Genomic DNA, 57314 nt, shown 5'->3' on the forward strand with positions numbered 1-57314 from the left:
ATTGACCACCACTTTCTGGTAATCGAAATGGTTGGAGACGACGCCGACGATGTCGATCGGCAAGGCGCCGATCTTCCAGCGATAGAGCAGGTCGTTGAGACAATGGCCGAAGCGCGAGACCATGAGCAGCACCTTCATGCGCTTCTTGGCATCGTGGATCTCCGCATCCATGGCGAACTTCTCGGCGATCGGCTTGAAGCCTTCGACGAGCACTGCCTGGCCCACCCCTTCTTCCGAGATGAAGGAGACGCGCATGAAGAACTTGCCGGTATCGAGATCGTCGAACTGGCTGGAATCGACGATGTTGCAGCCCTGTCCGGCCAGATAGTTCGAGATCGCCGCAACGATCCCACGCGTCGATTGGCACGTCACTGTCAATACATAGGTTTTCATTCGAGATAGCCCAATTCGATGTGTAAATGCTTCATCCGAAGCCCAAGGTGCGATTAAAGAGTTTGCTCGGCGATCATATGCCGGAACGCCTCGAGCTCTTGCCTGTCGATCCCGACCTGGTGCTTCTTCTCCGGATAGACGCCGGAACGAACGTCCCCGGCAAATTCGGCAAAAGCGGCAACGCGCTCATTCTGCAGCCGGTCGAACTCTGCCGCGAAATCGCGGTAGACCTTCGCATGGCGGGGGCGATGGCCGCGATTGCTGCCAAGGACATCATCGGCAAACAGATATTGCGCGTCACATCCTGTTCCCGCACCCATCGAAATCATCAGCATCGATGTCCTTTGGCTGATGGCGGCCGCAACGTCACCAGGCACAACCTCGATTTCGACGGCAAAAGCGCCGGCTTCTTCCAACGCCTTGGTCTGGCGCCAAATTTCAAAAGCACTGATCGATGTTTTTCCTACGGCACGGAAGCCGCCCGTCCATGTCGCTTTCGAAGGAATGAGGCCAACGTGGCTGCAGACGGGAATTCCCTCATCCCGCATTCGTCGAATGATCGCGAGGCTTGCAGCGCAATAAACGGCATCGCCTCCGGCTTTCAGTGCCTTGAATGCCGCCCGCATATATTCTTCTGCCGAGACACAGTCGCCATATTCCAGGCCCGGTATTGCAAAGGGGCTTGGCGCGGCTTCACGGAACGCAGGGCCCAAAAGCGCTGGCGGAACGGAAAGCATATCGATGCCGGCTCTCTCGGCGGCTTCCGCTTCCTCAAGCGACGTGACGCGCAGCATTGTCAATTGTCGCTTTCCTTTGAGCGACAGGAGATCGGCAACCGTCGGACGATTGTGCTTTTGCATTGGATGTTCCTCGATATGGATGGTTAGGCCGCAAGCAGCGACTTCAGCTTGACCGTGCTCGCCGCCAGAGCAGCTTCATCCGGATGCGCGCTGGCGGCGATCAGCATCTCGGCAAGGCGGATATCGCGCGCTATGGCATTGCCGCGTCCGATACCGCTGGCGGCGAGCAGCCTTCCGTCCGCGCCGAGATGGAAGAGGATGAACGCCCCGTCATCGAGGTCGCGCCGTACATGGGAGACCGCTTCATCCGCAAGGCCGGCAATCTGCAATGTCAGGTCATATTGATCGGACCAGAACCACGGCACCGCGGATATTTCCGCGGCTCCTCCCAGCATGTTGGCGGCGGCGAGATTGGCCTGTTCCTGCGCATTGCGCCAGGATTCGAGGCGAACACGCCTTCCACCATAGAGCGCCAGGGGAAAGGAGCAGCAATCGCCCGCCGCATAGATGTCGGCAATAGAGGTTTCCAGCCGCTCGTTGACGGCAATGCCGTTGTCGATCGCAAGCCCGGCTTCCACAGCGAGCGCGACGTTCGGCAAGGCACCGATGCCGACGAGCAGCAGATCGGCAGAGATTGCTTCACCGGTTGCCATACGAACGATCACCTTGTCGGCGTCCTCCCGTAACGCTTCGATGACCTGACCGCAGCGTATATCGACACCTTCCTGACGATGCCGTTCGGTAATTGCCTCGGCGATCTCCTCCGGCACGCCGCGTTTCAACACCCGCTGCAGACCCTCGATGACCGTGACGGCGGCGCCGCGCTTGCACGCCGTCGCTGCCAATTCAAGACCGATGAAGCCGCCGCCAATGACGGCAATGTGCTGTCCGGGATTGAGCGCGGCATGCAATGCCACCGCATCCGCATGGGTCCGCAGCATGCGGATGCGATGAGAGGTGCCATCGATACCGGGAAGGTTGCGTGCCGAGGCTCCGGTTGCGAGCAGCAGTTTGTCGTAGCTTAGCGTTTCTCCACCCGCGAACCTGATGGTCTTTGTGGACGGAGCGATCGCTGTCACCGTTGTATCGAGCCTCAGGTCGATCGATTGCTCCTGGTAACGCTCCGATGCGGCGACGAACTTTGGCTCGGGCGCCGCATCCGATCCGCCCTTCGAAAGCGGCGGGCGTTCGTACGGGGCCAGCGGCTCGGCGCCGATGAGGGTGATGTCGCCCTCAAATCCCTTTTCACGAAGTGAGAAGGCAGCACGGGCGCCGCATTCCCCGGCTCCGACAATGACGAAATGCGCCACGATAGCCTCCTCAGAGCCCAATGAAGACGGTGCCATTCTCGACCTTGACCGGATAGGTCTGTAGATTGACGCAGACCGGAGCGCCCTTGGCTTCACCGGTGCGGTAGTCGAAGCGGCCATTATGCTTGGGACATTCGATGATGTTGTCCATGACAAGGCCATCGGCGAGATGAATCTTTTCATGCGTGCACAGGCCGTCGGTTGCGAAATAATCATCTTCCGGGCTGCGATAGACGGCGAAGGTCCGTCCGTCATGATCGAAACGGATGACGTCCTCCTCGTCGATTGCATCAGCGGCGCAGACTTCGATCCAATTGCTCATGTTTTCCTCCCTTGTAATGTCGATGTTATTGGGCCGCGGCCGGTAGCTCGCCATGGAATTCTTCGCGATAGGGCCGCGCCGTTGGCGGCAGCTCGCGCTTCAGGAAATAGTCCTCGTTGCGCAATTGCCGCAGGAATGCGGGTATCATCTCGCGATAGCCGGACCAGATGGACGGATTGGCGGCCGGCAGATCATGCTTGATCATCGCATGCAGCTTCGGCAGCGCATGATAGGGCACCATCGGGAACATGTGATGTTCGACATGATAGTTCATGTTCCAGTAGATGAAGCGGCTGACCGGGTTCATTATGACGGTGCGGCTGTTCAGGCGATGATCAATGACATTGTCGGCGAGGCCGCCATGCTGCAGCAGGCCGGTCAGAACGTGGTGCCAGGCGCCATAGAGCCGGGGAAGGCCGATCAGCATCAGCGGCAGGATTGAGCCCATGGCGATCGCTGATGCGATGGTGACGATGTAGATCGCAAGCCAGATACGAGCGATGCGGATCGCTTTCGGCTGCTCCATCTCGGGAATGAAGGTCTTTTCCGCAGCACTGACGAAGCCGGCAGAATTGCGCAGCATGTCGATCATGGCGTACCAGGCATCGAGGATGCCGAAGAAATTCAGGACGAGGCGGAGAAGATCCGGCGGCCTCATGACGGCAATTTCCGGGTCGCGGCCGACGATGACGGTATCGGTATGGTGGCGCGCATGGCTCCAGCGCCAGGTCACCGGATTGCGCATGATCATGAAGCAGGCGATCTGATAGACCACGTCATTCATCCAGCGCGTCTTGAACGCCGTGCCATGGCCGCATTCATGCCAGCGGCTGTCCGAGGCTGAGCCGTAGAGCACGCCATAGGCCAGGAAGAAAGGAACGCAGATCCACGACCCCCAGAAGTAGACGCCAAGTGCTGCGAAGACCGCCATGCTGCCAAGCCAGATGATGGTGTCGCGGATCGCTGGCGCATCCGAGCGCTGCATCAGCGCCTTCATATCCTTGCGCGCAACATCCGTGTGATACCATTCAGCGGCGGCAAGCCCCGTTTCCACCGCCAGTCTGCCGCTTGCGCCGAGCAGATCATAGTCACGCTTGATTATCGTCATCATCCCTGCCTCCCGCGATGCGCAAGAGCGCCTCGTCCTCAATGCCGGAACGATAGATCGACTTTTTGCTTGCCTCAATGCAGGAATGATGGAATCTATCAAAATCTATCATCAAGATAACACAGAAATGATGAATTCCATCAGGAGCAGCCATGCGTCGCCCCACCATATCGGATCTTGCCAAGGCGTCCGGCGTCAGTGTCGCCACCATCGACCGTGTGCTGAACGGGCGCCTTCCGGTTCGCGAACAGACGGCACGGCGCGTCTATGAAGCGGCGCAGGACATCGGCTATCACGCTGTCGGCCTCCTGCGTCAGCGCGTCTTCGAAGACGTGCCACGCTATCAGCTAGCATTCCTGTTGCAGAAGCCCATGCAATCATTTTATCAAGCCTTTGCCAAAGAGATCGAAGCGGCTGCGGCAGCGATGACGGCAGCGAAGCTGCAGGTTCAAATCGACTATCCGGCTGTCTCGACACCGAGCGTAATCGCCGAGAAAATGCGAGCGCTGGCAGCCCGTAACCAGGCCGTGGCCGTCGTCGCCCCTGATTATCCCGCTGTCGAGGCGATCGTCGACGAGCTCAAGGAGAAGGGGATTCCGGTCTTTTCCGTACTTTCCGACTTTGCCGCGGGCGTTCGGGAAGGATATCTCGGCCTCGACAACAGAAAGGTCGGGAGATCTGCTGCCTGGACGATCGCGCGCACGGCTCGCAAGCCGGGCAAAGTAGCGTGTTTTGTAGGCAGCCACCGTTTTCACGGCCACGAGTTGCGAGAGATGGGTTTTCGCTCCTATTTCCGCGAGAATGCGCCGGAATTCGAAGTGCTGGAAACGCTCATCAATCTCGACGCCGTCGACGTCACGCATGAGGCGACGCTCGATCTTCTGCAGAAGCATCCAGACCTTATGGGTCTTTATGTCGCCGGCGGCGGAATGGAGGGGGCGATCGCCGCACTTCGGGAAGAAAATCGGGCAGGCGACGTTACCCTCATCGTTAACGAGCTTGTTCCCGAGAGTAAGGGTGCACTGATGGATGGAACCGTTGCAATGGCGATTTGCACTCCGCTGCCTCTTCTGTGCCGAGAGCTCATCACGCAAATGGTGAGTTCAGTCGAAGGAAGCGCGCAAACGACCGCGCGCCAGACCTTTTTCCCGTTCGAGATCTATATCTCCGAGAATATCTGAATGAGGAATCCCGACGATGGTCGGGGCTGTGGTCGCAGCGCCGCTGCCAGCACAGAAGGGCTGAAACAAGGAGCTCGATCTTATCGACACAAGATTGGGCCGAGCCCGACCAAAGCCAGGCTCCTTCGCAACACCGGCTCGGCGATCACCCGGCCTTTAGGGCCGATTCGATGAAGTCAAACGAGGCTTGGATCGCTTCTCGTGGGTTGGTGAGGTCGTGCACCAGAGGAGAGAAGCATTCGTAGGAAATCGGTCCGACATATCCGGCAGCCTGCAGAGCCTTGATCTGACCGACATTGTCCAGTCGGTCCAATCGGTCGACGAGAACCCGGTGTTCGTCTTCCATCTGGTTCAGCTGCAACGTCGGATCGACGACGGCCGATATGTGGACGATCCCGGTGTGGCCGGCAAAAATCGGCCCGCCATCCGCCAGGGCATGATGGAACGTGTCATGGACGAGTTTATAGCGGTGCGCTGCGTCGAGCGCATTGATCGCGTCCACGAGCTCTGCCTTGTAACGCAGCGAGGAACGCTGGAACCCCAGCGGCTCGACCAGCGCGACAAGCTCTGCCTCTTGAAGAAGAGGCAAGATGGCGGCAAGGGACGTTTCGAGATTGGCTTTGCGCTCCTGCGCCTCGGTGCCGATCCCCTCGTTTCGCGGGATCAGGCTGATAGTTTCAGCACCAGCCTCCTTGGCGATTGCAATCAGGTCCCGAACCTTCCGCTCGATATCATCCGACCAGAAATTGAATGGATAGACCTGGGACAGGCCAACGAGCCGCAAACCTCGCTCCCGAACCATTTGACCCGCCTCCGTCGGCGAAAGGCCGTCAAATAGCTGGCGCTTGAGGTCGTTGCGAACCTCTACACCCTGGCAGCCGAGAGCAACCGATAGGTCGAGGAAATCGGTGTAGCTAAGATTTGGTGCCGTAATCTGATTGAGTGCCCGGAACATGTTTCCTCCCAAGGTCCCGATATTGCTGCTCCGGCGGAGCGCCACGCGGCTCAAGGCAATGCCAAAAGGATCCGTCGTGCGCAATCGGGTGGAATTTGGATTAGCGCATCGGTGAGGTTTCTTGCGCCTTCCGCTTGAGGTGTTTCACCTCATTCTCAGATGGAAGGAGGTAGAAAAAGTTGCGGTTCCAGAAAATGCGCATCCGGCATTTGAACCCGATCCTGGAGCACGTTTTGTGCCATCAGCTCGACGGTATCCCGGCAAAGCTGCGCCAGAGGCGTGCCGATGACCATTGTCGCATAGCCGTCGGAAAGGGCCGCGCGGCTGACCGAGGTAAGTTCGTTGACGATGAGGGCAACTTCTCCCGGCGCGCGCGTTTCCCGCAGCGCCGCTATTGCGCCTTCCATCCCACCGCCTGCGACGTAGATGCCTCTCAGATCCGGATGACGCTCAAGCAAGGCGACCGAGGTTTCATGGGTGAGCTTTCTTGTCTCAAGATTGATGACTGGTTCCCGGATATCGAGATCCGGCCGTAATTGGCTTAGGTATGAACGGAATCCGGCTTCCTTCAATTCGTGTCCCTGCCAGCGATTACTGCCAAGAAAAATCGCGACTTTTCCGGGCTGGCGACTTGCCATGGCGATCATCCATGCCGCCAGGCGTCCGACCTTGTGATTGTCGAGACCGATATAGGTTTGACGCGCGCCGTGGCCGAAATCATTCAGCAGGGCGAAGACGGGAACTCCGTTTTGCCGCAAGCTCCGGGCGGCTTCATTGACGATGCCGTGGTTGACCGCAGTGCAAGCTATCGCATCGGTATGTGTGGCAAGTTCGCGCATGATTGTCGCAAAGTCTGCCGGCGACTGAGACGGTGAATATCGAATGGTCACTTCACCGCGAAAATCCTGACGGTCTGCCACCGCCCGGATCAGCTCTTTGCTGAAAGACTGATAAAACTCCTGTCTTTCCTTTATGAGCAGGAAGCCAAGTCTCACTCTTGCAAGCGGTGCGGTCAGCTGCCGATCGATCAGACCACTCGCATAATAGGCCAGTTTATGCGCTGCTTCTGCAACCTTGCGGACTGTTTCCTCGCGGACGAAGCCTCTCTGGTGAATGACACGATCTACAGTCGCTTTGCTTACCTTCGCCTCTTTGGCGATATCCTCAATTCTTGTCCGCTTCATATAAATCCTGATCAGGCCCGCGGGGATTGCTGACCTTGCCTTATTCGCAGATCCAACAGGCTTCGTCATTGGCCGGCAATCTAAGTCAAAGTGAAAGGTGCTCCAAGAGGGGTGCTTGTGCCTCGATCCATCAAAATGTCGATAGTCTGCCTCAGCCGCTGTCGCCTGGCATGGCCGCAACGGACGAGTTTGTCGCCTTGCGCGGGTCGATCCCGTTTTCCCGGCCGCCGTCCGATCCGTCATGGGGAAGCGATGTTTTCGAAGCCCCTGAAGATCGCTTTGCTTATGCATGCTCAGTATGCGAGAGGCAAATCTGCATCTCGGAATTTGTTTACATGACGATCAAATAAGGATATTCTTTATCCTTGATAGATATATGCCAGCCGCCGGCCTTGGAATGATTTTATGATTTTGAAAAGCCAAGTCGAATGGGCTCTCCATTGTTGCGCCATTCTTGCAGGTTTGCCTGACGGCCGCTATCTCTCCACCAAAGCGCTCGCCGAATTCCATGGGCTTCCCAAGGAATATCTTTCCAAGGCCCTCCAGAGCCTGTCTCAGGCTGGACTTGTCGACACGACACTCGGCCCCTCCGGTGGTTATCGATTGGCGAGACCGCCCGCGGATCTCACTTTTCTAGAGATCGTGGAGGCCGTCGAGGGGCGGCAGCGAACCTTCGTCTGCACCAATATACGCGCCAACAACCCCTGCCGCCCGAAGGACTATTGCGAAAGCAGCCCTTGTGCGGTGGCGCGCATCATGTGGGAGGCCGACGAAGCGTGGCGCGAGAAACTGCGTAGTGTCAAATTGTCAGACCTCGTCGGCATCCTGTCGAAGGAGATCCCGCCGGAACTCTGGAAAAGCTCTTTCGAATGGGTGCTAGAGCGCGCCGGATGATATCGCCCTGAGAGTGGCCTGTTCCTTCTGTTCGCCTGTCGGGAGGCAGACGAGGCTTTGGGCCGGCATCGCCAGTGATATTCCGCTCGTCCCGCAATGTTCGTAGATGAGGTCGATGATCTCGTTTTGTGCCGACATGCGGTTTGCCGCGCTCGCGACGCGGAAGAACAGCTCGACCTCGATGGCGATTGCGTCGATCGTCTTGAGTACGACGACCGGCGACGGGTTCATGACGATCTTTTCGCAGCCCTGCAGGACGGCAAGCATGACCTCTTCGACGAGCCGCGGCTTGTGAATGGCGGATATTCGTATCGTCAGCGAGATCTGGTGCGATTCATCCGGGCGGCTGCGATTGGTGACGCCCTGTTTCGCCAGCACGCTATTCGGCAGGACCACGACGTTATGTGCGCCCGAAAGCAGGTTGGTGGAGCGCCAGTTGGTTTCGACGACGCGACCTTCGGTGCCGTCGGCGAGCTGGATCCAGTCGCCGATGACGTAGGCGCGACCGAGTGCCAGCGCGATCCCGGAAAAGACGTCGGCAAGCGTGTTCTGCAGCGCCAGGCCGATAATGACGACGACGATGCCTGAGGTGGCAATCAGCGGCCCAACGGGTGCGCCGAAGACGAAGCCGATGACGGACAGGGCGACGCCGAGATAGACGATGCCGACGATCAGATCCTGAAGAAGATGCGCCTCCTGCGGCCGGCGGTTGAGGGTGAGATAGATATGGAGGAAGCCGATCATCGTCCAGGCAAGATGCAGCCACCAGAGGATCCTTGCGGACTTGGCAAGCAGGATGCCTACATCCTGAAGCTCGTCGTAATCAAAGTGATAAGGCGAGATTCCGGCAAGCCAGAGCACGAGGCTCATGCAGCAAAAGAACAGGATTTGCACGGCGAGGCGCCCGGTCGGGCGACGGCGCCCCTGGATATGCCAGATAAGAATGCCGGCCAGCCCGAGCAGATTGATCAGGACGAGCGGCAGAAAATGATGTTCGCCAAACATGATGGGGTTCACCGACGATGATTTCCTGAAACCGGGAAGGGACAGGCGCCTGCGGCGCCCGTCCCGCATCCAGCTATTTCTTGATCGGGAAGGTCAGTTCCTTCTGGCTGGTATCGACGACGAAGACGGCCAGCAGCTTGGCCGGCTTGGTCTTGCTGGCATTCTCGCTGACGCCGTGGCGATCACCCGGCATTTCGGAAAAGTTCTCGCCGGCCTTGAAGACCTTGACGGGACCGTCATTGACCTGGCTTCGGATCGCCCCTTCTAGGACCGTTGCATAGATGAAGGCCGAGTTCGGATGGGTGTGGGCCGAGGAAAAGCCGCCCGGACCATATTCCACGAGGACGCCCTTGATGCTCTTGCCGGGAACGTTCGGCAGTTCATGTTCGTAGACGAGCGTGACCTTGGCGTCCTTCTCGCCGGCATCATGTGCAACGGCAGTGGTGGACAGGAGCGCGGCTAGGGCGAGGCCGAGAATTGACTTGATCATCGCGAATTCCTTTCTTGAGAGCTGGGCGGTGCGGCGCCTGCGGCGCTGCACCGTGTTCATTCACTTGCGGGCGGAGGTTGCGAACCATTGCTCGAAGGTGATGCGGCCGAGGCGCGGATTGCCGTCGGACACGAGCGAGCCGTCTTCCAGCCTTGCGCCGAAATAGCGGGCTTCCGGATCCGCCACGACCTTGCGGGCATCGCCCATGGCTTTCAGGTAGCGGGCCACGAGCTCGTTCAGCCGGACACGTTCCGGACCGGATATCTCGACGATGCCGTTGATTGCCGCGGAGTTTGCGACGACGGTCATGTTGTCGGCGACGTCGTCGGAAGCGATCGGCTGCACGTAGGCCGGCGACAGGCGCACCGTATCGCCGACCGTGCCGGACTGGGCGATGCCGCTTAGGAATTCCATGAACTGCGTCGAATGGACGATCGTATAGGGAATGCCGGAGTCGCGGATGATCTTTTCCTGGGCGACCTTGGCGCGCATGTAGCCGCTTTCGGGCAGGCGATCGACACCGATGATGGAAAGGGCGATATGATGCTTCACGCCGGCCGTCTTTTCCGCTGCCGCCAGATTGCGGCCCGAGGTCTCGAAGAATTCGAGCACGGCTTTGTCCTCGAAGGATGGCGAGTTTGCGAGGTCCATGACGATAGAGGCGCCGGCCAATGCTTCGGCGAGCCCTTCGCCCGTAATCGTATTGACGCCGGTGTTCGGTGCGGCGGCAATGACTTCGTGGCCTTGCTTGCGAAGGCGGTCGGCCGTCTTTGAACCGATGAGGCCGGTTCCGCCGATGATGACGATTTTCATGAGCTTCTCCATTCGCGGCGCCTGGCGCGCCGCATTATTCGTTCGTTTCTCATATGATTGCTTGCGGGTCAGGCCCGTCTGACGGCGCCTTAAATCCGTTCGGGTGGGCGAGGTGCAGCTCTGCAGGCTGCACGCCGGCCCGGCACTCGCCCACCAGAGAGTTAGTAGTCCCAGAACACCGGCACCCAACGGAAGACATCGCCGTCGGCTGCCACATGGCCGACGGAGGGGAACGGCATATGGGTAGCGACCAGAAGTCCGCCGGTCTCGGCCAGCTCCCGCAAAAGACGGACGCGCACGCGCGCAGCTTCTTCCGGGTCGTGTTCGAAGCCGTTGAACCAGTCGGGGTGATCGAAGCCGACTGCGAACACCGCATCGCCGGCAAACATCAGCCGGTCTTTGCCGGAGGCGACGCGGACCACGCTGTGCCCGGGTGTGTGGCCGCCAGTTCGAGAGACGATAACGCCCGGCGCCACCTCGTACTCATCATCGAACAATCGCAGATGGCTTTCATATTCCTTTCTGAACTGTTTGGCGGCAGCTCGAAGCGCGTCCGGGAAGCCGGGCGGCATTGACACATGAGAAAAGTCGGGCGCCTCCCAGAATTTGACCTCGGCCGCCGCCACATGGATCTTGAGGTCCGGACGCAGTCGCTCCTTCACCCCGCCGACGAGCAGCCCGCCAACGTGGTCCATATGCATGTGAGTCAGTACCACGTCGGTTACGGATCCAAGGTCGATGCCGGCAGCTTCCAGCCGCTTGATCAACTGTCCGGCCCGCGGTAGGTTCAACTCCGGGTCCAGTCCCAGGCCGGCGTCGATGAGGATGGTCTGCTTGCCGCTGCGCACCACGACCGCGTTCAGCGCCCAATCGAAAGCGTCCTGCGGCAGGAACATGTCGTTCAGCCATGCCGCGCGCTCGGCAGGATCGGCATTATGTCCCAGCATCTTGGTCGGCAGCGGCAACACGCCGTCGCTGATCACGAGCACCTCGATATCGCCGATCTGCACTGCGTAGCGCGACGGAACCAGTTCGTCAGGGCTTGTTTTAACGGGATGAGAAGTGTCCAGGTCCATGTTTGTCTCCTGTTGATCGAGATCTTGGAACCGATCTGCCCGGCTCCACGGTTGAAACGATTGTCATGAGAGTCTTGGTCGCAGCCGCCGGAACGGCCGCGCATCGTTTGCCGAAGCTTTCGTGAGAGGCTTAGTTGAGGCCAGCTTTGTCGAGGCCGTAGGCCTTGTCGGCCGAGCCCGGCACGGTCTTGAAGGCGATGCTGGCGCGGTTCCAGGCATTGATGACCATGACTACGAAGGTGAGATCGGAGATTTCCTTCTCGGAAAGCTGGCCGCGTACGCGCTCGTAGAGCTCGTCGGGAATGCCGCCTTCATGTAGTTTCGTCACCGCTTCGGTCCAGGCGAGCGCGGCGCGCTCCCGAGGAATGAAGAGATTGGATTCCCGCCAGACGGCTATGTGGTGGAGCCGGAGTTCCCTCTCGCCATGGATCTTGGCTTCCTTGACATGCATGTCCAGGCAGAAAGCGCAGCTGTTGATCTGCGATGCGCGGATGTGAACGAGATCCTGGATCTTCTGTTCGATGGCGCTGTCCTTCAGAGCCATGCTGAGTTCCGAGAGTTTCCTGAAGAGTTCCGGTGATTGCTGGGCATAATTCAAACGCTGGGTCATGGTCGCCTCTGTTATTAAGGATATAAAATCTCCTTATGGATAAACGATATCCTTAATAGCTGGACAGTAAAGACCTTCCGGGCTAAGGTTTGAACATAAGGCCTATGCCCAAAAGTATGGGGTGGGGATGGATATCGTATGCGCATTGCAAACATTCATGCGGGTGGTGGAGACTGGCTCCTTTTCCGCCGCAGCGATTGATCTCAGGCTGACGCAGCCTGCTGTTTCGCGCCAGGTTTCGGCGCTGGAAGCGTATCTCAACACACGTCTGCTGCATCGCACGACCACCGCGCTGGCGCTGACGGCGGAGGGGGAGCAGATCATCCCGATGGCACGCAAGGTCATCGAAGCGGTCGAGGCGCTTAGTGAAACCACATGTCGTGATGGCGGGCGCGTAGCCGGCAAGGTGCGGCTGGCTTTGCCGACACCGCTCGGGCTTTACGTCAGCGACCGGCTCGGGATGCTGCTCGAACGCCATCGGGGACTTTCCGTCGATTTGCTCTTTCGTGAGGAACCGTCCGACCTTGTTGAAGAGGGGATCGATCTTGAGGTACGGCTGGGAACGGTTGCGGACTGCAGTCTGATGTGCCGCAGAATTGGATGGACGACTGCCTTTCTCGTTGCCGCACCTTCCTATCTACAAAAGCGGGCAGCACCTAAAACGCCGGACGATGTCAGCGCTCATGATTGCATCTGTTACAATCGCGCCGGAAATGGCCAGGCATGGTCGTTCTCAAATGGCGCCGAGGACGTTACCGTGCGAATCGCGCCGCGCCTCGTCGCCAGCAATGCGGTTGCCGTTCACCGTGCCGTGCTGGCTGGCAATGGGATTGCGGTACTTTCCCACATTCTTGTCGGGTCCGACATCGAGGAAGGCAGGCTGGTGAATGTCATGCGAGACTTTCCGCCGAGCCGGGTCGCCATCAGCGTCGTCTACCCGTCGCGTCGGAACCTGCCGTTGCGCATCAGGACGGTCCTCGACTTCCTGATTGAGATAGTCGGCAGGGATCCGCTGATGGCGACCGCGTCTTCTCATTGATCATTGATTGCTTGGATGGCGCCTGGATCGTTGAACGTCACCCGCATGAAAAGTGGGATTCACGCTCGCTTGAGATATCGCCACGCCGCCATGCTGCCGAAGAGCTGAAAACCGCCGCCGCAAAACATGGCGACGATGAACCCGAAAGCGGGCTCCGGGAAGAACGCGTAGACGGATCCGAGTGCGGCCACGCCGATGGTTGCGCCAACCATGCGTGCGACGTTGATCAGTGCGCTCGCAGTTCCGGCGCGCTCACGGACGACACTCGAAACCGCGACTGCTGTGAGAGGTCCGGTCGCCATGCCCATCCCGATACCGGTCAGCAGCAGGCCGAATTCCTCGGCGATGAACAGGTTAGCGTCAAAAGCGATACCGAGCAGAAGGTTACCCAGTCCTATCGTCGCCAATCCGATGCTGATAGTGTGCCGTTTTCCCAGATGTTCCGAGAAGAAGCCAGAAAAGGGTGAGATTGCTACGAAGCTCAGTGCCATGGGCAATAGTGCCAGCCCTACCGCGATTGGAGAGAGTCGATTGAGGCTGAGCGAGGCGAGAGGAAACAGAAAGAGCGTCCCGTACATGCCGAACGTCATTGCGGCCGTTCCTGCCATCGCCCCGCTGAACCGCCCGGTGGAAAACATCGAAAGCGGCACGAGAGCCCGCTGATCGAGGCGTCGTTCCACCAGGATGAAAAGCACCAGCAGACCGAAGCCGCAAAGTGCCAGCAGGATCGTCCAGACTATCGGAAAATGCGAGGATTCGATTGCTGCCAGGGTGATGGCGGTGAGCGACAATATGCCCAATAGCTGACCCAGCGTGTCGAACGATCGTCCCTTTTTATCCGCGCTTTCCGAGATCCAAGGCAATGCTCCGGCAGCCGCCGCCACGCCGATTGGAACCACGACGAGGAAGACTGCCCGCCAACCGAAATTGTGGATCAGATATCCGCCAAGGCTTGGCCCGACTGCAAGCGACATGCCGTTGCAGCCGGCCCAGATACCGAGCGCTCGTCCGCGAATCCGCTCGTCTGGATAGATCACTCGAATAAGCGAGAGAGAGGCCGGTATCAGAAGGGCCGATCCGAGGCCGGTTATCGCTCTGGCGCCGATCAGGATTGTGATTGTCGGAGCCAAGGCGCATCCAAGGCTTGCGACTGTGAAGATGACGCAGCCGATGATGAAAATCAGCCGACGCCCGTAAAGATCGGCAAGCAGACCGCCACTGATCAGAAGCGCAGCGTAGACGAGATTGTAGGCGTCGACGACCCACTGCATCTGGGTCACGGAAGCCTGGAGGCTCTTGCCGATTGGCTGGACAGCCAGATTGACAACCGATGTGTCGACCTGCGCAACGATCACGCCCAGGCAGAGAATAGTCAGAGAAGCAGGATGTAGTTTCGAAGTCCGGCCGTCGCGCTGTTCGATTGAATGCATGACATTTCCTCACGGAAACAAACGTAGCGCAGCTTGTTTGGTTTCACTCTGAAGGCATCGAAGTATCGAAAGACAAGGATGATCACGCGTACCGAAGGGCACCCATGCCGGGAACAAGCCTGTTCCGCGCGAGTTCGGGAGCTTTCCACGGGAGAGCCGACCATGTCTTCCTACAAAGACCGGCCTGTCATCAGAGATTTTCAACATCCCGGCCAGGCGCCGACTGGTGACCCTTTCATGGGAACGATCAACAACGAACTCGCCGACAAGGGTTTTCTCGTCACGAGCACGGACGAGTTCGTCAGTTGGGCGCGCACCGGATCGCTGATGTGGATGACGTTCGGGCTTGCCTGTTGCGCCATCGAGATGATGCAGATGTCGATGCCGCGCTATGATGTGGAACGCATTGGCGCCGCGCCGAGAGGTAGCCCGCGGCAGTCGGATCTGATGATCGTTGCCGGCACCGTGTGCAACAAGATGGCACCGGCGCTGCGCAAGGTTTATGACCAGATGCCGGAGCCACGTTACGTGATCTCCATGGGATCATGCGCCAATGGCGGCGGCTATTATCACTATTCCTATTCTGTCGTGCGCGGATGCGATCGGATTATTCCGATCGATATTTATGTGCCTGGTTGCCCGCCGACCGCGGAGGCCTTGTTTTATGGAATTCTGCTTCTCCAGCGCAAGATTCGCCGCAATGGGACGATCGAACGATAGCCGACACCCGTCGGCCTCGCTCTCCGCGGCGGCGTCGCTGGGACTGTGACGTTTATTTAGATTCTCATGGAACAAGCTCAAGATGCAGCCGTTCCCCTAGCAGATGCAAGGAACATCGAAGCCTCAAGATCGCAACGAAGCTCCCGAACGCATCGCAAACAGCAAGTCTGCTCAAATCAAGGTCAATGAAGGCATTGTCCGAGGTCCACAGGCCACCGGTGCCGGTCTAGCGTATTGACGGCAGCTGAAACCACGCATTGCGCGGCAATGCTGGAACGGTCGTTGTGCGCGTTCTTCAAGGAGAAAAATTGTGACCGATAGCCCCAGCACTCCCGATCTGCAAAACGAAATAGTGGAGCTTATTCCGGCCCTTCGTGCATTCGCCCGATCGTTTCATAGAAACGCCAGCGATGCCGACGATCTCGTGCAGGAAACTTTGGCGAAAGCGCTGGCCAATCTCAACCAGTTCGATCGAGGCACCCGGCTGAAATCGTGGCTGTTCACGATCATGCGCAATACGTTTTGCACGAAGTTCCGCATTGCCCGGCGCGAGGCTCCCGGAATCAAGAAATGCGTTTCCGGCGCCGGGGTGGCCCCGCCGTCGCAAGAATGGGCGATACGGGCCAAGGAAATGGAGGAGGCCTGCAATCTGCTGCCGGAACCTTACCGTGTCGTGCTCGAATATGTTGTCATAGAGGGGCGCTCCTATGATGCCGCTGCCGAGAAATTCGGCTGTGCGATCGGTACGGTGAAAAGCCGGCTCAGTCGAGCCCGGCAGCAACTGGCCGCCCACCTTGACGAAGACAGGCATTGATTATGCCTGCACTTCTCAACGCATGGAGTGGTAATGCATGGCGTTAGGTATCTTTATCCGGTATGCCGAACAGTGCCTTGGCAATATGATCGAGGGCGGCTGGCCTTTCGGATAGCACAAAACCCGCAAAGTTCGTGTCTGCATCGATTGGCTCTCCACCAAGAGCGAAGAGATAGGGAAGCTTTTGCCTGCCGAGCCGTTCGACCAGGGGAAATACCTGGTCCGCCTCGAGATTCAGGTCGAGTATCGCCGCGTCCAAGTCATTCGCCTCGATGAGATCGGACGCATGTTCGAGATCATGGACCGGACTAACTATAATCGCTCCAAGCTCGCACAGTTTTTGGCGCACCTCGTCGGTCAGAAAGTAACCGCTCTCTGCCACCAGGAGCCGCTTTCCCGAAAACATTTGGCTATAGAGGGGCGCTAAACCTTCCATTTCTCGATCCGGGTTGGTTCTTGCTTACAGGCGCTGGCGCGTGAACCGAACTGAACCACGGTTCTTATACACGGCAGCCGGCTTTATGCGCTCGTCAAAGGAGGGCTTTCGGTGAGCGTCACATGGTTTGAGAGAAAATTTTTACCCTTGATCACGAACAAATGCGGCCGGCAAAGGTTTCCGGACTTGATGCGATAGAGAGAAAATAGCCGAACAGGCTCGGCTTCGGGAACAAGCGGCCGCGCATATGGTTCGAACACAGGGAAGGGGCATCCACGACATGGGAGGATTGGATGCAGAATGTGATTGATGTGGAATTCAAAATGCTTTGGACCGCACCAGTCTACCTTGCGACCAGCAGTCGAGACGGCTGTCTGATCCAGGGGCCGGAAGACGCGATCCATTTCCTGTCACGAAGATGGCCTTGCGAACGAAGCAGTTCCTATGCGCATGCGACGGAAAAATGCGTTGCGGCGGTTTCGCACAAGATTCCCGTCGAGGCGTCGCGAGCAGCTTTCGTGATTGCCTGCCTCGACGCGCACCTGATGACGGGAAGCAGGTCGTCATGAAGGCCGGTGACGATGATGCGATTCCAGAAATAGCGCCTATGAGTTCGGCCGCAAAGCCTTTGCCAAGGGAGCGAGCGGCGGCGACAAGCTTTTCCGCAAGGTGAGCAACGCTGCGATTGAGGCGTATGGCTTCATGGATGCGCAAAAGATCCGTCGCGGACAGCATAAGCCAGGCCATCGGCCAAACTGATCATCCGTAATTGCTCCCCGTGCCGGACATAAGCAGATTACCCTTACCTTGCGAGGCGCCCATCTCCTTCCCACATCAGCAGAAACTTCCGCGTGATCTGCGGCAGATGATCGTCAAGCCATTTGGCCATCGCCTGCTCTTCGGCCAAGCTCTGCCGCAGAGCATGTTTCGCTTCATCGAAGTTTCCGGCATCGGCTATCGTCAGCAGTGATTTATATGCCGCAATTTCATAGTTTTCGAATGCGAAATCGGTGAGGGCGTCTTTCAGCACTTCATCGCTTACGCTTGCATGGCTCATGACAGTCGTCGGGCTGGTGAACGAAAGGATCATATCCTTGAGGTTGAGATAATCCTCATCCAAATCCTCAAGGATACGTGCGAGCCGCCTGATTTGATCCTCCGTTTCGCCGATGTGCTGTTCAAGTTTTGCCGCACTTCCGGATAATTTTCCAAGCGTGACGGTTGTGGTCTTGTTATCCCCAAAGCCTGGTTTTCCATCGCATAGGCGTTTCGAAGGCCGATGACGAACATGTCGTGGATCTCTGTCTCTGCCATGATTGCATCCTCCATTAGCCGCTCGTTCTCAAACTAGGGCGAATCGGCGTTGTTCCCGCCGCTTCTGTTGTCCTGACGAATACCGGAGGATCGGCAGCATGCGTTGAGTGCGAAATGGATGGTCGGGAACCATGCCTGCCAAAGACCGTTCCCCTTCCTGGTGGAGGAAAACTCATGGCGCCAAGATCATTCTGGAAAGGCTATCTCAAGCTGTCGCTCGTGACATGTCCGGTCGCCATGGCTCCGGCGACCACCGTTAACGAGAAAGTTCGCTTCCACACGCTGAACAGAAAGACGGGCAACCGCATCGTCAGCCAATATGTCGATTCCGTCACGGGCAAAGCGGTCGATGAAGACGATGAGGTCAAGGGATATGAGCGCGGCGAGAATGACTATGTCATGCTTGAGGATGAAGAGCTCGATGCCGTCGCTCTTGAAAGTACCAGAACGATCGATATCGAGATGTTCGTACCGCGCGACAGCATTGAATGGATCTGGTTCGATACGCCGCATTATCTGACGCCGAACGATGCGGTCGGCGAGGAAGCCTACAGCGTCATTCGTGATGCGATGGCTGCAAGCCGCATGGTCGGCATATCCCGGCTCGTCATGTATCGCCGTGAGCGTGCCGTCATGCTGGAACCGCGAGACAAAGGGATCGTCCTGTGGACCTTGCGATTTGGTGATGAGGTCCGGGATGAAAGGGATTACTTCGAAGATATCCATGCAAAATCGGTCGACACCAAACTGATGAAGCTCGTGGGAGAGCTGATAGACGAGCGAACGAAATCATGGGATCCCGGCATGGTTTCGGATCCCGTCCAGGACAAGCTTCTCGATATCATCGCCGCCAAGAAGAAGGGTCGCAAGCGCCCCGTAAGGGCAAAGCCCGAAGAGGTACCTGCCGCGGGCAATGTCATCAGCATCATGGATGCGCTTCGAAAGAGCCTTTCGCGGGAGAAGGGTGCCAAGAGAAGATAATCCGCATCATGCGGTTTCCGCCGCTAAGACGGAGCCCGTCATGAGCCGCGCCTGCACTTCGCGTCGGGCTGATGTAATGGTTCTGCGGCTTTCCTGAACTCGGCCCAGGGATCGGAGCGAAGCGCGGCAAGCCGCGTCGGCACGTTGAGCACGGTGAAATAGTCGGGACCGATGGCAGGGCTCAATTCCTCCCAGGACAAAGGCATGGAGACGGCAGCTCCCGGACGAGCACGGGTCGAATAGGGAGCAACCGCAGTCGAGCCGCGCTGGTTTCGCAAATAGTCGATCAGGATCTTGCCGCGACGTTTCGATTTGGTAATGGTCGAAACATAGCGGCCGGGGCTGTCAGCGGCCATGGCGTCGGCGATGCCCTTGGTAAAGGCTTTCACGGCAGGCCATTCGGCTTTGGCGACCAAGGGGCAGACGATGTGCAGCCCTTTGCCGCCGGATGTCTTGACGAAGGGAACCAGGCCCGCCCGTTTCAGCCGTTCGCCCGTCTCTTCCGCGGCCGCGATAACGTCTGTCCATGCGACATTCGGACCAGGATCGAGATCCATGATGATCATGTCAGGCTTTTCCCAATCGGCGACCATCGATCCCCACGGATGGATTTCGAGGACAGCGGCCTGTACGAGGCCGATCAGGCCGTTCAGGTCATTGATGCTCACATATGGCTCCTCGCCATGCGGGTCCTTTGCCAATGCGATGTTCCGGTTCATGCCCTTCCAGGCGTGCTTCTGGAAGAAATGCTGACCGCCGATCCCGTTCGGGCAGCGCACGAGTGCAAGCGGCCGGCCGACGACAAAAGGTCCCATGTAGCGCCAGACTTCAGTGTAGTAATCTGCAAGTCCGGCCTTTGTAACGCCCTCGTCCGGCCAATAGAGACGATCGCCATGGGTCAGGGAGATACTGGTTCGCGACTGGTTTTCAGTCGACGTCTTGGCGGCTGATTTCGGTGTTTCGCGAACGATGTCGAGAGGGTTCTTGTCCTCTCTCAAGCCACGGAAGGAAGCATGACGTAGATGGCCATCAGCCGTCCAGGCCCGGAATTCGACTTCCGCTACCAGGTCGGGCCGTATGAAGCGCACGCCGCGATGTTCCTCTGCCGTCAGTCTGGATGCGAAAGGGCTTTCCTCCGCTTTCAGGCGGGCGAGCCTTTTGAAGAGCTGCTCGGCGACAGTGTGCGTGTATCCGGTTCCGACGCGGCCGACATGCTGTAGCTTGCCATGCTCGTAGACGCCGAGAACCAGCGAGCCGATCGCGTTTCTCGATGTCGTCGACGGCACCCAGCCGCCGATGACGAATTCCTGTCGTGATGAACATTTCGATTTGACCCAGCTCTTGCCGCGGCCGGAGCGATAGGGATCGCTGGCTATCTTGGAGACGATCCCTTCCAGGCTCAACCGGCAGGCATGGCTCAGCAGCAGATCGCCATTTTCGTCAAAATGGCTGCTGAAGCGGAGGATCCCGGTTTCGGACGGAATGATCTTCTGCAGCAAGTCCTTGCGACTGACCAGGGGGCAGGCCGTTAGATCATAGCCATCGAGGTAGATGAGATCGAATGCGTAGAAGACGAAACGGTCGCTGCGCCCCTCGCTGAGATCGGCCTGCAGGGCGGAAAAATCCGAGGCGCCGGCGGCCGGCTCGACGACCAGTTCGCCATCGATGATGGCTGTGCCGACGGGGAGATCCTTGAAGGCGCTGACGATCTCCTTGCCGAATTTCTGGGTCCAGTCGAGGCCGCTGCGCGTCAGCAGCTTGACGCGGCCTGCCTCGATGCGGACCTCAAGCCGATAGCCGTCGAATTTGATCTCGTGAAGCCAGCGCTTGCCCGTGGGCGGCTTGGATACCAGCGTCGCCAGGGCGGGTTCGACAAATGCCGGCAGAGCAGCCTTCCTGACGCCCTTCAAGGCGGATGGCTCAACGGGCTTCGCATCGGCTTCCCGCTCAGGCGCAACTCTGCTCGGCTTCTTTTTATTCCTGCCCTTGTCGTTGAAGCTTTCGTCCTTGGCTCGGGCTATCCTGCGATCAATCTTGCCGGTTTTTGACGACCAGCCCGGCTTTTCGCCGGCAACCTCATCGATAACCCGTCCCGTCTTTGCCGATTCCGGTCGTTCCTCGAGGATATCGGGCGCACCCTCCGGACGGGCCGCATCGTCCTCTCCTTTGATCAACAACCAGTTTTCCCGCTTCTCACGCGGCTTTCCGGCCATGCGGATGAGGTGCCACCGGCCGCCGAGTTTTTTTCCGTGAAGCTCGAATTCGAGATGTCCCTTTGCCAAGCCCTTGTGGGGGTCGCCAAGCGGCGTCCACGAACCCTTGTCCCAGACGATGACGGTGCCGCCGCCATATTCGCCCTTCGGGATCGTGCCTTCGAAGCCGCCATATTCCAAGGGATGATCTTCGGTCTGTACCGCCAGCCGCTTCTCGCCGGCCACCAGACTTGGCCCCCTGGTCACCGCCCAGCTCTTCAGCACGCCATCCAATTCGAGGCGAAAATCATAGTGGAGCCGGCGCGCGTCGTGCTTCTGGATGACGAAGCTGTTGCCGGCTGATGCGGCCTTGTTCCTGCTCGCGCGGCCCTTTGGTTCCGATGTTCTGGTGAAATCGCGTTTGCGGTTATAGAGCTCCAGCGCCATGATCAGCTCGCCTTGCGTTGTGTCCGCGAGGAGGAGGCGGTACGGGATTTTGCCGCCTTGCCGGATGTCGCCCCAGATTTCTTGCCAGAGTGTTTGGCGCCTGCCTTGGCTTGGCCAGCCATGCCGGCGCTCTGGCGCAGAGCCTCCATAAGATCAGTAACCTTGGCGACTTTCGCCGGCTTGCGTTGCGGGATCTTTTTGCCTTCAATCTTGGCTTTTACCAGTTCGGCGAGCGCGGCCTCGTAGCGGTCGTCGAATTCACTGGCATCGAAACTGCCTTTCTTGGTGGAGATGATATGTCTGGCGAGATCGAGCATTTCGCCCTTGATCTTCATATCGGGCACATCCTCGAAAGCTTCCTGTGCCGAGCGAACCTCATAATCGAAATTCAATGTCGTGGCGATCAGCCCCGCGCCATGGGCGCGGATCATCAGTGTCCGAAGGCGGCGAAACAGAACGGTGCGGGCAATAGCGGCAACCTGCTTCTTGCGCATTCCTTCGCGGATTAGCGCGAACGCCTCTGCGCTCGCCGGAGCGGAAGGGGCTAGATAATAGGGCCGGTCGAAATAGACATCATCGATTTCATCGCATGCTAGAAAGGCTTCTACGTGCAAAACCTTATCGCTTTCCGGCACCGCCGCGGCGACTTCCTCGGGCTCAAGGATGATATAATCATCCTTGTTGACTTCGTAACCCTTAACCTGATCCTCGCGCGGCACCGGCTTTTCGCTCGCACTATCGATGAATTCGCGCCTGACCCGGTTGCCGGTCGCCCGGTTCAGCGTATGAAAGGAAATTCGTTCCGAGGTGGAAACTGCCGTATAGAGCGCGACCGGACAGCTGACCTCCCCGAATTTGAGATATCCTTTCCATTGCGCGCGCGGGCTCATGGGGATGCTCCATTTTCACGATGATATTCAACGATGCCGAAACGCCATTGTTCCGCGGTTTCGGATTTCGCTGCTGCCCTGACCGGCCTGCTTTCCCGATATTGGCCCGATATGGGATTGACGTCATGCGCAACGGTTCCGAGCCTGGCGCCTCGGACCTATTTTCCCAATTGCTTGGCCATCTGCAGATGATGTTCGAGCGTAAGTGTCGTATTCGCGGCCCGTGCTTTGAAAGCAGCTCTGTCTCAGCCAAGCTTCCTGTCAGAGCACGAGACCGGGCTTCCTGGCCTCGACGATCGTATCCTCCTTCGCCTTCCTCCTCAGCGTCTCATCACATTCATGATCAGCGAGACCACGAAGAAGATGAGGAAGATAAAGAACAGGACCTGTGCGATGGACGCAGATGCGCCTGCTATGCCACCGAAGCCGAGGGCACCTGCAATCAAAGCTACGACGAGGAATATCAGTGCATAATAAAGCATTTCGCTCTCCATTGGTTGCTGCAAGGAGAACGGAATTGTGAGTGGTTTGTTCCTGTGGAGGTTGAAAGCGTCACACTGCAGCGGTTGCCTGCCTCGACCAAGCCTGCTCGCCGCCGTTGCCGGGCGGCGGCGGCTCGGCGGCGTCCAGATACATCTTTGCCGGTGCCGTCAGCACAAACCAAAGGCTGGCGCCAAGCAGGAATGAGCTCGCGGCCTCATCACCGGCGGAGACGCAGAAGGGGAAGATGATGGCGGTGAACAAAACGGTCAGGCGTGTCGCCCATTCCGTTTCACGCTTGCGGGTGGCTGTCGCCGCGAGCGCCCGATAGGACCGCATATCGTAAATCCGCCCCACCCGGCCCAGGGCCAACAACCGCAGTGACGGAAGCGAAAGCATCAAGAGCGTGCCGAGCCCGAAAACGTAGATCGGACCGTTTAAAAACAAGCCGCATGCCGACAGAAGGGCAAGTATGACGATGAGGTTCCACAAAGGGGAGAGCTTCTGCGGAGAATGGCCTGTCTGTCTGTGCCATAGGTGCATGACCGCCGATCCGCCGCGCAGCAGTGGTCGATCAATGTAATAATTGAGGAATTCCATGAGGCGCCCTTCTAAACCTGGCGCAGACACATCAGAAAAATCCGGCGTCAGCATGGCAGAATCGCAAATCCGATAGGGCAATTGAGCTTGCTCGATGTTTTTCTATTGCGAGACGGAGGAACTATCCGCGGTCAACAGGGTTCTCTGGCTGTCCACTTGGATTGAGCAGGAAGAGGAGCCGTCTTTCAGCTAATCCTCCAGCACGGGATATCAACGACCCGGAAAGCCCTTACCGTGAAACATCTTGACCAAGCCATCCATATCGCGCTCGAGGCTCACGAAGGGCAGACGGACAAGACTGGACGGCCTTTCTTTGAACATTGCCAACGCGTCGCGCTGCTGGTTTCCGGTGATGAGGCCCGTACGGTTGCATATCTTCATGATGTTGTCGAAAAGGGAAGAGGGTGGACGCTCGATCGCCTGAAAGAAGAGGGCTTCCCGGCAAGGATTCTATCTGCCGTCGATGCCTTGACGCGGCGGCCGGGCGAGCCGGACGAGCAATTCATCCATCGTGCGGCAGCGAATGCGTTGGCTTGGCCCGTCAAGCGGGCCGACCTTGAGGACAATCTTTGGCAAAGCGAGCAGATAGGCAAGGACGCTGCAAAATATCAGCGCGGCTTGGACATCCTGCTCGAAATGGTGGGCCGAAAGTAGGGGTCATCTTCGACAGTATCATGGTTTTCGGGTCCCGCGCCGGCTAAAGTAAGGGATTAAAATCCGCATGCTGAGCTCCTTCGGGAACCATAGTCTTTTTCCCATGTTGGGATCGTTGACTAAACGAGGAGCACGATCATGGTTCTGAAAGCCTTAGCACTGAACGCAACCTTGAAGACCGGCTCCAGCGAAACATCCTCGACGGATCGAATGCTTTCTCTTGTGGGAGAGGCTCTTGCGAAGGAGAAGGTGGAGATGGCGACGATCCGTCTCACCGACCACAATATTCTGCCGGGTGTCAAATCGAACGAGGGTGCGGCGGATGCATGGCCCGGCATCCGCCGGATGATCCTTGCGGCCGACATTCTGATCTTCGGCACCCCAATTTGGATGGGACAGCCGTCGAGCGTGGCAAAACGCGCATTGGAACGTATGGATGCCTTTCTGTCAGAAACGGACGAACAGCATAGGATGGTATCGTATGGTCGCGTCGCCGCCGTGGCAGTCGTCGGCAACGAAGACGGCGCTCATCATGTCTCCGCGGAAATCTATCAGGCCTTGAATGATGTCGGTTTCACGATCCCGGCCAACGCTGTCGTCTATTGGGTAGGGGAGGCAATGGGTAGCACCAATTTCATCGATCTGGAGGCAGTTCCAGACAAGGTCACCAGCACAGTGAACATGCTGGCACGCAATACTGCCCATCTCGCACGACTGTTGAGCGAAAGCCAATATCCCGGCATCGGCAATTGATCTGCCGACGCCAGCCAAAGAAGGATTGCGAGCCTCACGGATCGCGGCCAAAATCCTTGCGGAGTTCGGTTTTTGCCTTCTCCAACGTTGCGCGCCGGGATTTCGAAAGCTGATCGCCCGCGCGATTGATATAGAAGTTCAACATCGACATGGCGGATCTAAACGGACTGGATTTGCGGCGGTCGCTGCTTTCGGCGGATTCTTTAAGTGAATCGGCAATTTTCTTGGCGCTGCGCTCGTTGAATACGCCTTTCTTCAGGTCCATAGCATCACTGGTCTCATTGACGCGCCGTGACCATTTCTTCGATTTAACTTTGGGCATTGCTGCATTCCTCGTTGAAATTCGCGGTGCCGCCAGCAACCCCGAAAGGCTGAGCTTGCCGGCGCTGGAATCCGAACAAGCGAGCTGCCGTCATGTTCCCCGTCATGGAGGCGAACATCGGCATCGGGCTGTAGATTTCCCCTAGGCAATCTTGAAGAGGCGACAGGCAGTATTAGTTTTGTGGCCAGAATCTGTCGCGCCTGACCGAAACAATGGTTGCCGAGGGAGCTGCCGATTGAGCGAAACCGAACGCGAGCTTCGCTATGCATCCTGGCATAAGGATGCCGTCATTTACCAACTCCATGTGAAGTCGTTCTTCGACGCCAATGGAGATGGATTTGGCGATTTCGACGGATTGACGCGCAAACTGGATTACCTGGCATCGCTAGGTGTCAACACGATCTGGCTTTTGCCGTTTTATCCATCTCCCCGCCGTGACGACGGCTATGACGTGCTCGATTATGAAAGCATCAGCCCGGAATTCGGCACGCTCGACGATTTCAGAAGGTTCGTGGAGGCGGCCCATGCCCGCAACATGCATGTCATTACGGAGTTGGTTCTCAACCATACCTCTGATCAGCATCCCTGGTTTCAGCGTGCCCGAGACGCGCCGGCCGGGTCTCCGGAACGGGATTTCTACGTCTGGTCGGAAACGGACGACAAGTTCGCGGAAACGCGCATCATTTTCGTCGACAGCGAGAGATCCAATTGGACCTGGGACCCGGTTGCGAACGCCTATTTCTGGCACCGCTTCTACTCCCATCAGCCGGATCTGAACTATCACAATCCTGCCGTCATCGAAGCGGTTTTGGATATTATGCGCTTCTGGCTCGATCTCGGCGTGGACGGCTTTCGCCTCGATGCCGTTCCGTATCTCGTGGAGCGAGAAAACACCAATAACGAGAATCTTCCTGAAACGCACAGGCTGCTGAAGCACATCAGAAAGACGCTTGAGGCGAGCCACCCCGGCGTCATACTCCTTGCAGAAGCAAACCAATGGCCAGATCAGGCGCGGGATTATTTCGGAACAGGGGACGAATGCCACATGGCCTTCCACTTCCCGCTGATGCCGCGAATATTCACCGCGGTTGCAATGGGAAATTCCCAACCGATCATCACCATGGTGCAGCAGACCGATGGCATCCCTGAGGAATGCCAGTGGGCCATTTTCCTCAGAAACCATGATGAGCTGACCTTGGAAATGGTCACCGAGGCCGAGCGCAATTTTCTTTGGGACACCTATGCTTCCGACGAACGCGCCCGATTGAATCTCGGCATCCGGCGCCGCTTGTCACCGCTCATGGATCAGGACCGGCGTCGCGTCGAGCTTCTCCACATGTTGTTGTTCTCCTTGCCCGGGAGCCCGGTGCTTTACTATGGCGATGAGATCGGCATGGGCGACAATGTCGATTTGGGAGATAGAGATGGTGTTCGCACACCGATGCAATGGTCCAGCGGCAAAAATGCCGGATTTTCGGGCGGCGATCCGAAGACCCTCGCACTGCCGCTCATCGATAATCCCCGTTTCGGCTTCCAGGTGATCAATGTCGCCGCACAGGAGAAGGACCCGCATTCGCTTCTGAACTGGGTCCGTCGCATCCTGGCAATCCGATCGGCGCATCAAGCCTTCGCAAGGGGCGCGATTTGCTTTGTGAGTACGGAAAACCCGGCCGTCATCGCATATGTTAGAGAATATGACGGTGAATGTGTTCTCTGCGTCGCGAACCTGTCAAATATCGCTCAGGCTGCCATGCTCGACTTACATCCATATTCAGGCAGTCGTCCCAAGGAGCTGTTTGGGAAGACGGCATTTCCGGCTGTGGGCAAGCATCGTTATCCGATTATGTTTCAGCCCTACGGTTACTTCTGGTTTCAGCTGAAGCCCCGATCGAAGTGAGGCTTCCAGCCATCAAAGCACGGTCGGCTCCCCCTTGTTCCCCCATTTGAGAATGCTAGCTCTGGTCGCATGACGATCTTCGATTCATTCGGCGGCGACCGACCCAAAGGCTTACCCCAAGATGTTGCGACCAATGGCCGGGAACGGATCAGGCGCGCCTGGCCGAGTTCAACGCGTCGTCTGCGGCTACATAGGGCGGAAGTTCCAGATTAGAGCGGAAATCGTCTCCGACATAATCGGTGTCGATGATCGACCGCCGCCGCAATTCGGGCAGCAGCCCGTTCACCAGCAGATCCTCCTGATCCGGATTGCCGAAGCCATGCAGGGAGAGAACATCAAGAATGCCGCTCCGATAGCGCTCCTCGATCGCATCGGCAAGCTGCTCCGGCGTGCCGGCAACCGACCAGTGGCCCGTTTCCTGCGCCTGAATGATGAGCTGCCGCAGGGTCAGTCCCTCACGCGCATAGCGGCGGAAGATTTCCACGCGTCCGCGCCGCCGGTTGATGCTGGTGACCTCAGGCAGGAGTGCCTCCGGCAAGGGCTTGTCGAGCGGCAGTTCGGAAAGATCGAGATCGCCGCCGAGCATGTCCGCCAGTTTCAGGCGGCCTTGTTCGTAGTCGATCCGCTCGTGCTTCTCCTTCAGGCGTCTTGCGACATCCGCATCGGAATCGCCGATCACCGAATGGAAGGAATTCATGATGAAGGGGAGGCCGGCTGCGCGCCCGAAGCTTGTCGCGCGACGCCGCAGTTCCGTGGCGAAAGCGATGGCATCCTCGAGCTTGGGCTGCGAGGTATAGACCACCTCGGCATATCGCGCGCCGACGGTGACACCGGCTTCCGACTGGCCCGCCTGAAACTGGACGGGGCGGCCCTGCGGCAAAGGCGGCACGTTCAAGGGACCGTCGACCTGGAAATGCTTGCCGCGATAGTTAATCGGATGGAATTTTGCCGGATCGATCCCGATTGCACCAGACGCCTTGCGTTCGGCGGCATTGCGTTCATTGGCATCATAAAGCGCATTGACGATTTCGATGAATTCAGCAGCCCGCTCATAGCGTTCCTCCGGGCTTGGTAACGTCTCGCCGAAATTCTCTTCGCCGACAGAGGAGGTCACGGCATTCCAGCCGGCGCGCCCGCCGCTTGCATGGTCGAGCGTGCCGATCTGGCGAGCCAGATTGTAGGGATAGTGAAAGGTGGTGGAGACGGTGGCGATCAGACCGATGTGTGAGGTCACCTGGCTCAAGGCGGCAAGAGCGATGATCGGCTCCTGAATGCCGGCGGTTCCGGCAAGTCCCGCCGGGTCGATATGGAGCAGATCGGCCGTGAACAGCCCGGTGATCTTTTCCGCTTCCGCCTTACGGGCGAGCTCGACGGCACGCTTGATGCCGGTGACGGGGCTTGTGTCGTTTCCGGCGGAAATGACGCTGCTCGCTCCGGTGAATGTCTTCAGGCGTCGGGGACGATTGTGGGTCATCGCGAATTTCCTTGATCGTTTGAAATTCCGGCCTCGGCCGGTGTTGGAATTGTGCTTTTCAGGGCAGGGCCGGAACCGCTTCCAAAAGCGTGCGAGTGTAGCTGTGATGTGGTTTGGTGAAGACATCCTCCACCGCGCCCGCTTCGACGATGCGTCCCTCTTTCATCACGAGAACGCGGTCCGTCAGGTGATGGATGACGCCGAGATCGTGGGAGATGAAGAGGAGTGAGGTTCCGGATGCGGCCTGAAGTTCGGCCAGAAGATCGAGCACCTGCGCCTGCACCGATACGTCGAGCGCACTGACCGGCTCGTCGGCCACGAGAAGACGCGGGCGCGGCGCAAAGGCGCGTGCGATGGCGACGCGCTGACGTTGGCCGCCGGAAAGCTCGCGTGGATAGCGCTTCAGGAACGCCTCGCTCAGACGAACCGCGTCGAGCACCTCAAGCACGCGTTCGCGGCGCGCGGCGCCGAAGATGCCGGCACTATCGAGGCTTTCGCCGATGATCTTCTCGACCGTATAGCGCGGATCGAAGGAACTGAGCGCATCCTGTGCGATGAGCTGCATGCTGGAGCGCCTGGCGCGGCGCGCGGCCTCGGTGACATTGCTCCAGCCGCCGCCGTCAAGACGAACCGATCCATGATCCGGTTCGACAAGGCCAAGAACGATCTTCGCGACCGTTGTCTTGCCGGAACCGGATTCACCGACGATGCCGAGGGCTTCGCCGGCTGCGAGGTCGAAGGAGACGTCGTTGACGGCGAAGATGCCGTCCGATCCGCCATAGCGTTTGACGAGATTGCGGGCTGACAGAATGTGGTGGTGGCGATCGATTGCTTTTGCAGGCAAGGGGACGCGTTGCCATGCATTGGGTCTCGGGGCGGCTTGCACCAGCTCGCTCTCCGCCTGTGTGACGGATGCTGGCGATAACCGGAACCCCTTAGAGGCGGCCGAAGGCACGGCATCCAGCAATTGCCGTGTATAGGGATGGCGAGGGCTCTTCAGTATCTGTTCCGTCGAACCCTCTTCGACAATCCGGCCGTCGTTCATGACAAGCACGCGATCGGCAAGATGGGAGACGACGGCCAGATCATGACTGATCAGGAGCAGCGTATGGCCGGCCTTGCGTCGTTCGAGCAGCAGGTCGAGGATCTGCTTTTGAACCGTCGCATCCAGCGCCGTCGTCGGCTCGTCGGCAATCAGCAGTGAAGGCCCGCGTGCTATTGCCGTGGCGATAAGAGTGCGCTGGCGCAAGCCGCCCGAAAGCTGGTGCGGGTATTGCGGCAGCCGCCGATCCGGATCGGGGATGCCGACCGACTGCAGCAGCAGGCGGCTGTCTTCGCGCCGATCGGGCCGGCGAAAGAGACCGCGCCCGCCGAAGGCGTCGGACAGTTGCTGCGAAATCCGCCTCAGCGGGTCGAGGGAGACAAGGGCATCCTGAAGAACGAAGCCGATTTTTTCGCCGCGAAGGCGCTGCCATTGCCTTTCATCGAAGTCGCGAACATCGTTTCCGTCGACATCGAAACGGTCGGCGCCGACAACAGCATCCGGCCCGGCCAAGCCGATGATCGAGCGCGCCGTCACCGATTTACCGGAGCCGGATTCTCCGACAAGCGCGACGGCTTCGCCCTTGTCGATCCTCAGATCGAAGCCGTGGACCACCCTGTTGTCGCGGCCATCCCGCGGAAAGCCGATCGTCAGATTGCGGATGTCGAGCACCGGTGTCACGATGGCCTCCTGCCTTCAAATGCAAGTTGCCAGCGTCTTCCAAGCACACTTATGGAGATGACCGTCAGCGTGATGGCGAGACCTGGCCAGACGCCGATCCACCACGCCACGCGAAGATAATTGCGTGCCTCGGCCAGCATTGCTCCCCATTCCGGGGCGGGTGGCTGCGGACCCATGCCGAGAAAGCTCAGGCCTGCGGCCTGTATGATCGTGGTCCCGAGACCGATCGTCGCCAGGATAGGCACTTGGGCGAGCGCATGCGGCAGGATATGGCGGGCCACCAGCACGCTGCGTCTCAGCCCGAATGTTCTTGCCTGCTCCACGTAACCACTTTTGGCGATCACGAAGGTCTGCGCGCGCACGACCCTCGCAAAGCGCGGCACGGAGGCAAGGCCGAGCGCGAAGATGAGGTTGACCGTGCCGGGTCCTGTAAAGGAGATCAGCACGAGAGCCAAAAGCAGGTCCGGAAACGACGAAATTACATCCAGAAAGCGCGAGATGGCCTCATCGACGAGACCGCGGGCAAGGCCCGACAGAAGCCCGAGAAAGGCTCCGACGATCGCCGCGATGGCGACGGCGCTGACGCCGATGAGGATGGAGTAACGCGCGCCGTAAACAACCCGCGAGAAGACATCTCTGCCGAGATGATCCGTGCCGAACCAATGTTGCGTCGACGGCGGCAGCTGTGCCTGCAAGGGATCGGCTGCGATCGGATTGGCAGTGGTCAGAACTTGTGGCCAGATGGTTGCGATCGCCACCAGCAGCAGGAAAATCGCCGAAAGGGTAAACCCGGGATTTGCGACGCGCCAATAAAGTCGTTGTTGGCGCTGATCGGTTTCCTGTTCGGGAGAAGAGGAGATGCTCAATGGCCGACCTCCGCACTCTGATTGCGCAGGCGGGGATCGAGCAGAAGGTAAAGCACGTCGACCAGCGTGCTGAGGATGACGTAGATGAAGGCCGACAGGATGGCGACGGCGAGCACCACGGGCAGGTCATGCGTCAGCACGGCGTCGACTGTAATCCGCCCAAGCCCGGGCCTGCCAAACACCGCTTCGGTGATGACGGCGCCGGACAGCAGATTACCGACAAGCCAACCGGCGAGCGTCACGGCGGGAAGTGCGGCGTGCCGCAAGCCGTGACGCAGCCTCAGCACGAAGTCATTGGCGCCCCAGCTCTTGACCGTCAGCATGAAGGGTTCTTCCAGGGCCTGTTCGAGCCCTTGGCGCAGCACTTGTCCGATGACGGCGCCGAGCGAAAGGCCAAGCGAGAGCGCCGGCAGGACCAGCGCCGAAAACGTCCGGTCACCGGCCACCGGAAAGATCTTCAGCGTGAATGAAAAGACGAATAGCAATAGGATGCCGAGCCAGAAGGACGGCGTCGAGATGAGGATCAGTTCAAGACTGCCCGCGATGCTGCGGGGCAAGCGCTTGCCGGCTGTGAGCAGAGCGCTGGCAACGGCGAAGACGACGGCAACGACGAGAGCGGCTGCAGTAAGCTTCAATGTCGGCAGCATCTGCGATAAAACGAGGCCGGAAACATCCGTCTGCAGGATATAGGACCGTCCGAAATCGCCGTGCAGAACCCGCAGGAGATAGGTCAGGTATTGCGCCAGCAACGGCTTGTCCAAGCCCCATTCGAGGCGGATGGCCGCTTCTACCTCCGGCGTGCGCAATTGCTCGCCGATCAACAGGCTGACAATATCGCCGGGCGCCAGATGGATGCTGATGAAGCTCAGCGTCACCGCTGCCCATAGGACCGCAATGGCTGATCCAATCCGCACTAGAATCTGCGATGTCAGGCTGTTGCGCTTCAGCCGGCGCCTGCGCGAAAACCAGGCCGAAGGGCTCTGCTCGAAAGCCGTCGTATTGTCAGCACTCATGCTCGGTCACTCCTCCACCGCCCCGACGGCTCGCGTTGTCGGGGATATGTGTTGACGGTACGGTTCATTCGCTGCGCCAGATATCGTAGGCGCTCTCCGGCAATTGCTTGAAGGGCCGGAAGCTGATGCCCTTCACATAGCTTGCAGCCGCCACCTGGTCCTCGGGCTCGTAGAGCGGCAGGGCATAGGCCTGGTCGAGAATGGCGAAGCGCTGCAGCTTCGAATAGAGATCGAAGCGCTTCTTCTGGTCCAGCGTCGAAGCGGCCTCGTTCAGCCATTGCGACAGTTCGGGTGCGAAGGCGCGGCTGTAATTGATGCTGCCGCCCTTATCGAGCGGCAGATAGTGATACTCGATGTCGATCGCATCCGTCGGCGTATTGGAATTAGCGATCGAGCCGAACTGACCGGTCTTGCGCCGATCGGTATAGGTGCCGGCATCCACGAAGACGATCTTGAGGTCGATGCCGGCATTCTGGCGTGCCTGTGCCTGCAGGGCCTGCAGCAGGACGTCACGCTGATCGCGCACCGTCGCCTGAGCCTGGATGACCTCGATGGTCAGCCGCTTGCCGTCCTTCGTCCTGAAGCCATCGGCGTCCCGCGCGTTCCAGCCAGCCTCGTCAAGGAGCGCATTTGCCGCTTTGGGATCGGGTTTATATGCCGCCTCGATGCTCTTGTCGTAGAATTGCGGATCGATCGGCGATGTGATGCCCCATGCGCGGGTGCGTTCTCCGCGATAGACGGCTTTCAGCACCGCATCGACGTCGATCGCTGATATCAGAGCCTTGCGCACCTTGAGATCCTGGGTCGGTCCCCAGGTGACATTGAGGAACAGCGAATAGGGCGTGCCGGTATTGAGGGCCGTCTGATAGCTGAAGTCCGAATTGTCCTTGAAAAGGCTGGCATCGTTGCCGGCGATCCCTTCGATCACGTCGACCTGGCCGGAGGTGAGTGCCCCGGTCCGAACGGAAGATTCGGACAGGAAGCGGTAGGTCACCTCGTCCAGATAGGCCGGACCATTATGAGCCGACGTCTTGGGTGCCCAGTTATAGGCTGGATTCTTGACGAACTGAATGTCCTGTCCCTTGGCATAGCGCTTCAGGACGAAGGGACCAGTTCCCGCGATCTCCGGTCCGCCGGATTTCAGCTGCGTCGAATTGAAGGCCGCGGGCGAAAGGATTTCCAGGCTCGCGGCATAATCGAGAAAGGGCGCATAGACCTGGTTCAACGTGAAGGAGACGGTATGGTCGTCCAGTGCCTTTGCTTCGACGATGCGCGAGACCGGGCCGGCGCTCACGCTGCCGCTATAGGCCGCGTCCTTGAGCTTGGTGAAATTGGTGATGACTGCCTGTGCATCAAGCTTCTGCCCGTCGGTGAAGGTGACATTGTCACGAAGCTTGAACGTGTAGGTCTTGCCGTCGTCGGCGATCTTGTATTCGGTTGCAAGCCAGGGAACGTAGCCGCCATCTGCAGTCCGCGCCAGCAGCGACTCATAGGCGTTGCGCAGCAGCAGCTTGGTCTTGTCCTGCCCGTTGAGCTGCGGATTGAGCGTGGCCGGTTCCGTCTCGACGCCCCATGTCAGCTTGCCGCCGTTGATCGGCGTGCCGTCCCCAGCCATGCCAAGGCTCGGCAGCGCCCCCGTCACAAGCATGGCTGCCGTCAGGCCAAGAAAATGTCTGCGCATAAGCATTTCCGAGTATCTCCTTGAAATAATCAATAGCCGCCGCTCAGGCTGGTTGATCGAGCCAGATGTCGTAGGCGTTTTCGGGAAGGCGCTTGAAGGGACGGAATCCCGCTCCCTTGACGGCAGCCGTTGCTGCAATCTGATCTTCGGGAACATAGAGCGGCAGGCCGAGCGCCTGCTCGCGGAGTGCGAAACGCTGGAGCGCCGAATAGATATCGAAGCGCTTCTTGACGTCGAGCGTAGAGGCGCCCTCGGCAAGCCAGGCGGATATTTCAGGCGCCACGGTGCGGCTGTAATTGATCGATCCGCCCTTCTCACGCGGCAGATAGTGAAAATAGAGGGTAAGGCCGTTTTCCTGCGTCGTGGTGGAGTTCGGAATGATGCCGTATTGGCCGTCGTTCTGCCTGTTGGCATAGGTTCCGGCGTCGACATAGTGCAAGACGACATCGATGCCGGCATTCTGTCTGGCCTGTGCCTGGACGGCCTCGAGAAGAACGTCGCGCTGGTCCCGCAAGGTCGCCTGCGACTGGACGATCTCGATCGTCAGCCGTTTGCCATCCTTCATCCGGATGCCGTCGCCGTCTTTGCTCGTCCACCCGGCCTCGTCGAGCAATCTGTTGGCAAGCTCGGTATCGAAGCCATAGCTGCCCTCGATACTCTTGTCGTAGAAATCCGTGTCTGCAGGCGTCAGGACACCCCATGCGCGCTTGCGCTCACCACGGTAGACGGACTGAATGATCCGCTCGACATCGATCGCTGCCAGAAAGGCCTTGCGTATCTTGACCTCGCTCGTCGAGGTGTTGGTGACATTCAGGTAAAGCGTATAAGGCGTGCCGGTATTCAGTGCACTTTGATAGGTGAAATCGGGATTGTCGCGGAAAAGTGCTGCGTCATTGCCGGAAATGCCCTCGATGACATGCACCTGGCCGGAGGTGAGTGCGCCGGTTCGAACCGCCGATTCAGGCAGGAAGCGATAGACCACTTCATTGAGATAGGCCGGCCCCTGATGACCGGCATTGCCGGGAGCCCAATTATAGGCCGCGTTTCGAACGAAACGGATTTCCTGACCTTTGACATAGCGATCGAGGATGAAAGGGCCAGTGCCTGCAATGTCAGGCCCGCCTGCCTTCAGCTGCGGTGATGAGAATGATTTCGGTGAGATGATCTCGATGCTGGTCGCGCCATCGAGGAAAGGGGCATAAACATCGTTGAGCTTGAGTACGACCGTATGAGGATCGAGCGCGATTGCCTCGGAAATATGTGAGACGTGGCCGGCACTGATGCTGCCGGAATAGATTGGCTCCCTCAGTTTCTGGAAGTTCGTTACGACGGCTGCAGCGTCGAATTTCTCCCCGTCGCTGAAACTCACGTCATCGCGGAGATTGAAGGTATAGGTCCTGCCATACTCGGATACCGTATAGTCTTTCGCCAGCCAAGGCACATAACCGCCATCCGGGGAGCGGGCGAGAAGGCATTCGTAGGCATTGCGCAGAACCAGTTTCGCCTTGGCCTGGCCGTTCAGATGCGGATTGAGCGTGGTCGGTTCTGTCTCGACGCCCCAGATCAGGGACCCGCCGCGCGCAGGCTTGTCATCCGCCAGCGTTTCAGACGCTTGCAGTCCGGCAGACAGAGACAGAGCAGCAATCGCTGAACTCTTCAGAAAATCTCTTCTGGTTACCACGGCATTCTTTCCCATGTCATTTTGCCGATGTCATCTTGGATCGCCTCCCAATCAGGCCGCAGCGGCCGTGCGCGTGCCGGCCAGCAATTCGATGGTGTTGAGGCGGTGGGCACCTTCGGAGACCGGGCAGTCGATCACAAATTCTTCGATGCCGAATCCCTTGTGGAGGCGCTGCAGCTCCAGATGGACGTCGGCCGGCGTTCCTCGAATGACGCGTGGACTTCTCTCTTCGATCCGATAGTCGGTCGCGCCTGCCTGGCGGACATATTCGAGCGCCTGCTCGCGGCTGCCGACATTGACGCTTTGTCCATCCTTGATTTGCAGGTGGAACCGGCGCGTGTCGCCGACGAGACCCTCGGCAAGCGAGGTCGTTTGCGCTGTGACCACGCTGACCGCAAGCAGTGCAGTCTTGCCACCCGCCTGTCGATAGGCCGACAGCGATTGCGAGATCGCTTCATCGTCACCATGGATGTGGCCCGCATAGACAAAACCCCAGCCGAGACGAGCGGCCAATCTCGCGCTATCGGGGCTCGCGCCGAGCAGGAAGCGGCCGGGCGGCTCGTCGGGTGCTGGAAAAGCGGCAAGGTCCTCTGCCTTGCCTTCCGTGCCCTGTTCGTGCCGCAAGAAGCCATCCAGTTCGGCCAATTGCGCTTCGAACGATGGTTTGCGCGCAGGATCGTATGCTTTCTGAAGAGCCCCGGTCGAAAGCGGAAGCCCGCCCGGGGCCTTGCCGACCCCAAGGTCGACACGTCCCGGCGCTAGCGCCGCCAGTAGGTTGAAGTTCTCGGCAACCTTGTAGGCGCTGTAATGCTGCAGCATCACGCCGCCGGAGCCTATACGGATGCGCCTCGTATGTGCCAGCAGGTAGCCGATCAATACTTCGGGGGAAGAGCTTGCAAGTTTGGGGGAGTTGTGATGCTCGGCAACCCAGAAGCGCCGATAGCCCAATTCTTCAGCTCGTCTGGCAAGCGCCAGGCTGCGCTGCAATGCTTGCGACGCCCGCTCGGCGCCATCAATCGGGCTCTTGTCGAGAAAACTCAGGGCGTAAGACATCTGTCCTCGTGGGTCGTCGGCAATATCAATTGTCTTAATCTATATTTTTAATGGATTATTAGATCGAGCAATGATGTTTCAATCGACGGCTGCACAATGAAAGATCATGCCGTGCGAAGCGCTCCTGAAATTATACGTCCTGAGGCAGCGAAGCATTGGGTGATCGAGAGATGGCAGGGTCGATCGGTGGGTCCCGATGATAGGCTGCCTCTGGATAGGCTTCAGCTATCGGCAGGAGGCATTCCCTTGGCTGATATGTCGGCCATGGGAATTTTCGCCCTTCGGCAAGGATTGGCATTGGATCTGCGGCTACGGAGGCGAGTGAGATGGATTAGCCTAAACATCCCGACGATTCGCGGAACCAAAAGCGCACGCCCGCGTAGATTTAGACGGCGAGCCTTCGTTCGGTTCTGGTGAGGAGCGGAATGCCATGAACCGCTTCAATACCCAGAAAGGGTAATTTGCTTTCCCTCCACGGCGACACGCAGCGTGACTTCGAAAGGAGGACCTGATGTCAAATTATACACCTCTGGTCCTGTTTTTCGTCTCTGCGGGGCTGCTGATATGCATGATCGGTATCGGCTTGGCGTCTCTTATTCAGTGAAAATATCCGGATAACGCCTCTGGATGAGCGAAATCTGGTAATCGAGCCGAAGAAGCTCGAGGGCAACTGAACGATTGAAGCCGAAATCCAGGACATGCCGGGCGCGACTTGCTTTTAGGCGAGTTTCGAGCCCGACCAGCCATATCGGATTTTCGTGAAGGTATCGAAAGCGTGTTATGGATATTTACGTCAGTGGTTCTAAACACGGTGAGGAAGGCAATCGAATTTTCGCTCAGATATCGGAGCCGCTTTGGAATCGTTGCGCTTCTATTGTTAGCGAGATGCTCTCCATAGAAGTTACAGACTCGGACGCGAAACATGGGACGACATGGGCATATCACGGTTAGGGAATGGCGGTTCGCGCAAAACCAGTCTCTATGAGGAGCTCTTCGGGCGGCTGAAGGCCGAGATTCTCGATGGGACGGTGCCCGAGGGCGCAGTGCTGACCGAGGCTGCCCTTGCGGACCTGATAGATAGCAGCCGGGCGCCGGTACGCCAGGCGCTGCAGCTCCTCTTCGAGGATGGATTGATCACACGGTTTGACGGTCGCGGTTTTATTGTCGGCAAGACGGGGACTCTTCCGAAGCGGATCAAACTTGCGGACTATCTTGGCAAATTGTTCGCCGAGGATGACGACAGGCCAATCTTCGCCTGGCAGGCGCTCTATGAAGATGTCGAAAGCATCGTTGTTTATCGCTCCTTCTTCGGCCGTTATCGCATCAATGAAAACGAGCTCGCGCGGCATTTCGGCGTCGGGCGCGGGGTAGCACGCGATGTGCTGCTGAAACTCGAAACGCTTGGCATCACTGAGAAGGACGATAATTTCCGCTGGTCGATCGTACCGCTGGACAGCCAGCGCATTCGCGACCTCTACGAGGTGCGCGAGCAAATCGAGCCGGTGGCGCTCGCAAGCGCCTTGGGCGGACTTTCGAACGAACATGTCGATAGGATGCTTTCACGGCTGGTGCTGGCGCTCGCGGATTACCCCGATGTATCGGCCTCGACCATGTACGAACTGGAACTGGACCTTCATCTGCGCAGCTTGCAGGCTTGCCCGAACAAGGAGTTCCTGAGCATCCTGAAGCGGACGCATTGCATCCTGACCCTCAGCAAGCACATCATCGGCAGCCGCATCAAAAGGCCGGAATACGAGCCCTTCCTGTCCGAGCATATCGGTGTCTTCAAGATGGTACAAAAGCGGGACGAGGAGGGACTTCGCAAAGCCATGCGCGATCACATCAGCAATTCGCAGCCCAATGTGCAGGCGCGTGCCGCTTATATCCGCGACCATTATCAGCCGGACGAATACAGTTTCATCCTCTAATGCGCGGCGGTATCAGGTGATGGCGCCGACCTGCCAGGGGACGAATTCATTGTCGCCATAGTCGAAGGTCTCGCTCAGCGTCTTCTTGCCGGAGGCGACGGCGATGATTTCCTCGAAGATACGTTCGCCCGCCGCCTCGATCGTGTCGTCGCCACTAACGATGTCGCCACAGTTGATGTCCATATCCTCGCGCATATGGTTGTACATCTCGGTATTGGTGGCGATCTTGACGCAGGGTGCCGGCTTGAAGCCGGAGACGGAGCCTCGTCCCGTCGTGAAGCAGATCACATTGCAGCCGCCGGCGACCTGGCCGGTGACGGCAACGGGATCATAGCCGGGCGTGTCCATGAAGACGAAACCGGGTTCATCGACGATCTCCGAATATTCGTAGACGGCCTTCAGCGGCATGGAGCCGCCCTTGGCGACGGCCCCAAGCGACTTCTCGAGGATCGTTGTCAATCCGCCGAGCTTGTTGCCGTAGGAGGGGTTGTTGTTGAGCTCCGCACCGTTGCGGCGGGTATAGTCGCGCCACCAGTCGATCCGGGAGAGCAGCTTTTCGGCGACCGCGGGCGTGACCGCTCTGCGCGTCAGCAGGTGTTCCGCTCCATAGATCTCCGGCGTTTCCGCCAGAACCGAGGTGCCGCCATTTCGCACGAGGAGATCGGAGGCATAGCCGAGCGCCGGATTGGCCGAAATGCCTGAATAGCCATCGGAGCCGCCGCATTCCAGGGCGAGCTTGACGCCCGAAAGCGGCTGGACGGTGCGCGTGGCGGAATTGACCTCCGGCAGCATGTCCTTGATCATCTCCGACGCGGCGGCGATCGTCTTACGGGTGCCGCCGAGATCCTGGATCGTCATGGTGCGCAGCCGGTTTCCTTCCTCCAGCTTGTAATGCTCCAGGATGGGCGCGATCTGATTGGTTTCGCAGCCAAGCCCGATCATCAGGATGCCGCCGAAATTCGGATGCCGCGCATAGCCCTGCAGGGTACGGGCCAGGTAGCGATAGCCCTCCGACTGGGTGTTGATGGCGCAGCCGCCGCCGTGAGTGAGCGCCACCACGCCATCGACATTGTCGAAGCCCTCGAGCCCGCCGGTGCGATTGAAATGTTCGGCGATATATTTCGAGACGGTTGCCGAGCAATTGACCGTCGTGATGATGCCGATGAAATTGCGCGTCCCAACGCCGCCTGCGCCGCGGTCGAAGCCCATGAAGGTCCGACAGTCCTCGCGCGGCAGCATGCCGGTCTCTTCGATATCAACGCTGAACTGATAGGGATGATCGGATTCGATCACCGCCAGGTTCTGCAGATGGACGTGGCCGCCGGCCGGAATGAACTGTGTCGCGACGCCGATCGGCTGGCCGAATTTGCGGATCTCCTGGCCGGCCTGGATGTCGCGAACCGCCACCTTATGGCCACGCGGGATCTGGTCTGCAGCAATCAAGCCGTCGATGCCGGTCGGGCTGCCGGCGCGGATCATCACGCGAGCGACCGCGACATCGTCGATTGAGTTGAGCAGGATGACAGGCGAAACGGCGGACATGGGAAGTTCCGTATGGTTGGATTAATGTCTATTGCTAGCAATAGACAATTATTCGAGGGAGGACGTCAAGCAAGATCGACGTCGGTGGGCGAGGCTTGTTTTCAGTCGCGTGGTTGGCGCGCCAGCCAAGCGGAAAGATCGGCTTCCGCACGTTCGAGCGCGCTGTGGTTGAGCAGTTTTCTTAAGAGCGCCACGGCGACCGCGCGCGCTCTCAGATTGAAACGGCCATCATCATCCTGACCGCCGAGCGGCTGATAGACGCCGAGTTTCACATAGAGTTGCTGCAATCGGTTCTGGACGCTGCGGACCGAAAGATTGCGCCTGTGGGCGATCGCACGATCGGTCAATCCAAGGGCGATATCGATCAGGATCTCATACTCGGCTTCGGTGAAGCCGTTGACATTGCCGAGGCTTTTTTGCTGCATGCCGCGCACTTCGCGGTCGATCACGCATTGGCTCTCGATGAAGATGCTGCGAAGCGCCAGCTTCAGGCGATCGTCCGAAGCCGATTTCAGGACGTATCCGTAGACGGCGCCGGCAGGCACGATGCGCGAAACGCCGCGAACATAGGCCTCGTCCGAATAGTTCGACCAGAAAAGGATGCGCGTTTCCGGTCGCTCCTTCCATATGGTGCGGGCCGCCTCGATGCCATTGCGCTGGCTCATCTGCAGATCCATGACGATATGGGCGGACTTCAAATCGCGCGCCAGCCGTTCGCCCGTATTGCCATTTTCTGCTTCCAGCACGCCATCGCATTCAGGAAGTGCGGCGCGGATCGCTTCATTGAGATAGGAGCGATGGAGCGGATCGTCCTCGATGATCAGAACCTTCATGCGGCAGCTCCTCCGACCGCCGGCGCCTTGGCAGGAAGGCTGACACTGACGATCGTTCCACCGGAGGCAGCTGCGGCCTTGATCGTGAAGCGCGCTGAGATCAGGCGCGCACGCGTCCGCATATTTTCGATACCGCCACCCGATAATCTCCGGGTATTTCCAAGTCCGACACCGTCATCCACGACATCAATGGTGACTGCACTTTCGGCCGCTTTCAGATGAACCGCGATGTTGCCGGCCTGGGCGTGGCGAATGGCGTTGTTGATGGCCTCCTGCGCGATCCGGAACAGGGCAATGGACACCGACTGTTCAAGGCAGTCGATCGCGCCGCCAGTCTCGTCGTTCAGTGTCCAGGTCAAAGTCGCGCCGCTCTCCTGGATAGACCGTTCGAGATGGTTCTCAATCGCCTGCGCGAAGCCGAACAGCTGAAGGACGGAGGGCTTGGCCTCCTCGATGATCTGGCGAAGATCATGCATGCTGTGCTGCAGCCCGCGAAAGAGCGGCTCAAGCGCTTCACCGGTGACATCGGGCTGGCGCGCGAGCCGTTCCAGGCGCCGGGAGAGGCGGGTCAGATCGGCGAGAATCTGGTCGTGCAGGTCCATGCCGATGCGCTGCCGTTCGGCCTCCAGCGCCTCGGTCAGCTTAAGGGCGCCAAGGCGCAAACCCTCTTCGCGAGCGCGGGCCTCGGCTTCGACAATGGCAGATCGTTTCGCCTGGTCGGCGGCGCGGATTGCGAAGAAATGTGGTGCCAGCAGATCGGCAATTACGCGGGCACTTTCGATATCTCGCATAGTGTAGAAGCCGCTCTGGTGGCTGGAGCAGGACAGAGCGCCGATGACATGACCCTGAACTTTAAGTGGCACGTGCAGACGGCTGTGCAGCGATTGATGAAAGATCGGATGCGAGAAAGCTCCCTGAAAATGGAATTGTGGGTCACTCCAGGCATCGTCGGTCAAGAGGTAATCGGTCTCGCCCCACAGAAGCGTGCGGATGGGGCTGTTGCTCACAGGTGCGGGAAAACGGCGACCCCAGTCTGTTTCCAAGCCGCTCTCGTAGGCGGTATGAAATTGCTCGTCCATCAGGATGATGCAGACATCCAGATGGTCATGCGGGATGACATGGCTGATCTCGGCCGCGACCGCCTGGATGACCGAGTGAAAGTCGAGCTGGCCGGCAAGAAGCCTCGATATGTTGAGATAGTGGTCGAAGACCGATTGCGGCGCCAGATCGCGCAAGATACGCCCTCCCAGGCAATGCGCCGACCTATGCTCCTCCGGTCGCTCGCAGCATGCAAATTTCCGGCTCTATTAAGCGCCTATCCGAGAGATCCGTCTTGCGGATTTGCGCATCTTTTCTGCGGGATCCCGCAAGGTCCCGCCCTTTAAGCGCCTGTACAAGCGTCACAATCTCGGACATCCTGTTTCTACTGACAGGGCAACCTTCAGTGCAAATATTATTTTCGATCGTTCGTTGAGGAGCGCGCTCGAAAATCTTGGCCTGGAAGATGAAGTACAGGCGCTTTGGGAGGAAAAAATGAATATTGCCAAGATGCTTATGGCGTCCGCCGTCATCGCTTGCGTTGCCGCGCCGGGGGCTGCCTTTGCAGATACGTCATCCAAGAAAATTGCCTTGTCGAACAATTATGCCGGCAATTCCTGGCGCCAGGCCATGTTGACGAGCTGGCAGAAGGTTACGGGCGAAGCGGTCAAGGCCGGTGTCGTTGCCGCTGCCGATCCGTTCACGACGGCTGAAAACCAGGCAACCGAGCAGGCCGCCCAGATCCAGAACATGATCCTGCAGGGCTATGACGCGATCGTCATCGATGCTGCCTCGCCGACTGCGCTGAACGGCGCGATCAAGGAAGCCTGCGATGCCAAGATCGTCGTCGTTTCTTTCGATGGCATCGTCACCGAACCCTGCGCGTGGCGCATCGCCGTCGATTTCAAAGGCATGGGTGCCAGCCAGATCGAATATCTTGCCAAGAAGATGCCGAAAGGCGGCAATGTGCTGGAAATCCGCGGCCTTGCAGGCGTCTCGGTCGATGACGAGATCTCGGCCGGCATCCACGATGCCGCCGCCAAATACCCGCAGTTCAAGATCGTCGGTTCGGTTCATGGCGACTGGGCTCAGGATGTCGCCCAGCGTGCAGTCGCCGGCATTCTGCCGAGCCTTCCCGATATTGCCGCAGTCGTGACCCAGGGCGGTGACGGCTACGGTGCCGCTCAGGCCTTTGCCGCCGCCAAGCGCCCCATGCCGACGATCGTCATGGGCAACCGCCAGGATGAACTTGCCTGGTGGAAGAAAGAGAAGGATGCCAGCGGCTACGAGACCATGTCCGTCTCGATCGCCCCCGGTGTGTCCACGCTCGCCTTCTGGGTCGCCCAGCAGATCCTGGATGGCCAAGAGGTGAAGAAGGACCTGGTCGTGCCGTTCCTGCGCATCGATCAGGACAATCTCGAAACCAATCTTGCCAACACGCAGGCGGGCGGTGTCGCGAATGTCGAATATACGCTCGACGACGCCAAGAAGGTTATCGCGGCGGCGAAGTAACCGATATCTGCGAGCCGTAGAGACAGGCGCTGCCGATAAAAAGGTGGCGCCTGCTGATGCAACGCCCGACCCGGACGATCCATGATTGTAGCGAAAGACAGTGTTTTGAAGAGACAGGATGCCGGTCCGCAGGCCGTCGTCTCCGCCCGTGGCATCAAGGTGCATTTCGGTGCCGTGAAGGCGCTCGATGGCGCCGACCTGACGGTTCACGCCGGCGAGTGCATCGGGCTCGTCGGCCATAATGGCGCCGGCAAGTCGACGATCGTCAACGTCATCAACGGCGGTCTCAGCCCACACGAGGGCAGCGTCACCTATGAGGGCGACGACAGTGTGCACGGCATCAACGCGGCACGCGCCCATGGGATACGCTGCGTCTTTCAGGAATTGTCGCTCGCGCCCAATCTCACCGTCATCGAGAACATGCGGGTGGTCCATCGCGGCCTTGCCGGCTGGAACTGGCGGCGGCAGGCGGCCATAATCGTTCGCGCCAAGCTCGACGAAATTTTCTCCGGTCACAGGATCGACGTCATGCGGACCGTCGGCGAACTCTCGATTGCCGAGCGGCAGATGGTGGAGATCGCGATCACCTTTTGTGCCGTCGGCGACACGCCGAAGCTGGTCATTCTCGATGAGCCGACCTCCTCGCTCGATGCGGGCCTTGCCGCGCAATTGATGACTTATGTGCGCAGTTTTGTGCAGGTGGGCGGCGCAGTCATGCTGATCTCGCATATTCTTGGCGAGATCCTTTCGACCGCAAGCCGAATTCTGGTTATGAAGGACGGTCGCGTCGTCGCCGATCGCACCGCTCAGGATTTCACCGTCCACAGCCTAGTCCAGGCAATGGGCAGTGTCGTCAAGGAACAGGATCGCAGGGGCAGGGGCGAGGAAGGCGCCGCATCGTCTCCTCTACTGGCGCTGCCGGCGCGAGGGGGCAGGGGCATTGGCTTCAATGCCCGCAAGGGCGAAGTGATAGGACTTGCCGGGCTTGCTGGTCATGGCCAGACCGACATGCTGCTCGATCTCCATCGCTCGCTTTCGCACAACTGGCTGCCGGGCAGGCAAGGCAATATCGCCTTCGTCGCCGGCGACCGGAGCCTGAACGGCACGTTTCCGCTTTGGAGCATCCTGAAAAATCTCAGCATCGCCTCGCTCAGCGATTTTTCGCGTCTGTCGGTCGTCGATCGCGGCCGCGAGGATCGTCTGGGTGCAGACTGGAAGAGGCGCATCGAAATCCGTACGCCGACTATGGCAAATGGCATTTTGTCCCTGTCCGGCGGCAATCAGCAGAAGGTTTTGTTTGCCCGCGCCTTGGCGACGACCGCGCCGATCGTGCTGATGGACGATCCTATGCGCGGTGTCGATATCGGTACCAAGCAGGAGGTCTATAGGATCTTGAGCGACGAGGCTTCGGCTGGCCGGACGTTTATCTGGTATTCGACCGAAATGGACGAGATACGGCTCTGCGACAGGGCTTATGTCTTTCGCGACGGCGCCATTGTCGCGGAGCTGGTTGGAAAGGACATCACGGAGGAAAATGTCTTGGCGGCTTCCTTTGCCGGGGAGGGCGCATGAGCCGTCCGTCCTCCGCTACCTTGCGCCTGCTTATCCCGGCGCTATCGCTTGCCGTCCTGCTCGCTGCGGTCTTTTATCTGCAGCCGCGCGCCATGAGCTATATCGGCCTCAATCTGCTCTTCAATCTCGCCGTGCCGATTGCGCTGGCTACGATCGCGCAGATGATGATCATGTCGGTCAACGATCTCGATTTGTCGATGGGCACTTTCGTCAGCTTCACGGCCTGTGTGGCGGCGACCTACCTGCAATCTGCCCCGCTCATTGGTATCCTCATTCTGTTGGCCGCAATTGCCGTCTACGCCGCGATCGGCATCGTCATCTATATCAGGGATCTGCCATCGATCGTCGTGACGCTCGGAATGAGCTTCGTCTGGGGTGGCTTGGCTGTTCTATTGCTGCCGGCGCCAGGCGGCGTCGCGCCCGATTGGGCGCGCTGGCTGATGACCGCGAAACCGCCGCTTGTTCCCATCGCGATCATAGCCAGCATTGTCATCGCGCTGTTTGCCCATCTGATCGTCATGCGCTCGTCCTTCGGGGTACTAATCCGCGGTGTGGGCGGCAATCAGCGATCGCTGCAGCGGGCCGGCTGGTCCGTCGTCAGCCTGCGTGCCGCGGCCTATGCGCTGGCGGGTTTCTTCGCCGTATTGGCTGGTATTGCACTGGTCGGCCTCACCACCTCGGCGGATGCGAATATCGCGTTGCGCTATACATTGCTGTCGATCGCCGGCGTCATCCTCGGCGGCGGGGAGTTTACCGGTGGCCGCGTATCGCCCATGGGCGCCGTCATCGGTGCGCTGACATTGACCCTGGCGGGCTCCTTCCTGTCGTTTCTGCGGATATCGCCCGACTGGCAGATCGGTGCGCAGGGCGCGATCCTGATCATCGTGCTTGCCCTCAGGCTCTTGCTCAATCGCGTCGAAAAGCGGGAGAAACAATCATGATCGCGCTTGCCACGCTCGGCCGCAAACCCTGGATCTGGTCCTTCATCGCCGCAATCGCGGTGTGGATCATCACCGTTCTCTTCACCGGCGGCGCTAGTTCGATCGGCCTGTCGCAGGCGGCACTCACCTTTGCGGCGTTCTCTGTTATCGTCGGCATCGGCCAGATGTTCGTCATCACGCTGGGGCCGGGCAATATCGATCTTTCCGTGCCGGCGACGATGACGCTTGCCGGCACCATCGCGCTGAAACTCATGAATGTCGAGGACAGTATGATCGTGCCGGGTTTGCTGGTGTCGGTCGTCATCGGCCTCTGTATAGGTCTCGGCAATTATGCCTTGATCAAGCTGTTGCGCATTCCGCCGATCATCGCGACGCTCTCCATGAGTTTCATCATTCAGTCGACCGCCATCTGGAGCAATCGCGGCCTGCGGATCAAGCCGCCCGAATATCTGGCCGAATTCACGACATCGGGAATATTCGGCATTCCGAATGTCGCCATCGTCGCCCTGCTGCTATCGGCGCTTGCCTGGATTCTCCTGGAAAAGACCATCTATGGCCGCTGGATCTCGGCGATCGGCCAGAGCATGTTTGCGGCGCGCATGGCCGGCATTCCCGTCGACGGAACGCGTCTTGCGACTTATGTGCTCTGCGCCATCCTGGCCTCGATCTGCGGCTATCTGCTGGCGAGCTTCTCCGGCGGTGCGGCCCTCAACATGGGCGCGGAATATCTGCTGATGTCGATCGCTGTTGTAATCATCGGCGGCACGGCCGTTGCCGGCGGTGACTCGAACGTGCCGGGCATCTGGGGCGCCTCGCTGTTCATGTTTCTCGTCGTCTCGATGCTCAACACCTATGGCTTCGGCGCAGGCCCAAGGCTTGTTCTGACCGGCCTGATCATTATTGCCGTCATTCTCGTTGCCGGCGGTCGCCCCGCTGGCGGGCGCTGAACTCTCTCCCAAAAGATCCCTAGGAAAACTGCGATGCCCAACGACGCTCCTTCCATTTACGAAATCTACGACACGCGCTTCCGCAATCTGATCGTCCCGAGCGCCGGCCTGGAGGAGCTTTACTCGGATTGCCGTTGGGCTGAGGGGCCGGTCTGGTTTGCCGACGCCGGATGCCTGATCTGGAGCGACATTCCCAACGAGCGCATGCTGCGCTGGGTGCCGGGCGGGAATGTCTCGATCTTTCGCGCACCCTCGAATTTCGCCAACGGCAATACGCGCGATCGCCAAGGGCGGTTGATATCCTGCGAACATGGCGGCCGTCGTGTGACGCGCACGGAGATCGACGGAACCATCACTGTTCTCGCCGACAGTTATAAGGGCAAGCGCCTGAATTCACCCAACGACGTGATCGTCCGCTCGGACGGAACGATCTGGTTTACCGACCCGACCTACGGCATTCTCTCCAATTACGAAGGCTACAAGGCGGAGCCGGAGCAGCCGACCCGCAACGTCTACCGCCTTGATCCGTCGACAGTGGCGTTGGACGTGGTCGCGGATGATTTCCGTCAACCGAACGGCTTGGCCTTTTCACCGGATGAGACGAAACTCTATGTCGCCGACTCCGCGGCAAGCCACGACGTCAGCGCCCCCCGCCACATTCGTGTCTTCGATGTCGTAGACGGCAAGAAACTCGCAAACGATCAAGTCTTCTGCAACATCGACACCGGCATTCCGGACGGCTTCCGCGCCGATGTCGACGGCAATATCTGGACGAGCGCCGGCGACGGCGTTCATTGCTTTGCAGCTGATGGAACTTTGATTGGCAAGATCAAGATACCACAGACGGTCGCTAATCTTACATTTGGGGGGCCGAAGCGGAACCAGCTTTTTGTTGCGGCAACGCGGTCGCTGTATCGGGTCTTCACTACGGCAACCGGGGTGCAGGCACCCTAATTGCAAGTCATGGGTTGCTACGATTAGAGCTTGCGCGCTGCGGCATCTCAATACTCGCCCCGCGGCGGATGTAGCGTAAGCTGGAGGTCGCGTAAGCCACGGCTGCCGTCGCGGCTGCCGGTTGCGGCGACGGCTGTGAAGATGCGCTCGGCGTCGTCGTACATTTTCAGATTGAGGTAGCAGTATCCGCGCAGCACCATCAGATCGACGCGCTCCTGCTGCAACTGCGCGCGCTGGTCGAGATAGAGCAATGTCTCGTGATAGCGCTTGCCTTCGAAGGCCGAGAGTGCGCGGTCGGCCAGTATGGCGACCTGCAATTCGGCGGCGCGCTGGTGGTTCATCGGCGCCTTGGTCGCAGCGACGGCGGCATTATTGGCAAGGCCGGCCCGCAGATAGGCAAGGCTCTGTCCGTAGGCTGCTTCTTCGCGCGATTTCGGATCCGTGTTGCTCAAGGCAACATCGAAGGCTTCTACCGCTTCCATTGGCCGATTGAGGTTCATCAGGCACCAGCCGCGGGAAAGAGCACTGGCAGGCGTCAGCAGCTGCGCATTGACGGTGGTGTTGCATCCCGCCGGCTGCCGTGTTGAGCGGGCAGCAACCCGGGCACGCGTCTCCGGCTCGGCATAATTCGAGGACGGCGCACGGCGGGCAGGGGTCACTCGTTGCACCGGGGTCTCAGCGTTGATGTAGGGCTGCGTTACAGGGGGCTGGGGCGCGACCTGAGAGGCCATCGGCTGCACGTTCTGCGGCCCGCCTTGCTGCATCGTTGTCTGGGGCAAGTTTTGTGGGGCAGGCTGCAGTGTCTGAATGGGAGACGGCAGCGGTTCTGACGTCGGCGTGCGCGGCGTCGGCTCGCCGAGCACGGCGATACGTTGGGAGCGACCGGCCCATAGTCTCTGGACTTCGGCGACGCCCACACGATCGTTCAACTGGTTGCGTGTAATGGCAAGGCCGTAGGCGGAAGGCTCGTCGTCGGGTTTCCAGCGCAAAGCCGTCTCGAACCAGCGGGCGGCGGCCTGCGGCTGGTTCATGGAGCGCGCAAACCATCCGAATTGCTGGGCCGTCGGGACATACTTCTGCTTCACGACCTCCGCGGCGATACGGCCGAGAACATCTTCACTGAGATTGGCCGGCGGCTGCAGCGCCATCAGATTGGCGGTTGCCGCAAGGTAGGTCGCCATCGCGTCTTTGGATTCGTTGCGCCATTTATACATGGCGTCTTCGGCTTCCTGCGGTTTGCGGTCGGCAATCAGCACCAGGGCTAGCCCCTGCGAGATCGTGGCCGAATCTTCCTTCTCATGCGCGGCTTTGAACCATTGCTCGGCGTTGGGATAATCGCTGCGGCGCAGATAGTACCAACCGAGGAGCGCATCATCGGATGCAAGGCCCTGGCTGCGGGCGACACGCTCCACCTGAGACAAATAGTCTTGCGATACAGTCAGCTTGGGATCATCATTGCCCTGCGCGACGAAACGGCGAGCCAGATCGGTCCTGATACTATCGAATTCCCGCCCGCCATTGCCGTCTGGTTTTTCCAGAGACAATAGATTCTGCATTGGCTGATAAGGCAGCAGAGCCGCCGCCTTCTGAATGGTCGCAAGTCTTTCCTGCGGATTGGTGCAGGTCTTCAGAATATATTTGTAGGCGTCCTCGCCGCGGGCTGCACGATCGGTACGGACGAAAGCTTCCGCGACGCGCCACAGAACGTCGATATCGCTGCAGGTCAGCAGGCTCGGCGTCCTGGCGCCGATGTCGATCACAGTCTGATATTGCTTTAGATCGGAGGCGTTGACGAGCCGCGTGCGTGCCTCCGCGATATCCAGACGTTCCAGCAGATCGGCGGGCGGTTGCCATCCGGATTCGGTTGTCTGGCGGTCGGCAATGGCCTTGCGCACCTCAGCATAACGGCCTTCTGAATAGAGCTGCCACATGGCTTCGAGCTGCTTGTCGCTGTTTTGCGGAATGGCCAGCGGATCGGCAGGCGGCGTCCAGTTCGGGTAGAGCGTCTGCAATCGGGAGATTTCCGCCTGGAGCCGCGCCTTGTCGCCACGGCTTGCAAAATAGCGCAACGCGCTTTCGTCGACCTTCGGCTGATTATCCGCAGCTTGTGCGGGGTTGGTTTGCTGAGGCGATTGCGTTGATTGCGGCTGCGCCTGCTGTGGAGCGGCCTGGGCGATCGAATCGGCAGCGGTCGTATTTGCCGACTTCGAGGGAGCGTCGGAGAGAACAGCCGACGGTGCAGCCGCCTGTATATGGTCGGCGAGTGTTTGCAAGTCGACCGGCTTTCCCGAGCTATTATCGGCGACGAGTATCGCCTGCGGCTCGAGACGAGCCGACTTTGCCAGCTTGATCTTGTCTTCCGGCGTATCGTGATCCTTCGTCGCGAGGGTAAATCCCGCCACGGCGACGGCCATGAAAGCCATGATCAAGGTGGACTTTATAAACACTCCGGATGTTTCTCCGTGACGAAAGCCAGGCTCAACAGCTGCAAGGTGGCTGGGTAGTAAAGCGATGGTGCGAACTGCCGAACCGAAGCAGGCAGCTTCGTTCCGGTCACCACACACGCCACAACATCGTTAACAATTCTATAACCGGGGTCGGGAAGCAGGTCCTTCGGCTTGCCGGTTGTCAGATCGATGGTGGCAGGCTCATCTTCGGTAACGGTCATCCCCTGCTGCAAACGCAAAAGCAGCGCCTTGTCGCCGATTCCGGCGCGCGCCAAGTAAAGTGCGATTCTCACGCTATTATAGCCGAATTCCGCTTCAAAGCCCTCCGCCGGCTCTGGTTTCGCCTTGAGGCTGACCCAGTCGGCGGGAAGCTTGCGCGGACCGAATTGCAGGGAGCGCAGCAGGGCAAGGCCGTCGTCGCTGAGCTTTTGCCAGCGATCGGAAGGCACCAGCAGCGCCATGACGGGGATAGCTTCGAAGACCCAATAGGATGGATTGATGATCGGTCCATCCTTGCGGCCTGGCGGTTTATAGCCTTCGACGCCTGGAATAAGCAGCGTATGCCCCGCGGACGTGATGACAAGATGGGCAAGGATGGATCTCGCCATGCTCGCGGCCGCCTGCAGATAGTCGCTGTTGTTCCAGGCGGATCCCGCTAGGGCCAGTGCATAGGCAATCAGCAGATCGCCATCGGACGCATTGTTCGTATCGACCACATGCGGGATAGCGGCCGGATCCCATTTCCAAACAGCAAGCCCGTCGTCGCGCAGCAGCAGCTCGGTGCGGGTAAAATACCAAATCTGTTCGAAATCGGCCGGACTATTGGCGAGGTAGGCAAGCAGCATACCATAGCCTTGCCCCTCGCTGTGGCTGATGCCGCCATTGCCGTTGTCGACGATACGTCCGTTCACATCGAGAAATTTCGCTTTGTAGGCAGTCCAGGCCTGCGTATCGACCGCCGCGCGTTGAGCAGCAGCCGGCTGCGCTGCCGCAAGGATAGCAGCACTGCAGACCACAAGGACAAGGCTCCGAAGTTTCATTCGCGCCTGCCGATCTTGGAAAGAACGCTTGCCGTGCTCACCCCGAGCAGGAACGAACCGACCACGAACAGGAAGGCGTAGGACAATATGTTGCTGGAAAGCCAATTTGCGGCGATCAGCCGATAATTCGTCAGCGACCAGGGTTGGGAGACGACAAAGCTGAACCGGCTGACGGGCACGGTATCGATCTTTCCCGTCTTGCCGGAATAGACGGTGATGCGGCCGCTGATCTGCGACCAGGTATTTTGCGCGGTCATCGCCTCGGCGCCTGCGCGCAGGTCTCCGGCACTTGGCGCGGTGACAACGGTCCAGGTTGCGTCGTTGGTCGGATTTGCCTCCTGTGCGATCAGGAAGCTATTGGCATTCGATGGGGTGAACACCTGCTCCGAACTGGGAATGAAGCGAAGCGAGCTCAAGGTGATATCGAAATTGCGGTGCATCCATTGCTGGAAGCTTTGCATCTGCCCCTGCAGCAACCCGCCGCTGATGCGGGAGCGCCAATCGGCAATCGTCACGGACGCCTCCGGTATGCCGCCTTGGCCCGGGGCGGGCGGGCGCCAGGCCACCTGGCTCGTGGCGGAGATGTTCATTTGTGTGAGGATCGTCGACGGCAGCTGCGAGACAGAACCGATGAACAGCGCATTGCGGGTCCCAACCGTACTCGGCGAGGCGGTGGGTTCCAGCGCGATGGGATGACCGGCCACAAGCGCCATCTGGCCGAGGAGCGTCGCGGTCGCAGACAGCGTGTCGGTGTCTGCGCGGTCGATGAAGAGCGCGGTTGGCTCGGTTTGCCGATTGTAGGGATAGCCAGTCCCGGCAAGGGCTGCAAGGTTGGGCCGCTGAGCGATCCTTGCAAAATCCGGGACGGTGAACTGGCTGGTATCGAACAATGCGAAGCGGGGCGTCGTGCTTGAGGTCGCTGCGGGGGCGCAGGCGGTATCTTCTTCTGCCAGCAACATGGCTTCCAGCGTGATCGTGTTCAGACCCGGCTTGAAATGCTGCATGGTGATGCGGATGGGCAATTGCCGGAAGATGCCGCCGCCGGTCACCGTGATCGGCTTGGTCGTGGCGATGCTGCCGTTGACGTACACGTCGATATGACTGCCCGGACGCACATCCTTGGCATAGGCCGCATCGAGCAGGATGGTGGCCTCGCCATAGGCATTCGCATAGAAATCGGACGGGATCGCCACGTTGAAACTTGTATGGAAACGCCGTCCGGAAAATTCCGTCGTCCTGACACCCAGCTGTTCGAAGGAAAGGCTGGTGCCCGAATAGATGAGCGGGGCGTCGGGTGCGGACCATCGTTGCGTTAACAGCAGATCGCGGCGGGTATTGGGGTCGCGATCGGTCGGCGAAACAACCATGTCGATCGCGGATGCGATCGCCTGCCAGGAAGGGCCGCTGATAAGGAGAAGCTGCTGACCGCTGCGTGGGTCCGTCGCAAAGGTCGCCAAGGCCCCATTTTGCGCCGTGGCCGGAACGGCAAAGACAGGCTGCAGCTCCGCCGGTGTGCCGACGACGACGGTCATCTTGCCGGGGCCCGATGCGGGTAGGGCATCCGTGCCGAACGAAAAGGTTTCGTTCGGCATTCCGCTCAAGAGCGCCAGTCCCTGAGCTAGACGCAGGATCGGCTTGGTCGTTCCCGGTTGAGCCAATGCCGGCACGACCAGATTGAACTGTGTCTTGCCGGCACCGTCGACACCGATCGCGCGGATCGCGTCGGTTGTGGAGAGTTTCTCCGCTTCGCGACTGGCGAAGGTGAGATAAGTTCTTGCGGGATCGATATCGGACCAGAGCTCGTAGGTCGACGGAATGTCGCAGTCGACGCGGTGGCGCTGCGTTGCCTCGAAGGTCAACAGATTGGCGCCGGGCTGCAGCAGCCCCCGCGGGATATCGAAGCTGATATCCGACTCGTTGTCCGAGGAGCCGATCTGTTGCTGATGGACGGCGCGGTCATTCACGAGGACCGTAAGCTGCGATGCCTCCGGGGCGACGACCACTGCGTTCTGGTAGGCAAAGGTAAGTTTCGCGGGCGCCGCCGCCTGCTCCGGCGTCAGATAGATCGACCAGGACTTGCGATCGGCTTCACCCTCCAATCGCAGTTTTGCGTAGGGAACGACATAGCGGTGGAATGCCGATGAGTCGGTGCTGGCGGTTGCCTGTTTCGCCTTTGGCGCCAATTGCGGTGTCGTCTGGGCGGGAGTGACAGGGGGTGCGACCTGCGGCGCTGCCGTCTGCGGGGTAACGGTCGGCGGTGTCATGACCAGGGGCGGAGCAACTTGAGGAGCTACGGTCTGTGGTGCAACGGTCTGAGGAACCGTGACCGGCGGCACTGCTGCCTTCGACGGCTCTGTCTGCGGTATGGTAGTTTGCGGAGTTATGATCTGAGGCGCCGTCTGCGCTTCGCCTTTCGGCCGCTCGTCGGACATGTCGAAAGGCATCGTTTGGGCCTGTGCCGTAACGGCGCCAAGGAGAAGCAGGAGGGCAGGGAGGACGCGCTTCATCAGCTTCTGGCCTTCGCATCCTGCCGCTGCTGCGTGCGATCCGAGCCCACACCCCTGAACAGGTAGATCAGACCCCGGCTGGTCTGATAGAGCGACATGCTCAGGAACCAGAAGGTTCCGCGGATGATGCCCGGATTGCGCCGCCGCGCCTGCTGAAACTTCGTCCATTGATCGGAATTGGCAAAGACGAGGTCGGCAATCAGGCGATGGTCGGCAGCACCCCTCGGAACATATTGGCAGCCGATGGCGGTAATGTCGCCCATCTGCTCGATATTGCGAACCACGACCGACAGGGTCACCATGTCGGCGCCGCTATAGGGCTGGAAGCGGATGATGGCTTCCGAGCCGACCGCGACCGGTTCCAGATCCTTGTTGAAGACGTTCAACCTGGCGCCATGGACGGAAACGTCCTCGATGGAAGCGGAATTCCAGCGGCCGTCGATCCCGAACTCGCTGCGGCGGTCGACCCGGACGCGCCGCGAAGAGGCACGCTCGCCGCGTTCGGAGACGACGCCGAGCGCGCAGCCGGAAAGGACGAGGTTAATGATGTTCCAGCCGCCGACGACGAGGGTGACGTCGGCCTTATAGGGCTCCGCATAGATACGATAAATGGTGACCGCCAGTGCGATGATCTGAACGGCGAAGATGACGAAGAACGGACGGCTGATTTCCGAAAGCCGGCTGACGGCGATCGATTCGTCCTTGGCCGTGACCTTGAAAGTCGGTTTGCGAGGATTGAGCATGACCGAGACGACGGCCGGCAACAGGTGCACCGTCTGTACATATTCGTAGAGCTCGGAAATCCACGGCCAGCGGAACGACCCGTAAAGATAGTTCTGCATCATCAGGTTCACGAGCATATAGGCAAGGGTATAGGCGAGGAACTCGCTGCCCGATGCCGTGAAGATCTCGAGATCGAAGAAGAGATAGAAAAGCGGCGCAAACAGGAAGATGACGCGCGGAAACGGAAACAGCCAGAACAGCGTCGACGACATGTAGCAGAGCCGTTGCGGCAGCGTCAGGCCGCGCTTCAGGAGCGGGAAGCGGAAGCGCAGGATCTGCATCATGCCTTGCGCCCAGCGGCTGCGCTGGCCGATGAAGCTTGCGAAGGTCGCCGGCTGCAAGCCGGCAATCAGCGGCTTGTCGACATAAATGCTGTTCCAGCCTGCACCATGAAGCGCAAGCGCGGTTTCGCAGTCTTCCGTGATGCTGATGCCGCTAAAGCCATTTTGCGATTGTAGCGCCTTGCGGCTGAGCACTGCGGCCGAACCGCAGAAGAAGGCGGCATTCCATTTATCGAGGCCGCGCTGGATGATGCCGTAGAACATCTCGTTCTCGCTCGGCATGCTGTCGAAGGTGCGCAGATTACGCTCCAGCGGGTCCGGATTGATGAAGAAATGCGGGGTCTGAACGAGAAAAAGCTTCGGATCGTCCTCGAAGTAGCCGACGGTTTCGCGCAGGAAATCACGCGCAGGCGCATGGTCGGCATCGAAAACGGCGATCAGGTCGCCATTCGAATGTTCCAGTCCGTTATTGAGGTTGCCGGCTTTGGCATGCTCATTGCGGTCGCGCGTCAGATATTCGACATCCAGATCGGCGCAGAGCCGCTTGAGCTCGTCATGGCGCGCGATTGCGGCCTGCGATTCCAGGATCTTGGTCGAATTACGCTTTTGCAATGTGCCACCATCGTCGAGCAGCCACACTTTGAGCTTGTCGGCCGGATAATCCATCGCCTTGGCGGAGGCGAGCGTGTTGGCAAGAAGATTGGTGTCTTCGTTATAAGACGGCACGAAAACATCGACGCTCGGGAAATTCTTGGTTTCAGACGCGCGCTTTGTGCGCGGCGGCAGGGGCGTTGCGACGATGAAGAGGCTGAGCATCAGCATCGCCACGTTGTACATTTCGGCGAGATAGAGCAGCAAGCCGGGAATGAAGTTTTCCAGCTGGTTGACGGGCGGTATCGTATAGGATGTGCGCCAATAGACATAGCGCAGCACGATGGCCGTACCGAAGGCTAGCGCCACGAGCCGCCAGGTTCCCTGACGCTTGAGGATCTTGATGATCGCCATCAGGGTGACAACCACGGTGCTGGCGATCAGCTGCGTTTGAAGGTTGACCGGCAATGTGATCAGCACGATGCCGCATAGCGCTATCACGGCCCATATCAAGATGCTGCGTGCAGTCTGCATCAGTGTCCCTTCAAAGGTATTGCCAGACGCCATCCTGGCGCCCCCAAGCAGCGCCGCCTGCTAGCGGCACCCCTGAGATATGCCAGTTGCCCCGTTACAGTCCGGTAAAGGCACGATGATATTACTTGCTGTATTTGCAGGTGGCGGCGCTGCCATCGAACTTGTACCATTCGCCTGCGGTTGATCGGTCTGCCCATCCGGCAGCGGTACGCGCGGGCCGATCATCGGCGGCAGAGCCGGCGCCGCCTGCGGCTGAGGCTTCATCATGACCGGTCGGCGCACGACCGTAGGGTGTGGCGCGGCGGGGCGGCTCTGGTAGCCGATGCTGATGGGTGCCGTGCGATAAGGGGTGGCGTCGGGATAGACCGGTTCGCCGGGCTTGCCCAGAACGGCATCCGCGCCGCGGGGCGTGCCGAAAGGGTTGAGTGCGGCGCCGGCAAAATGGCCGGCGATCGTATAGCCATAGACCGTGCTCAACAGCTGGCGTTCGCTCGCATGGGCGTCGCAGAGCCGGATGCGCACCTGCACCGTGCCGAAATTGCGTTGCTCCTGGGGCGGCGCAAAACCGGCCTTCACCTGCTGCCAGGCGTAAAGACAGGTATCGCCGGCATGGCTCTGGCCGGAGGCATAACCAAAGGGACCGTAGTTGTTCTGAACGAAGGTTGCTGAGCGGGCGAGCCGCACCCCAGGCACCGCAGCCGCCATTTCGCGAGCAATCTTGCCTTCGCTGATCGTATTGTAGGGCAGGCTCCCTAATGCGGGACTTGAACCCGTCAGCCCAAGAAACTGAACCTTGAGGAAATTCTGGCCTGAGACGGAGGACGAGGTGGAAAGCGCGATCGTCTGCTCGACATCCTTGCCATGCCTGCGCTCGACCACATTGACGATCGCCGGTCCACCTGGCGGCGGAAAGGCCAGCGCCTTGTCACTCGTGACCGTTTCCACGCCGATCGACTGACGAACCTGTCCGGTCGTCGTGCAGCCGGCGCCGAGACAGGCCAATATCATCAACGTTATCGTCTTTGAAAAATGCATCTTTTAGATCGCGGCAATCCTGTGTGGTCACATTCATCGGCAAATTGCGCGACGGTCTTTGGAATCAAGTCCTTGTATTCACTATAGCAAATAAAGATGATTATGGTTAACCGATGGTTAATTTTGGCCGATTGACGTACCGTAGGAGGTCAAAAATGCACGCCGAATGTGCCCCTTCGCGCCAAGTGCACGAAGGGCGATGTCTAGTCGGAGATAAAGCTGCAACTT

50 protein-coding genes and 2 pseudogenes are annotated in these 57314 nt (G+C 59.1%); 16 read left to right on the forward strand and 36 right to left on the reverse strand.

The annotated features are described in order from the left end of the window. From PH558_RS28075 to PH558_RS28100, 6 genes are all read right to left on the reverse strand, one after another. On the reverse strand, window positions 1-393 hold a 393-nt coding region (locus tag PH558_RS28075), incomplete at its 3' end, for an ACT domain-containing protein (RefSeq protein WP_350223829.1). A gap of 53 nt (window positions 394-446) precedes the next feature. Then, on the reverse strand, window positions 447-1253 hold the full coding sequence (locus tag PH558_RS28080) for a 3-methyl-2-oxobutanoate hydroxymethyltransferase (protein WP_285207829.1): 807 nt from the start codon (window positions 1251-1253) through the stop codon (window positions 447-449). A 23-nt stretch (window positions 1254-1276) separates the two neighbouring features. Then, window positions 1277-2503, reverse strand: a complete 1227-nt coding sequence (locus PH558_RS28085) for an NAD(P)/FAD-dependent oxidoreductase (RefSeq protein WP_285207830.1) — start codon at window positions 2501-2503, stop codon at window positions 1277-1279. Between the two features lie 10 nt (window positions 2504-2513). Next, on the reverse strand, window positions 2514-2825 hold the full coding sequence (locus PH558_RS28090) for a MocE family 2Fe-2S type ferredoxin (RefSeq protein ID WP_075855758.1): 312 nt from the start codon (window positions 2823-2825) through the stop codon (window positions 2514-2516). A 25-nt stretch (window positions 2826-2850) separates the two neighbouring features. Then, entirely contained in the window at window positions 2851-3936 is a 1086-nt protein-coding gene (locus PH558_RS28095) for a fatty acid desaturase family protein (protein ID WP_285207831.1), read from the reverse strand. Beyond that, the gene (locus PH558_RS28100) at window positions 3914-4087 is read right to left on the reverse strand and encodes a hypothetical protein (protein ID WP_158225455.1); all 174 of its coding nucleotides are present in this window, start codon (window positions 4085-4087) and stop codon (window positions 3914-3916) included. Before PH558_RS28100 ends, PH558_RS28095 begins: the two co-directional genes overlap by 23 nt. On the opposite strand from PH558_RS28100, the gene PH558_RS28105 reads away from it, so the two are divergent. Further along, entirely contained in the window at window positions 4086-5114 is a 1029-nt protein-coding gene (locus PH558_RS28105) for a LacI family DNA-binding transcriptional regulator (protein ID WP_285207832.1), read from the forward strand. The two genes, PH558_RS28100 and PH558_RS28105, sit on opposite strands and share 2 nt — an antisense overlap. A gap of 145 nt (window positions 5115-5259) precedes the next feature. Here PH558_RS28105 and PH558_RS28110 read toward each other — a convergent pair whose 3' ends face one another. Together PH558_RS28110 and PH558_RS28115 are read right to left on the reverse strand one after the other, a co-directional pair. After that, window positions 5260-6069, reverse strand: coding sequence for a TIM barrel protein (locus PH558_RS28110; protein ID WP_285207833.1), 810 nt, complete (start codon window positions 6067-6069; stop codon window positions 5260-5262). Between the two features lie 155 nt (window positions 6070-6224). Beyond that, complete coding sequence (locus tag PH558_RS28115; RefSeq protein ID WP_285207834.1) at window positions 6225-7322, reverse strand: LacI family DNA-binding transcriptional regulator; 1098 nt, start codon at window positions 7320-7322, stop codon at window positions 6225-6227. A 336-nt stretch (window positions 7323-7658) separates the two neighbouring features. Here PH558_RS28115 and PH558_RS28120 point away from each other — a divergent pair, with 336 nt between their 5' ends. After that, window positions 7659-8147: an RrF2 family transcriptional regulator gene (locus tag PH558_RS28120; RefSeq protein ID WP_095437565.1), complete on the forward strand. Its 489-nt coding sequence runs from the start codon at window positions 7659-7661 to the stop codon at window positions 8145-8147. Here PH558_RS28120 and PH558_RS28125 read toward each other — a convergent pair. From PH558_RS28125 to PH558_RS28145, 5 genes are all read right to left on the reverse strand, one after another. Further along, a complete protein-coding gene (locus tag PH558_RS28125) occupies window positions 8130-9152 on the reverse strand; it encodes a mechanosensitive ion channel family protein (RefSeq protein ID WP_285207912.1) in 1023 nt (340 codons plus the stop codon). The two genes, PH558_RS28120 and PH558_RS28125, sit on opposite strands and share 18 nt — an antisense overlap. A 73-nt stretch (window positions 9153-9225) precedes the next feature. Next, window positions 9226-9642 carry a cupin domain-containing protein gene (locus PH558_RS28130; RefSeq protein WP_285207835.1) on the reverse strand — a complete coding sequence of 139 codons (417 nt, stop codon included), beginning with the start codon at window positions 9640-9642 and terminating at the stop codon, window positions 9226-9228. Between the two features lie 60 nt (window positions 9643-9702). Beyond that, a complete protein-coding gene (locus PH558_RS28135; RefSeq protein ID WP_095437568.1) occupies window positions 9703-10455 on the reverse strand; it encodes an SDR family oxidoreductase in 753 nt (250 codons plus the stop codon). Window positions 10456-10616: 161 nt separating this feature from the next. After that, window positions 10617-11531, reverse strand: a complete 915-nt coding sequence (locus tag PH558_RS28140; protein WP_285207836.1) for an MBL fold metallo-hydrolase — start codon at window positions 11529-11531, stop codon at window positions 10617-10619. 130 nt (window positions 11532-11661) lie between these two features. Continuing rightward, entirely contained in the window at window positions 11662-12141 is a 480-nt protein-coding gene (locus PH558_RS28145) for a carboxymuconolactone decarboxylase family protein (protein WP_285207837.1), read from the reverse strand. 127 nt (window positions 12142-12268) lie between these two features. Here PH558_RS28145 and PH558_RS28150 point away from each other — a divergent pair, with 127 nt between their 5' ends. After that, window positions 12269-13180 carry a LysR family transcriptional regulator gene (locus PH558_RS28150; RefSeq protein WP_285207838.1) on the forward strand — a complete coding sequence of 304 codons (912 nt, stop codon included), beginning with the start codon at window positions 12269-12271 and terminating at the stop codon, window positions 13178-13180. Between the two features lie 59 nt (window positions 13181-13239). Here PH558_RS28150 and PH558_RS28155 read toward each other — a convergent pair whose 3' ends face one another. Then, window positions 13240-14610, reverse strand: coding sequence for an MFS transporter (locus PH558_RS28155; RefSeq protein WP_285207839.1), 1371 nt, complete (start codon window positions 14608-14610; stop codon window positions 13240-13242). Between the two features lie 162 nt (window positions 14611-14772). Between PH558_RS28155 and PH558_RS28160 the strand changes: the two genes are divergently transcribed. After that, window positions 14773-15330, forward strand: coding sequence for a NuoB/complex I 20 kDa subunit family protein (locus PH558_RS28160; protein WP_113407297.1), 558 nt, complete (start codon window positions 14773-14775; stop codon window positions 15328-15330). A gap of 310 nt (window positions 15331-15640) precedes the next feature. Next, window positions 15641-16144, forward strand: a complete 504-nt coding sequence (locus PH558_RS28165; protein ID WP_069615665.1) for a sigma-70 family RNA polymerase sigma factor — start codon at window positions 15641-15643, stop codon at window positions 16142-16144. Window positions 16145-16187: 43 nt separating this feature from the next. On the opposite strand, the gene PH558_RS28170 is transcribed toward PH558_RS28165, so the two are convergent. Then, entirely contained in the window at window positions 16188-16580 is a 393-nt protein-coding gene (locus tag PH558_RS28170; RefSeq protein ID WP_113407298.1) for a response regulator, read from the reverse strand. A gap of 323 nt (window positions 16581-16903) precedes the next feature. Between PH558_RS28170 and PH558_RS28175 the strand changes: the two genes are divergently transcribed. Continuing rightward, window positions 16904-17149: a DUF982 domain-containing protein gene (locus PH558_RS28175; protein WP_285207913.1), complete on the forward strand. Its 246-nt coding sequence runs from the start codon at window positions 16904-16906 to the stop codon at window positions 17147-17149. 233 nt (window positions 17150-17382) lie between these two features. Here the strand turns inward: PH558_RS28175 and PH558_RS28180 are convergent. Further along, window positions 17383-17909, reverse strand: a pseudogene (locus PH558_RS28180) (ferritin-like domain-containing protein). Window positions 17910-18068: 159 nt separating this feature from the next. On the opposite strand from PH558_RS28180, the gene ku (PH558_RS28185) reads away from it, so the two are divergent. Continuing rightward, window positions 18069-18875: a non-homologous end joining protein Ku gene (ku, locus tag PH558_RS28185; RefSeq protein WP_285207840.1), complete on the forward strand. Its 807-nt coding sequence runs from the start codon at window positions 18069-18071 to the stop codon at window positions 18873-18875. Between the two features lie 38 nt (window positions 18876-18913). On the opposite strand, the gene ligD is transcribed toward ku (PH558_RS28185), so the two are convergent. The 4 genes from ligD to PH558_RS28205 all read right to left on the reverse strand — a co-directional run bounded on the left by ligD (window position 18914) and on the right by PH558_RS28205 (window position 23538). After that, window positions 18914-21514 carry a DNA ligase D gene (gene ligD / locus PH558_RS28190; RefSeq protein WP_285207841.1) on the reverse strand — a complete coding sequence of 867 codons (2601 nt, stop codon included), beginning with the start codon at window positions 21512-21514 and terminating at the stop codon, window positions 18914-18916. Window positions 21515-21516: 2 nt separating this feature from the next. Next, a complete protein-coding gene (gene ku, locus PH558_RS28195) occupies window positions 21517-22404 on the reverse strand; it encodes a non-homologous end joining protein Ku (RefSeq protein WP_483314200.1) in 888 nt (295 codons plus the stop codon). A 320-nt stretch (window positions 22405-22724) separates the two neighbouring features. Beyond that, a complete protein-coding gene (locus PH558_RS28200; protein ID WP_095437579.1) occupies window positions 22725-22886 on the reverse strand; it encodes a DUF1328 domain-containing protein in 162 nt (53 codons plus the stop codon). Window positions 22887-22956: 70 nt separating this feature from the next. Then, on the reverse strand, window positions 22957-23538 hold the full coding sequence (locus PH558_RS28205) for a hypothetical protein (protein WP_285207842.1): 582 nt from the start codon (window positions 23536-23538) through the stop codon (window positions 22957-22959). A 180-nt stretch (window positions 23539-23718) separates the two neighbouring features. Between PH558_RS28205 and PH558_RS28210 the strand changes: the two genes are divergently transcribed. After that, entirely contained in the window at window positions 23719-24138 is a 420-nt protein-coding gene (locus tag PH558_RS28210) for a metal-dependent phosphohydrolase (RefSeq protein WP_285207843.1), read from the forward strand. Window positions 24139-24276: 138 nt separating this feature from the next. Further along, on the forward strand, window positions 24277-24891 hold the full coding sequence (locus tag PH558_RS28215) for a flavodoxin family protein (RefSeq protein WP_095437581.1): 615 nt from the start codon (window positions 24277-24279) through the stop codon (window positions 24889-24891). 34 nt (window positions 24892-24925) lie between these two features. On the opposite strand, the gene PH558_RS28220 is transcribed toward PH558_RS28215, so the two are convergent. Then, window positions 24926-25213, reverse strand: coding sequence for a DUF3175 domain-containing protein (locus tag PH558_RS28220; RefSeq protein ID WP_095437582.1), 288 nt, complete (start codon window positions 25211-25213; stop codon window positions 24926-24928). 235 nt (window positions 25214-25448) lie between these two features. Here PH558_RS28220 and treS point away from each other — a divergent pair. Then, window positions 25449-27095 (forward strand): annotated as a pseudogene (treS, locus tag PH558_RS28225) (maltose alpha-D-glucosyltransferase); the annotation flags it as partial. A 163-nt stretch (window positions 27096-27258) separates the two neighbouring features. Here treS and PH558_RS28230 read toward each other — a convergent pair. From PH558_RS28230 to PH558_RS28260, 7 genes are all read right to left on the reverse strand, one after another. Further along, a complete protein-coding gene (locus PH558_RS28230; RefSeq protein WP_285207844.1) occupies window positions 27259-28584 on the reverse strand; it encodes an NtaA/DmoA family FMN-dependent monooxygenase in 1326 nt (441 codons plus the stop codon). A gap of 58 nt (window positions 28585-28642) precedes the next feature. Continuing rightward, window positions 28643-30310, reverse strand: coding sequence for a dipeptide ABC transporter ATP-binding protein (locus PH558_RS28235; protein WP_483314204.1), 1668 nt, complete (start codon window positions 30308-30310; stop codon window positions 28643-28645). Further along, the gene (locus PH558_RS28240; protein ID WP_095437586.1) at window positions 30304-31173 is read right to left on the reverse strand and encodes an ABC transporter permease; all 870 of its coding nucleotides are present in this window, start codon (window positions 31171-31173) and stop codon (window positions 30304-30306) included. The genes PH558_RS28235 and PH558_RS28240 overlap by 7 nt, the downstream gene beginning before the upstream one ends. Then, window positions 31170-32186 carry an ABC transporter permease gene (locus PH558_RS28245; RefSeq protein ID WP_285207846.1) on the reverse strand — a complete coding sequence of 339 codons (1017 nt, stop codon included), beginning with the start codon at window positions 32184-32186 and terminating at the stop codon, window positions 31170-31172. Before PH558_RS28245 ends, PH558_RS28240 begins: the two co-directional genes overlap by 4 nt. 64 nt (window positions 32187-32250) lie before the next feature. Continuing rightward, complete coding sequence (locus PH558_RS28250; protein WP_285207847.1) at window positions 32251-33873, reverse strand: ABC transporter substrate-binding protein; 1623 nt, start codon at window positions 33871-33873, stop codon at window positions 32251-32253. A gap of 37 nt (window positions 33874-33910) precedes the next feature. After that, a complete protein-coding gene (locus PH558_RS28255) occupies window positions 33911-35548 on the reverse strand; it encodes an ABC transporter substrate-binding protein (RefSeq protein ID WP_285207848.1) in 1638 nt (545 codons plus the stop codon). 51 nt (window positions 35549-35599) lie between these two features. Next, window positions 35600-36601, reverse strand: coding sequence for an LLM class flavin-dependent oxidoreductase (locus PH558_RS28260; RefSeq protein ID WP_285207849.1), 1002 nt, complete (start codon window positions 36599-36601; stop codon window positions 35600-35602). 932 nt (window positions 36602-37533) lie between these two features. Here PH558_RS28260 and PH558_RS28265 point away from each other — a divergent pair. Further along, entirely contained in the window at window positions 37534-38529 is a 996-nt protein-coding gene (locus PH558_RS28265) for a GntR family transcriptional regulator (RefSeq protein WP_285207850.1), read from the forward strand. 12 nt (window positions 38530-38541) lie between these two features. Here PH558_RS28265 and PH558_RS28270 read toward each other — a convergent pair whose 3' ends face one another. The 3 genes from PH558_RS28270 to PH558_RS28280 form a co-directional block, all read right to left on the reverse strand. Next, the gene (locus tag PH558_RS28270; protein WP_095437592.1) at window positions 38542-40071 is read right to left on the reverse strand and encodes a UxaA family hydrolase; all 1530 of its coding nucleotides are present in this window, start codon (window positions 40069-40071) and stop codon (window positions 38542-38544) included. A 101-nt stretch (window positions 40072-40172) separates the two neighbouring features. Beyond that, on the reverse strand, window positions 40173-40904 hold the full coding sequence (locus tag PH558_RS28275; protein WP_113228840.1) for a response regulator transcription factor: 732 nt from the start codon (window positions 40902-40904) through the stop codon (window positions 40173-40175). After that, the gene (locus tag PH558_RS28280) at window positions 40901-42139 is read right to left on the reverse strand and encodes a GAF domain-containing sensor histidine kinase (RefSeq protein ID WP_285207851.1); all 1239 of its coding nucleotides are present in this window, start codon (window positions 42137-42139) and stop codon (window positions 40901-40903) included. Before PH558_RS28280 ends, PH558_RS28275 begins: the two co-directional genes overlap by 4 nt. Window positions 42140-42437: 298 nt before the next feature. On the opposite strand from PH558_RS28280, the gene PH558_RS28285 reads away from it, so the two are divergent. From PH558_RS28285 to PH558_RS28305, 5 genes are all read left to right on the forward strand, one after another. Further along, window positions 42438-43454 (forward strand): ABC transporter substrate-binding protein, encoded by a 1017-nt coding sequence (locus PH558_RS28285; protein ID WP_095437595.1) that lies wholly within the window; start codon window positions 42438-42440, stop codon window positions 43452-43454. 81 nt (window positions 43455-43535) lie between these two features. Beyond that, the gene (locus PH558_RS28290; protein WP_285207852.1) at window positions 43536-45026 is read left to right on the forward strand and encodes a sugar ABC transporter ATP-binding protein; all 1491 of its coding nucleotides are present in this window, start codon (window positions 43536-43538) and stop codon (window positions 45024-45026) included. Then, window positions 45023-45967: an ABC transporter permease gene (locus PH558_RS28295; protein ID WP_285207853.1), complete on the forward strand. Its 945-nt coding sequence runs from the start codon at window positions 45023-45025 to the stop codon at window positions 45965-45967. Before PH558_RS28290 ends, PH558_RS28295 begins: the two co-directional genes overlap by 4 nt. Beyond that, window positions 45964-46914, forward strand: a complete 951-nt coding sequence (locus PH558_RS28300) for an ABC transporter permease (RefSeq protein ID WP_285207854.1) — start codon at window positions 45964-45966, stop codon at window positions 46912-46914. Before PH558_RS28295 ends, PH558_RS28300 begins: the two co-directional genes overlap by 4 nt. Before the next feature lie 33 nt (window positions 46915-46947). Continuing rightward, window positions 46948-47868, forward strand: coding sequence for an SMP-30/gluconolactonase/LRE family protein (locus PH558_RS28305; RefSeq protein ID WP_285207855.1), 921 nt, complete (start codon window positions 46948-46950; stop codon window positions 47866-47868). 47 nt (window positions 47869-47915) lie between these two features. On the opposite strand, the gene PH558_RS28310 is transcribed toward PH558_RS28305, so the two are convergent. From PH558_RS28310 to bcsN, 5 genes are read right to left on the reverse strand one after another with little or no spacing between them, the layout of a single operon-like run. Next, window positions 47916-50315 carry a cellulose synthase gene (locus PH558_RS28310; protein ID WP_483314201.1) on the reverse strand — a complete coding sequence of 800 codons (2400 nt, stop codon included), beginning with the start codon at window positions 50313-50315 and terminating at the stop codon, window positions 47916-47918. After that, window positions 50306-51355 (reverse strand): family 8 glycosyl hydrolase, encoded by a 1050-nt coding sequence (locus PH558_RS28315; protein WP_285207856.1) that lies wholly within the window; start codon window positions 51353-51355, stop codon window positions 50306-50308. Before PH558_RS28315 ends, PH558_RS28310 begins: the two co-directional genes overlap by 10 nt. Continuing rightward, complete coding sequence (locus PH558_RS28320; protein ID WP_285207857.1) at window positions 51352-53862, reverse strand: cellulose biosynthesis cyclic di-GMP-binding regulatory protein BcsB; 2511 nt, start codon at window positions 53860-53862, stop codon at window positions 51352-51354. Before PH558_RS28320 ends, PH558_RS28315 begins: the two co-directional genes overlap by 4 nt. Next, the gene (bcsA, locus tag PH558_RS28325) at window positions 53862-56051 is read right to left on the reverse strand and encodes a UDP-forming cellulose synthase catalytic subunit (protein ID WP_095436382.1); all 2190 of its coding nucleotides are present in this window, start codon (window positions 56049-56051) and stop codon (window positions 53862-53864) included. The genes PH558_RS28320 and bcsA overlap by 1 nt, the downstream gene beginning before the upstream one ends. A gap of 60 nt (window positions 56052-56111) precedes the next feature. Continuing rightward, window positions 56112-57086 carry a cellulose biosynthesis protein BcsN gene (bcsN, locus tag PH558_RS28330; protein ID WP_483314202.1) on the reverse strand — a complete coding sequence of 325 codons (975 nt, stop codon included), beginning with the start codon at window positions 57084-57086 and terminating at the stop codon, window positions 56112-56114. Window positions 57087-57314 lie beyond the last annotated feature (228 nt).

Origin of the sequence: Rhizobium pantanalense (assembly GCF_030182525.1) — a bacterium.
Classification (GTDB): domain Bacteria; phylum Pseudomonadota; class Alphaproteobacteria; order Rhizobiales; family Rhizobiaceae; genus Rhizobium.

What these genes read in the sequence shown, in the direction of transcription:
- PH558_RS28110 (WP_285207833.1), bottom strand. Translation starts at nt 6,069, where the DNA reads ATGTTCCGGGCACTCAATCAGATTACGGCACCAAATCTTAGCTACACC.
- PH558_RS28090 (WP_075855758.1), bottom strand. Translation starts at nt 2,825, where the DNA reads ATGAGCAATTGGATCGAAGTCTGCGCCGCTGATGCAATCGACGAGGAG.
- PH558_RS28270 (WP_095437592.1), bottom strand. Translation starts at nt 40,071, where the DNA reads ATGTCCGCCGTTTCGCCTGTCATCCTGCTCAACTCAATCGACGATGTC.
- PH558_RS28105 (WP_285207832.1), top strand. Translation starts at nt 4,086, where the DNA reads ATGCGTCGCCCCACCATATCGGATCTTGCCAAGGCGTCCGGCGTCAGT.
- bcsN (WP_483314202.1), bottom strand. Translation starts at nt 57,086, where the DNA reads ATGCATTTTTCAAAGACGATAACGTTGATGATATTGGCCTGTCTCGGC.
- bcsA (WP_095436382.1), bottom strand. Translation starts at nt 56,051, where the DNA reads ATGCAGACTGCACGCAGCATCTTGATATGGGCCGTGATAGCGCTATGC.
- PH558_RS28130 (WP_285207835.1), bottom strand. Translation starts at nt 9,642, where the DNA reads ATGATCAAGTCAATTCTCGGCCTCGCCCTAGCCGCGCTCCTGTCCACC.
- PH558_RS28095 (WP_285207831.1), bottom strand. Translation starts at nt 3,936, where the DNA reads ATGATGACGATAATCAAGCGTGACTATGATCTGCTCGGCGCAAGCGGC.
- PH558_RS28115 (WP_285207834.1), bottom strand. Translation starts at nt 7,322, where the DNA reads ATGACGAAGCCTGTTGGATCTGCGAATAAGGCAAGGTCAGCAATCCCC.
- PH558_RS28260 (WP_285207849.1), bottom strand. Translation starts at nt 36,601, where the DNA reads ATGTCTTACGCCCTGAGTTTTCTCGACAAGAGCCCGATTGATGGCGCC.
- PH558_RS28150 (WP_285207838.1), top strand. Translation starts at nt 12,269, where the DNA reads ATGGATATCGTATGCGCATTGCAAACATTCATGCGGGTGGTGGAGACT.
- PH558_RS28170 (WP_113407298.1), bottom strand. Translation starts at nt 16,580, where the DNA reads ATGGAAGGTTTAGCGCCCCTCTATAGCCAAATGTTTTCGGGAAAGCGG.
- PH558_RS28080 (WP_285207829.1), bottom strand. Translation starts at nt 1,253, where the DNA reads ATGCAAAAGCACAATCGTCCGACGGTTGCCGATCTCCTGTCGCTCAAA.
- PH558_RS28315 (WP_285207856.1), bottom strand. Translation starts at nt 51,355, where the DNA reads ATGAAACTTCGGAGCCTTGTCCTTGTGGTCTGCAGTGCTGCTATCCTT.
- PH558_RS28200 (WP_095437579.1), bottom strand. Translation starts at nt 22,886, where the DNA reads ATGCTTTATTATGCACTGATATTCCTCGTCGTAGCTTTGATTGCAGGT.
- PH558_RS28245 (WP_285207846.1), bottom strand. Translation starts at nt 32,186, where the DNA reads ATGAGTGCTGACAATACGACGGCTTTCGAGCAGAGCCCTTCGGCCTGG.
- ligD (WP_285207841.1), bottom strand. Translation starts at nt 21,514, where the DNA reads ATGGCGCTGGAGCTCTATAACCGCAAACGCGATTTCACCAGAACATCG.
- PH558_RS28220 (WP_095437582.1), bottom strand. Translation starts at nt 25,213, where the DNA reads ATGCCCAAAGTTAAATCGAAGAAATGGTCACGGCGCGTCAATGAGACC.
- ku (WP_285207840.1), top strand. Translation starts at nt 18,069, where the DNA reads ATGGCGCCAAGATCATTCTGGAAAGGCTATCTCAAGCTGTCGCTCGTG.
- PH558_RS28140 (WP_285207836.1), bottom strand. Translation starts at nt 11,531, where the DNA reads ATGGACCTGGACACTTCTCATCCCGTTAAAACAAGCCCTGACGAACTG.
- PH558_RS28250 (WP_285207847.1), bottom strand. Translation starts at nt 33,873, where the DNA reads ATGCTTATGCGCAGACATTTTCTTGGCCTGACGGCAGCCATGCTTGTG.
- PH558_RS28275 (WP_113228840.1), bottom strand. Translation starts at nt 40,904, where the DNA reads ATGAAGGTTCTGATCATCGAGGACGATCCGCTCCATCGCTCCTATCTC.
- PH558_RS28120 (WP_095437565.1), top strand. Translation starts at nt 7,659, where the DNA reads ATGATTTTGAAAAGCCAAGTCGAATGGGCTCTCCATTGTTGCGCCATT.
- PH558_RS28300 (WP_285207854.1), top strand. Translation starts at nt 45,964, where the DNA reads ATGATCGCGCTTGCCACGCTCGGCCGCAAACCCTGGATCTGGTCCTTC.
- PH558_RS28305 (WP_285207855.1), top strand. Translation starts at nt 46,948, where the DNA reads ATGCCCAACGACGCTCCTTCCATTTACGAAATCTACGACACGCGCTTC.
- PH558_RS28125 (WP_285207912.1), bottom strand. Translation starts at nt 9,152, where the DNA reads ATGTTTGGCGAACATCATTTTCTGCCGCTCGTCCTGATCAATCTGCTC.
- PH558_RS28295 (WP_285207853.1), top strand. Translation starts at nt 45,023, where the DNA reads ATGAGCCGTCCGTCCTCCGCTACCTTGCGCCTGCTTATCCCGGCGCTA.
- PH558_RS28230 (WP_285207844.1), bottom strand. Translation starts at nt 28,584, where the DNA reads ATGACCCACAATCGTCCCCGACGCCTGAAGACATTCACCGGAGCGAGC.
- PH558_RS28100 (WP_158225455.1), bottom strand. Translation starts at nt 4,087, where the DNA reads ATGGCTGCTCCTGATGGAATTCATCATTTCTGTGTTATCTTGATGATA.
- PH558_RS28135 (WP_095437568.1), bottom strand. Translation starts at nt 10,455, where the DNA reads ATGAAAATCGTCATCATCGGCGGAACCGGCCTCATCGGTTCAAAGACG.
- PH558_RS28215 (WP_095437581.1), top strand. Translation starts at nt 24,277, where the DNA reads ATGGTTCTGAAAGCCTTAGCACTGAACGCAACCTTGAAGACCGGCTCC.
- PH558_RS28290 (WP_285207852.1), top strand. Translation starts at nt 43,536, where the DNA reads ATGATTGTAGCGAAAGACAGTGTTTTGAAGAGACAGGATGCCGGTCCG.
- PH558_RS28145 (WP_285207837.1), bottom strand. Translation starts at nt 12,141, where the DNA reads ATGACCCAGCGTTTGAATTATGCCCAGCAATCACCGGAACTCTTCAGG.
- PH558_RS28175 (WP_285207913.1), top strand. Translation starts at nt 16,904, where the DNA reads ATGCTTTGGACCGCACCAGTCTACCTTGCGACCAGCAGTCGAGACGGC.
- ku (WP_483314200.1), bottom strand. Translation starts at nt 22,404, where the DNA reads ATGAGCCCGCGCGCGCAATGGAAAGGATATCTCAAATTCGGGGAGGTC.
- PH558_RS28265 (WP_285207850.1), top strand. Translation starts at nt 37,534, where the DNA reads ATGGGCATATCACGGTTAGGGAATGGCGGTTCGCGCAAAACCAGTCTC.
- PH558_RS28320 (WP_285207857.1), bottom strand. Translation starts at nt 53,862, where the DNA reads ATGAAGCGCGTCCTCCCTGCCCTCCTGCTTCTCCTTGGCGCCGTTACG.
- PH558_RS28155 (WP_285207839.1), bottom strand. Translation starts at nt 14,610, where the DNA reads ATGCATTCAATCGAACAGCGCGACGGCCGGACTTCGAAACTACATCCT.
- PH558_RS28285 (WP_095437595.1), top strand. Translation starts at nt 42,438, where the DNA reads ATGAATATTGCCAAGATGCTTATGGCGTCCGCCGTCATCGCTTGCGTT.
- PH558_RS28160 (WP_113407297.1), top strand. Translation starts at nt 14,773, where the DNA reads ATGTCTTCCTACAAAGACCGGCCTGTCATCAGAGATTTTCAACATCCC.
- PH558_RS28205 (WP_285207842.1), bottom strand. Translation starts at nt 23,538, where the DNA reads ATGCTGACGCCGGATTTTTCTGATGTGTCTGCGCCAGGTTTAGAAGGG.